This is a genomic window from Hyphomicrobiaceae bacterium, from assembly GCA_041397645.1.
Lineage (GTDB): Bacteria > Pseudomonadota > Alphaproteobacteria > Rhizobiales > Hyphomicrobiaceae > Hyphomicrobium_B.
The window spans coordinates 230,686-288,356 of record JAWKWE010000006.1; the positions used below are offsets into that span (position 1 = coordinate 230,686).

The window sequence follows — 57,671 nt, forward strand, 5'->3', positions numbered from 1 at the left end:
TGTTGCCGCTACGCTATCAATTGGCCGCAATGCACGCAGAAAGGCTATGCCATGGGGGTTGATTCAATGCAGGCCCTAATTCTTGCGTTGTCCCACATAGCCTCGGATGTCAGATCCCCAAGAGTCCAGCCAGAAGAAGAAATATACTGGTTGGAATTAGGAGACGAAGGAGGGTTCGCGAGATCCTGAACATCGCGTCGCCATTCCGTCATTGTTCGCACCTCCGATCAACGCGGCAATATTTTCTCCGACGCCCGCACGATCACGGGAGCGGGCAGCGCCAAGACGGTCTCCTACCTCTACTCCGCCGCCGATCTGGTGACACAGATCACCTACCGCTCCGGCCGCATCGTCCTTTACGATCGCGATAGCGTCGGGCGTATCAACAAGGTCTCGACCAAGCAGAACTCTGGCGCTTCGAGCGTGACCGTCATCGACAACGTCACCTATCAGCCGATCTCGAACCTCATCAAATCTCTGACCTACGGCAACGGCCTGGCAGAGACCGACGCGCACACCCAGGACTACGAGCAATCGCAGTGCACGGTGACGAACGGCGCCACGACCGTGATGGGCCTTACCTTCGGGCGGACCGACAACCTCAACATCACCTCGATCGGCGATACGGTCACCTCCGCCAACAACCAGTCGTTGGGCTACTCGGCGGCCAACCGCCTGAACAGTGCCAGCGGGATCTACGGCTCGCAATCGTGGACCTATGACGGCGTTGGCAACCGCACCAGCGAGACGTTCGGCGGGGTCACCGATACCTACAGTTATCCTTCCACCAGCAATCTGCTGCAGGGTGTGACACGCTCTCCTTTGTGGCGCTTCGGATGCCCACCCGCATCCGCGCAACCGTAACGCCCGATCCGCGCGCCTTCACCTATGATGGAGCCGGCAACACCCTCACCGACGTGCGCACTCTTTTCGCGCCTTCCGGCCGGCTCGCGGAACGCGAGTCGGAAGGCGCAACCAAATTGGCGTCACGTATGCCTACACCTATAACAACGCCAACCGCCTCAAGACGGTGTCGCAGTCGGGCAACCTCATCGGCACCTACACCTACAATGGCCGTGAACAGCTCGCGACCCGGGTGATCACGAACTCGGGCTCGGCCAACGGCACGACATACTTCGTTCATGACCAGTGGGGCAATATCATCGCGGAGCTCGATGCGACGGGCTCAACCGTGCGCGAGTACATCTGGATGCCGGAGGCCGAGATCGCGCCGACGCGCGGGTCACGCACGACCGTTGATCGTCCGGTCGCGGTGGTCTCCAACGTCGCCACCACGCCGGCGCTGCTCATGGTGCACGTCGATCAGCTCAACCGGCCCGTGAAGATGACGGATGCCACGGGCGCGGTCGTCTGGTCGGCTCTCTACAGCCCGTTCGGCGGCGCCTACACGCTCTCAGGTGCCGAAACCCTCAACGCCCGCTTCCCCGGACAGTGGTTCCAGTTAGAAGCAGGCTTGCACTACAACTGGCACAGGCATTACGATCCCAGCCTCGGCCGCTACACCCAGCCCGACCCGCTGGGGTTTATAGATGGCCCGAGTGTGTTTGCGTATGGGCGGAGTTCGCCGGAAATTGGGGTAGACCTCAACGGACTGGAAACGGCGGTGATAACCGGCGGCCCGGTACCTGGAAATCCGTTTGGCCATACAGCGCTAGCTTGCACCAAATGTGGTGTTCATAGCTTTGGAACTAGAACTCCCCCCGGGTCAAGCACTTCAAATTACGTAACTTCGCAGTCGAGAAAGAGAGATCAAACCATACAAATTCTCCCAACAACGCCCGACGAGGAAAAGTGCATTCGCGACTACCTCAACACGTTGTCACCCAATCTTCCTGATACATTGCTCACCACTGACACGTGCGCCTGCCGTACGCTCGAAGCGCTAAGACGATGCACTTCATTCGATCTTAGTGGTGTTGGGTGCATGTTCCCGGCATCCACTTTCCGGATTATCCAACGAAGCACGACTCGCACGTTGCGCATTCCCAAGGGCGGACCGCCGCCCAATCTATTCGATTTCAACAAGTGAGAAAAACCAACCAGGGTCGAATAGCGATGCAATGGCGGTTGTCTATGTTTTTGGTCATTCTTTTTGGAGCGACAACTTGGTTTTACTTCTTCACTCAAGACCAGAAATCCAAACGCGAATGGTCTGTGGTGCAAGGAGCGATATTCCGCGCGGGAAAAGTGCCAACCCAAAATCGGATCGAGTATCAATATGATAATGGGTGCAATCCGTGTATCGGCATACTCACACTCGACGGCAAAGACCGAATGTGGATCCTTGCGAGGTCCAACTACGGGGAACGGCTGAAAATAATGGGGGGAAAACTGCTCGGGGAAACGGACGAATATCGGGTGCGTATTTCCCGGGCTGAGTTTGAGTCGATAAAGGAGAAAGGAGATTTGAGCGATGAGGTCGAACAATTTTTTATAAACTCGATTGACCCAAGGATCAGGTAGCGTCTGAAGACGGGCTCGCAGTCGGGCAACCTCATCGGCACCTACACCTACAATGGCCGCGAGCAGCTCACCACCCGGGTGATCACGAACTCAGGTCCCGCCAACGGCACGACGTACTTCGTGCATGACCAGTGGGGCAACATCATCGCCGAGCTGGATGCGACGGGCTCAACCGTGCGCGAGTACATCTGGATGCCGGAGGCCGAGATCGCGCCGACGCGCGGGTCACGCACGACCGTGGATCGTCCGGTCGCGGTGGTATCCAACGTCGCCACCACACCGGCGCTGCTCATGGTCCGCTCTTTTGTTGGTCAACACGCGGCAAGCCGGTGTTGAGCGTGATCAGCTCAACCGTCCGGTGAGCGCTGGTGGGCATCCGAAGCGCAAAGAAAAACGGCGCGGATGCGAGTGGGCATCCGAAGCGCCATCAAGTAAGTCGTCTGGTCGGCTCTCTACAGCCCGTTCGGCGGCGCCTACACGCTCTCAGGCGCCGAAACCCTCAACGCCCGCTTCCCCGGACAGTGGTTCCAGTTAGAAGCAGGCTTGCATTACAACTGGCACAGGCATTACGATCCGACAATCGGACGATATACCCAGCCAGATCCATTGGGGTTCGTCGATGGACCGGGGGTGTATGGGTATGTGCGGAATAACCCGTATCGGTATGTTGATCCGGATGGTCGAATTGCTATCGGAGATGACATAGTAATAGGAGGAGCTGCCGCCGGCGCGATCATCATAGTAGGCGAATATTGCAGGCGAAAAATACTGGAATGGTGGAATCGTCGGACTGCCCCGCCGCCGCCTCCTCCGCCTCAGCCCTGCACCCCTCCAGAAGGCACGCAATGCTACGTTCTCGACCAACATGTACCCGGTAGCCGCAGTCGGCTTGGAACAATTTCGCATTACCACATTCTTGAGCATCGAAGAATTCGAGCAACAAATGCGTGTCAATGGCAGGAATTGCGAGATAAAATTGGAGTCGGGGTGTTCCCCGTATTTGATCTTGGTGGAATGCTACCGTGTAGCTCATATGGCGCAGGTAGGTCTTAGAGGGGTGACAATTGTCGTTGCTGCAGGATAGATCAACCATTCCAATCAGTGCATTGGTTGGTCATCAATTGATTGTGGGATTCAGCCTGAGGCAAAGTCCCCAGAAACCCACAGATTCGACTTCGTCGAGACGATGCGCCTTGCTTGAAGGACCAAGTCTGAAGTTTCAACATCCGATAAGCTTAGGATTCGATTTCTGGGATATCGTCGAGGAGGAAGATTTCGCCTCAGAGCGAAATGGGATGAATCTGCTATCGATTCCCGACACGTTTGGTCTGGAAGACGCCATTCCAGAAAAGTCGTGCTTGCTTGCAGTTGCAATGAGTACCCGAACAGCACTTTCGCTAGAGCAGCGGTTTGGACTGACCCTACTTCCAATCGGTCTAATTGCGGCATCTGCGAATTGGCGTTTCCTCGGCTATGACGTCACAGCGCCAGGCGGATTAACCAGCGCGCTTTACGGCTTCGATTGGTCAAAGCTGACGGACCCAGAAAAAAGTCGTTTTCCGCGCGGCCAGGGCAATGAGTTTGGCTTGTTGGAGGACGAAAGACAGGCCGGGGCTTTCGCACGCTTCTTTAACGATGATAAATTGGATCACTCGCCATATTATCCGATGGGCTTATGGGTTAAGGAAAGAACTTCTAAGCGAACATTTTTTACCGATACGGCTTGAGCGGGCAATCACACGTTTTGCTTTGCGCTTCGGATGCCCACCCGCATCCGCGCGTCTGTACGGTGCACGACGTCTTCGGAAACCCCGGCCTTCGCCGGGGCAGGCTAAATCGCCGAGCTTGACGGCACGGGCGCGCCCGACAAAATTCCTGACCTGGTAGACCCAATAAAGCGACCGCTGATTTGCCTGCAGTTGAGGGAAGCTGTTCAATTCTATTGCAAAAGCTTTCCATATTCCCTTTTTCAGAATAATGCTTGCTCGAAACAAGACTCTTGCAGTGTTCTCGAAGAGAAATGGAAGAAGCGCCGAAACTGCATTAAATATCAAGCCATACTCAGTTCGTACTGCTTCGGTGCAAACATTACCCATCTCAAACGTTACGAAGACGAGAGTGACGCAATCAATAAATGCCGTGAATATTTCAGCGACAATGGCTGCGGCTGCTTGCCAAACTGATCGGTCCTCGCATATGTCCCGAACTAACAAACAAACTATATTGGACCGGTTAGAGGATTGTTTCGACCTGAGATCGGATGTTTCGACCAATGGCTTAGTATACGGATCAGCCTGGGAAGATCAGGATATTCTGACCGCGCTCCAGGCTAAGAACGGGAAGGTCGATGATGAGTTTGTTGGCTACTTCTTTGACTCGCTGGCCAACTTCACTCCAAAAGGGTTTGCAACGATCCTACCATTTTACTTGCGATTTGCACTAATACATCCAACTAGCGATGTGGCGGAGCGAGTTATATTCAGGTGTGCTAATCTGAAGCCAGCCTCAAAGTATTTAGGGGCGTTCACGCAAGATCAACTCGAAGTTTTGCGTATTGCTTTTATAGAGCTAGAGCATGGTCTGGCACTAGCAGGAGAGTCCAGTAGGTTTATGGCAGAAAAGTTTGAAAAGGTTCGACAGAATTTGAACTCTTCGAGCAGCTGATCCGGCGCGTGATAACCAACTCAGGCAGCGCCAACGGCACTTTAATGATTGCGCTCCGGATGCCCACCCGCATCCGCGCAGACACTTCGTCCATGACCAGTGGGGCAACATCATCACGGAGCTGGATGCGACAGGCGCGCCACGTTGAGGTAGGCGCTTCCGACTCGCGTTCCGCGAGCTGGCCGGAAGCGCATTGGCGCGAGTACATCTGGATGCCGGAGGCCGAGATCGCGCCGACGCGGGGGTCAAGGACGGGCGCGGATGCGAGTGGGCATCCGGAGCGCCACCAAAGCGTCGATAGGCCCGTCGCGGTGGTATCCAACGTCGCCACGTCGCCGGCGCTGCTCATGGTGCACTCTTTTGTTGGTCAACACGCGGCAAGCCGGTGTTGAGCGTGATCAGCTCAACCGTCCGGTGAGCGCTGGTGGGCATCCGGCATTACGATCCATCGCTCGGCCGCTACACCCAGCCCGACCCGCTCGGGTTTATAGATGGGCCAAGTGTGTTTAGTTATGCTTTGTGCAGTCCCCATCGGTATGTCGACCGGGATGGGAGGTTTGCTGTAATCCTAATTCCGGCCATCCCCGAACTAATCACAATGATAACGACACTCGGTGTTTGGCTCACATTGCCAGACACGCCTCCATTGCCCGAACCTCCGAAACCACCGGACCCGAAGACGGACTATCAGTGTCATGAAGGTGATAACGACGATGATTGCAAGGATCGTCTATCCGATTGGCGAATTAAGAACCAATGTAAGATCGATGACGCAGAAGCCTTCAAAATGGACATTCTTGGTCGTCGTGCGCAGATCAGCCTTTATGAGCTGTGCAAGTGCAAAAACGGAGAAGTAGCAATAAGAGAAAAAGGCTGTAAGGCTTCAACTCAACGAACGGGACATATGTGTGAATGAGAATGCGTAACAGAACCACCGTGCGTTCATCGTTCGCAATTAGCGGCTTCGATTGCGATCCATCGGAGATTACGCATGCGCTTGGTATCGTGCCAACTCGTACGTCAACCGAGGCACCTGATAGGAGCGGATTTAAGTATTGGGAATTTGACCAAAAAGAGATTGACTCAGTTTTTGTTGAAGAGCATGTCGCCAAGATCATTGAAAGACTTGCGAATAGCTCGCATACAATTATGGAGAGTCCAATCTTTAAGACTAAAAATGTGGAGTTAAACATTTTTGTAATCGCCAAAGTGTCGGAGAACGATATCGGTGTCAGAATGTGTCTCAGTCCCGAAATTAGCAAATACCTTTCGGATCACTGTATCAACCTCGTGATTGACGGCTGACTGAGGCCACTACGGCTCGCAATCGTGGACCTATGACGGCGTTGGCAACCGCACCAGCGAGACGTTCGGCGGGGTCACCGATACCTACAGTTATCCTTCCACCAGCAATCTGCTGCAGGGTGTGACACGCTCGGGCGTAACGCCCGATCCGCGCGCCTTCACCTATGATGGGGGCGGCAACACCCTCACCGACGTGCGCACTCTTTTCGCGCCTTCCGGCCGGCTCGCGGAACGCGAGTCGGAAGGCGCAACCAAATTGGCGTCACGTATGCCTACACCTACAACAACGCCAACCGCCTCAAGACGGTGTCGCAGTCGGGCAACCTCATCGGCACCTACACGATCCGGATGGTCGAATTGCTATCGGAGATGACATAGTAATAGGAGGAGCTGCCGCTGGCGCGATCATCATAGTAGGCGAATATTGCAGGCGAAAAATACTGGAATGGTGGAAGAGAGACACCACACCGCCAGATGATCCTCCTGATGAGAACAGATGTAAGGCAATCATTAGGGGCTGCTTTGACGGTTGCAAGCAAGTTATGGATGAGGATCCTGATAGTCTTCCGGGCTCAGGCCGAAATCTTCAACCAAGGCTTGTTCGCTGCGTCAAAGATTGTGCGGCGGCACATGGATGTTCTTACTAAGCTCTAAGAGAGACAGATGGACCGTGAAGCAGCTGAAGACCTAATCACAGAATATCTCCGTTTTGGAGATATTTTGAATCACGTAGTTGAGATATCACATCGCATTCCCGACAATTCGCAGCGCTCCATCGTACGCGGATCCGTGGCGGAGGCTCAGTTCCATTTCTATGAAATTGTAAGAGCTGTTGGTAAGGAATACCCCGATCTAGTTCCCGACGTTTCATAACGAACGACGACCGTCCACCCGCATCCGCGCGCGGCACAGGCATTACGATCCGACAATCGGACGATACACACAGCCAGATCCGCTAGGGTTTGTGGATGGGCCTAGCGTGTATGCGTATGCGCGGAATAACCCGTATCGGTATGTTGATCCGGATGGTCGTCAATGGTGGCGCCCATTTACTAGGCTACCTAGTTGGCTCAGAATACCGTTTCCGCCGGAGTCTTGGCCGAAGCCGCCTGGTTGGATGCCCGAGTGGATTTGGAGATACCCGGAAGGGACGTCAAAAGCCTGCCCACGATGGTTCGATCCCAGGGGTGGAGAATGGCGCTACCACCAAGCTGACAAATGGCATCCCAAGGACCACTGGGACTACAACCCTTGGACCGAATGGAACAGTCCTTGGCAAAATATCCCATCTGCACCACCCACTATGCAGAATTTTGACCCCTCGATTACCTACTAAGGAGGAAAAGGTGATAGGCCAACTGACGATAGATGAACTATCCTGTGGGGCAGATGAGACAAATGTCGTACGTATATATGGGACTGACGTTGAGGCTTGGCTATCTCTGGAGTTGATTTTTAAGGAACTGGGGGACGCAAAGCGGCATGAAGCCCGAATACGAGCCGCTTCGCGGGATGGCATAGAGATCAACTTGAGGATCACCGACTTCAATCAGGGATTTAGACGTCTGTCTGACAGATTATTTGAACTAGCGCTGTCCGAGGAAACGTTCTTGATGATTGGTGGTTTGGTACATGCCTTGGCTCGCTCAGGCGACGATCGTTATCAGTGGCTTCGAGGCAGTGCTGACGGCCCCGATAACGGGGACGCCGTTCGCTTGCTAGCATCAAGAAGTTCTTCGGGTGCTTGGTAGAAGTACACGTCGTCGAACCTATACGGGACTCCAAGGCGTTCTTCTATGACGGCGTTGGCAACCGCACCAGCGAGACGTTCGGCGGGGTCACCGATACCTACAGTTATCCTTCCACCAGCAATCTGCTGCAGGGTGTGACACGCTCTCCTTTGTGGCGCTTCGGATGCCCACCCGCATCCGCGCAACCGTAACGCCCGATCCGCGCGCCTTCACCTATGATGGAGCCGGCAACACCCTCACCGACGTGCGCACTCTTTTCGCGCCTTCCGGCCGGCTCGCGGAACGCGAGTCGGAAGGCGCAACCAAATTGGCGTCACGTATGCCTACACCTATAACAACGCCAACCGCCTCAAGACGGTGTCGCAGTCGGGCAACCTCATCGGCACCTACACCTACAATGGCCGTGAACAGCTCGCGACCCGGGTGATCACGAACTCGGGCTCGGCCAACGGCACGACATACTTCGTTCATGACCAGTGGGGCAATATCATCGCGGAGCTCGATGCGACGGGCTCAACCGTGCGCGAGTACATCTGGATGCCGGAGGCCGAGATCGCGCCGACGCGCGGGTCACGCACGACCGTTGATCGTCCGGTCGCGGTGGTCTCCAACGTCGCCACGTCGCCGGCGCTGCTCATGGTCCATGTCGATCAGCTCAACCGGCCGGTGAAGATGACGGATGCCACGGGCGCCGATGTCTGGTCGGCCCTCTACAGTCCGTTCGGCGGCGCGTACACACTCTCAGGCGCCGAAACCCTCAACGCCCGCTTCCCCGGCCAATGGTTCCAGATGGAAGCCGGCTTGCATTACAACTGGCACAGGCATTACGATCCGAGCCTCGGCCGCTACACCCAGCCCGACCCGCTGGGGTTTATAGATGGCCCGAGTGTGTATGCGTATACGCGGAATTCGCCTCTTTCAAAGATTGATCCGAAGGGTTTGGATGCGGGCGGTGGTGGTGGCGGTGGTGGCGGCGGTGAAAATGCTGCTAGGTGTAAATTGATATTTCAGATGAAACTCTACCAGAGGCACTTTGAGTTTTTGCCTGGACCGGTTCAAGTAAATTGGTGCATCTATGATTGCAGCACTGTGTGCCCCGCCCCTAGAAACAGTATTATTTCTCGCATACAGTCGGTATACAATCCGCCTTACGATTGCCAGGAAGAAACACTACGCCAACCTAACGAATGACCCGCATGAAGAGAGCGAAGAATGCTGTCTTTTGACGAGAATACGGCGGATGAATTGAAGAGGATTCTGCGGCAAAGTGATTGCGCTGAGCCAGTCCTGATGCTGTACGAAACAGCAGAGCCAACTAGCGCTTTTGACGAGTTGGAACGGTTGTATTCTGCAGGCGTAGATCAAAAAACTATGGAGCAAATCGGGCAAAAAATTTACGAGGAGAATTCTGCACACTTAATCCCAAGGTTGGCGATTTCAGCCTGCGAACGTTCTCGTTGCCGACCAGAAGATATAGTGGTGATAAGTGGGCTTGCATTCGTTATGGCCAGTTATATCCAGGAAGCTCTCGATGACTGTTGGATTATTGCAGATCAAGGCGCTTTTTTCTTAAAAGATTCCGAATGTATTTTTCCAGACCTGATGTCTGCATTGACAAAATACTTCAAGAAGTGAACGCCCGCTTCCCCGGCCAGTGGTTCCAGTTGGAAGCCGGCTGGCACAGGCATTACGATCCCACAATCGGCCGCTACACCCAGCCCGACCCGCTCGGGTTTGTGGATGGGCCGAGTGTGTATGCGTATGTGAAAGCCCAACCTCTTCAGCTCAAGGACTTTGACGGCAGAAACCCTGGTGCAGGAGCTGGCTTCGCCGGCGGAACCGCGGTTTGTGGACCCGTTTGTGGGACAATCGTCGCGGCTGCGATTATTGCAGCGCCCTACTGCATCAAGAAGCTGAAAAAGTGGATCGACACGTGGCCCCCGCCACCGGACAATTTCAATTGTAAGCCTGGCTTATGTTGCCTAGAAGCCGAAAGCGAGCCGATGGATGGTTGGGGTGGTAAAATGTGCCATTATAGGTGTGGTGCTGATTATCGTCCGGTGACTGAGCGCCAGAGTGGCAAACATGCACCGTGTCGCGAGTGGATATTCGACGAATTTAATCAGGGTCTGCTTGGCGGCCAGTAGCTATAGGAGAGTTGCAACGTTGACCACAAAGGAAATCGTGACGCATGGCGGCCGAAGGCTGCATTTTGAAAGCGAACTATTACGGATAGCAAACCAGTTCTTGCATGAGTTTGAAGGACAGCATGATCTCGCGCCATGTATGTATTGGCGCGAATGGGCTGGCGATCCTAGGCATGATACAGGAAACTTTGCGGCTCAGAGGCTCACGGAATTGGTTGCGTGCGATTGGTTGAATATCGAAGGGTGCAAGGTTTACCTTGATGTCACTCAACTCCAGCTAGACACTTTAAACGGTAAGGTCCTATTTTGGGATAATGGAATCAAATCAAGGTCGGATTGAACCGTCGATCTCGCCCGGTGAAGATGACGGATGCCACGGGCGCCGATGTCTGGTCGGCTCTCTACAGCCCGTTCGGAGGTGCTTACACACTCTCAGGCGCCGAAACCCTCAACGCTCGCTTCCCCGGACAGTTTGGCTGGTCAACACGCGGCAAGCCGGTGTTGATGTGGTTCCAGATGTCGCGCGCCTTCCGGCCAGCTCGCGGAACGCGAGTCGGAAGGCGCATCAAGCAAGCCGGCTTGCATTACAACTGGCACCGGCATTACGATCCCAGCCTCGGCCGCTACACACAGCCCGATCCGCTCGGCTTCGTCGATGGGCCAAGCGTGTGGGCTTATGCGCGGAGCGCGCCGCACCAGTTCACCGACAAGCTGGGGCTACTAACGCCGCCGCAATCAAAGCCACCCAGACCAATTGTGCAACAATGTGATGCAGGAGGTGGTCCACATGCCTGCGAAAAAGCTTTTGCTACATGCCGTGCTGCTGCAGAAAGACTCCATGACCGAGGGGATGTGCAAGATTCGAATGACTTGTATCTAGGTTGCGTAAACGCTCGCACAACCTGCTACAGTAATGAGAATTGGACCAAACTCATGCCGATTATAGATCTAGAAACATTATTTCGTCCGAATAAGAATGAACGAGGAGGAGGTTCGGTATACCACAGTGGCGGAAGCTCAACTTTCATCCCGCCGACCAATCCGCCATTCTAGTACAGGGAGATGCCGGCATGAATGAAGAGGCGCAACCGCTTGATCATCCGCCAGAGAAAATGAGCGGTACTGAGACTTTGTTGAGCTCGGACGATGCGAGTGGCTTCTCTGTTGTCCGTTTAGCACGACTTATTGCTTCACAAACAACGGGGATTATCGAAGGGAGCGAGCAGATTTCCAAAGATCCAAAGTATGGAATAGTCGTGAGGTACGACATAGTGAATTTGGTAAAAAATGACGGGGCGTTCCATCCCGAGGACGGGAAAGCAGGTGAGATCTCAGAAGTAAAATGCAAACAGATTTTCTTTCAGAAGCTTGGCGAGAAGCCTAAAGGCGTCACGATCCCTTTAAATCTAGATTTTCATTATTGAGTTTCTTTCAGGGTCTTGCGAACGCACCCGTGAACGAACAACCAGAGCTTCTGGTACACGCCGGCGAACCGCTTGCAGAACGCGGATGGGCCGTGGGGCTCCAAGACGTTCTTCTACGATGGCGTAGGCAACCGCACCTTCGAGAACTCTACCGTCGCGGGCGTCACGACCTCGGATAATCTGACCTACCCGGCAACGAACAACCGCGTGCAGTCGATCGTGCGCAACACCACGACGACGGTGCGGTCGTTCACCTACGACAACGGCGGCAATATCCTGACCGACGTGCGCTCTGGCGTGAGCTATGCCTACACTTACGACAACGCCAACCGTCTCAGACGGTGTCGCAGTCGGGCAACCTCATCGGCACCTACACCTAGCTCTTGACGTTTGCGCGCCTGCGCGCGGGGGGGGCGCGCGCGAGCAGCTCGCTCGTTGCTTTGCGCTGCCGATTCACGTCGCGCATGGAAGGATGCGCGACGATCGGAGCGCGGGCGGGTGATCACGAACTCAGGTTCCGCCAACGGCACGACGTACTTCGTGCATGACCAGTGGGGCAACATCATCGCCGAGCTGGATGCGACGGGCTCAACCGTGCGCGAGTACATCTGGATGCCGGAGGCCGAGATCGCGCCGACGCGGGGGTCAAGGACAACCGTTGATCGTCCGGTCGCGGTGGTCTCCAACGTCGCCACGTCGCCGGCGCTGCTCATGGTCCGCTCTTTTGTTGGTCAACACGCGGCAAGCCGGTGTTGAGCGTGATCAGCTCAACCGTCCGGTGAGCGCTGGTGGGCATCCGAAGCGCAAAGAAAAACGGCGCGGATGCGAGTGGGCATCCGAAGCGCAATCAAGGAGAGTCTGGTCGGCCCTCTACAGCCCGTTCGGCGGCGCTTACACACTCTCAGGCGCCGAAACCCTCAACGCCCGCTTCCCCGGACGGTTTTGTTGCTCAACACTCGGCAAGCCGGTGTTGATGTGGTTCCAGATGTTGCGCGCCTTCCGGCCGGCTCGCGGAACGTGAGTCGGAAGGCGCATCAAGCAAGCAGGCTTGCACTACAACTGGCACAGGCATTACGATCCTACAATCGGACGATATACACAGCCAGATCCGCTGGGATTAGAGCCGGGACCAAATCTCTATGCGTATGCAAATGGTGATCCGCAATCAACGGCTGATCCCACCGGAGAAAATCCAATCGCAGTACTTTGCATACGGTTCCCGCGTGTGTGTGCCGAGATAATTCGCTGCGCAAAGAACCCGAACGACTGTAAAAAGAAATTCTGTAAAGCCGGCAATCTCACATACAAATTCGCCTGCAACGTTCCGGGTTGTATGCCAGGAGATCACAAGGCGACGCTCCAGTTTAAGTTAGCTGCAGCGGAAGCTTGCGTTTGGCTGCGAATTCAGGTGAGTTCAATGTGCTATGGAGGCCCCGATAGAACACACCTTGATGAGATTGTGAAGGCTCGTCTTTCAGCAGTGCAAAGCACAATGCGTGGCGGGAGGATGACTTGTTACCCCATCAGATGCAGCGCCTCGTTATGGCAGCGGAAGAACGACGGTGGAGGGATTTGGACGTAGGTGTAAGGGAATTTCAGTGCAAAGATATAGGTAGGTGGTCGGAGCTGCTTGTCGACTTAAGCTATTATGGGGGCGAACCGACCTGGCTAAAAACAGTGTTAAAAAATGGAGCGGATCCTAGTTTTCGGAATGAAATTGGCGACACAGCTCTTGGTCAAGCGTTGGACGGCAGTACCCGGCAGCGCCATACAATACGTATTTTTTGGAACCTCCTCTCCGCCGGCGCCGATCCGAATGGCTTATCCCGTGGTGGTTCGAGACCCCTTGAGCTAGCGGTGGATTGGAACCGACCGGAGTATGCATCAATGTTGCTTCTCAAAGGCGCAGACCCAGACATGTGCAGATTGAGTGGCCCGTCCTTTCAGGGATGGGCACGCGATTTGATCGAAAGGTTCTGCAGAGAACGCGCTGAGTAATCTGGAGCAAACGTCAAGGCGATCAGGAATGACGGATGCCTCGGGCGCCGATGTCTGGTCGGCTCTCTACAGCCCGTTCGGCGGTGCCTATACGCTCTCAGGTGCGGAAACCCTCAACGCCCGCTTCCCGGGACAGTTTTGTTGCTCAACACTCGGCAAGCCGGTGTTGATGTGGTTCCAGATGTTGCGCGCCTTCCGGCCGGCTCGCGGAACGTGAGTCGGAAGGCGCATCAAGCAAGCCGGCTTGCACGACAACTGGCACAGGCATTACGATCCATCGATTGGACGATATACCCAGCCCGACCCGCTCGGGTTTATAGATGGGCCAAGTGTGTTTAGTTATGCTTTGAGCAGTCCTCATCGGTATGTCGACCGGGATGGGAGGTTTGCTGTAATCCTAATTCCGGCCATCCCCGAACTAATCACAATGATAACGACACTCGGTGTTTGGCTCACATTGCCAGACACGCCTCCATTGCCCGAACCCAAGTCCAAGCCAATGCCCGAAATCTATCCACCCGATGAACCATCTGGCAAGAACTGCACATGCCGCTGTCGCGCGGGTAATCCAGATGATTATTTCTCGTTCCGCTTCGCAGAGCGCACTGCGAACAATTGTGCTCAGGCTGCGAAGGACGCATGCAAGACTGCCGCGAACTATTGTACTACCGCGGGGGGAAACGTTCACCATTCTCAGGCTAAGTGTTCCGATGGGACCAGGCGAAGTGGAAGTGGTACGGTGGTTGGGTCTTGGAGTAAATGATGATTGATCGCTTCTATTCTAATACTGTCCCGAAGGACCGATACGGCAGCGTGTTAAAGCCCATGGATCTTGTCATTCTTGGCGATATACCTGAACATTATTGGAAGGATCCAGAGTTCTCTGACTTGAAGGAGTTTTCTGGTTGCTATGGACTGATTACATATTTCCCGGCGAATGGGCCTGATCACGAGGCTTTTTACCACGGCGATCCGAACCATCCAGGATGGGTCAGCGGCGATGGTGACACTATTTATGTTCTCTCTCGACGGATCGCAGATGGATTTGTGGTCAGTTATGACTTTTGGATGCCAACCAATCACATTACCAGGATACCGTTCAATTCGCTCATAATGAATATTTTCTCTCAGTTGCCGTGGCAAATTGCAGAAGACGGAGCCACAAAACTATTTGTGTCAAAAGGATTGCGAGAGTTCGACTATATAGAGAAGCTAATGGGTTTGCCGTATGAGAGATTGGTACTTGCTCACGCTGCAGCTATGTCGCTAATCGAGGTGTACTCGGAATGATGTCGAAGCGGCGGAGATTAGCTTCAACTTTAACCGAAGTCGCGCAGTCGGACGAATTTATCTTGCATGCAGGTAGTTTGACGCATACCGGAAGACCACGGTGGTATTCCTGATAAAGCACCTCGTAACCGACGTGCGCTCTGGCGTGAGCTATGCCTACACTTACAACAACGCCAACCGTCTCAAGACGGTGTCGCAGTCGGGCAACCTCATTGGCACCTACACCTACTCTTTAGTTTGCGCGCCTGCGCGCGCGGCGGCCGCGAGCAGCTCACCACCCGGGTGATCCCGAACTCTGGTTTCGCCAACGGCACGACGTACTTCGTCCACGACATCTTCGCCGAGCTGGACGCCACGGGCGCAACCGTGCGGGAATACATCTGGCTGGTGGAGGCCGAGATCGCGCCGACGCGGGGGTCAAGGACAACCGTTGATCGTCCGGTCGCGGTGGTCTCCAACGTCGCCACGTCGCCGGCGCTGCTCATGGTGCACTCTTTTGTTGGTCAACACGCGGCAAGCCGGTGTTGAGCGTGATCAGCTCAACCGGCCAGTGAGCGCGCGGATGCTGGTGGGCATCCGAAGCGCAAAGAAAAACGGCGCGGATGCGAGTGGGCATCCGAAGCGCCATCAAGTAAGTCGTCTGGTCGGCTCTCTACAGCCCGTTCGGCGGCGCCTATACGCTCTCAGGTGCCGAAACCCTCAACGCCCGCTTCCCCGGCCAGTGGTTCCAGATGGAAGCAGGCTTGCACTACAACTGGCACAGGCATTACGATCCCACAATCGGACGATACACACAGCCAGATCCTTTGGGATTACGAGACGCAGCGAGCAAGCCACGACTCCCTGTTTTCAAAGATGGGCCCAGTATCTATGCCTATGCTCGTAGCGCACCCCTTCATCTCACAGATTTTACTGGAGAGATAACCTTGACGGAGATTCCACCGTGGCCGGTACCCTGCTTAACGGCGCGGTTTCTCGTCATTTACTATTGACACTTCAACTCGCCACGTTGCGAAGACAATGACGACTGTTCGACGCTCGCCACAAAGTTCGCGCAAAAAGTGGCTTGTGTCGCTGCGCAAAAGCGACTCAACGTTTGCTTTGGCTCCCCGGAGAACGAAGACCACGGCAACAGGTTTGATGAGTATCTAAAGGGGGCTAACCGCTGCGAAGAGCTTTTCAATTCAAATCCGGAATGCCAACAGTGTAAATAGTTGGAGGTAAAGTCTTAATGAGGGAAAGGCCCGATCGTTATAATCGAATTATGAGAGTTTTGCGTTCCGGTGATCTGGATGAGCTCGCCGCTCTGAAGGTGGCTGATCCGAACTTCGCCGACAGTAGAGACGATTTTCTGGGGCGTCATTGGATAATCAATGCGATAAGCGTAGGTCGCCCTAACGCGGTGCGTTGGTTTGTTCAAAACGCCAAGGAAAAGATATTCAGAGACGAAGAAGGTTACACGCTTTTGCACGCCGCCCTTGATCGCTGTGACAACGACAAATACACGGTTCTGCAATTGCTTATCGAACAGGGCGCTGCTTTGAATCTTAAGGGTATCAATGAATGGACACCTTTGCATTTAGCCGCAGCTCGTGATGACGAGCGAGCCGTAGAGATGCTACTTGCGGCCGGGGCCGATCCTGCAATTCGCACCGGCATCGACGGCAACTTGACACCGGAGGAAGAAGCAGAAATGCTTGGGTCAGCCGGAGCGCTCGCAGCGTTCAGGCGATTTCGTGGTGTTTAAGTCGGGCTCCACGCGCACCGGGGTCACGCCGACGCGGGGCTCAAGGACAGGCGCGGATGCGGGTGGGCATCCGAAGCGCAAAGAAAAACGGCGCGGATGCGAGTGGGCATCCGAAGCGCCATCGACATCTGATCGCTACACCCCGTTAAGCGGATTCAGTCAGAAGCGTAAAATGCGCCCGCCGATCGGGAGAGATTGGATTTCCGCTTCCGAGATCGAGCGCCGGCTATTTGATGCCAACCTACAATTTCGAGCTGGCGAGTTCGCTCGGCGCAGACGTCAAGGTGGTGCACCCATCTAATCGCCCACTTCAATTCTTCAAACTCGCTGGACTTCCTCGTCAAAGCAAGCCGTACTGAGTGCCTTCGGGCGCACGTAGCGTCTCCTTGCACAACCTCGGCACAAACCCGGGGCTTTGGGTGGTGCGAACGCCAGCAATCTGGCTGGCGGCACAAGGAGACCGCAACATGACGCGACGTAGTAAGCCTAAATCACAAACCACCCCTCCCTCAAAGACGGCGGCTTCCGCCCACTCAACATCGGTAGAACCGACATCCAAAACTCATAGAGTCATCGGGCTGCTGCAAAACAAGCGTGGCGCGACGATTTCCGAGTTGGCGGCTGCAACCGGTTGGCAGGCGCATAGCGTTCGCGGCTTCCTTTCGGCAACAGTGCGCAAGAAACTCGGACTTGAACTGCGTTCCGAAAAGCGGGCTGGTGAGGCTCGGCGCTACCATGTCGAAGGATGAGCCTGACCGAAAGGGCCGCAAACCATCTCTCGAGGACGTAGCGGCCCAACTCATTCGATTGAGCACAAGCGACGCAGGTGAACTGCGGGCGTTCTGGCGAGAGTACTTTGGCCGCCCCGCGCCATTCCGTTTTAGACGCGATATGATGGCCCACGTCCTCGCCTACGATATTCAGGTCAAGGTTCGTGGCGGATTGTCAAAGGCCGCCACAAACCAGCTCGATAAGATAGCAGCCGAAGAGTTTGGTGAAGCGGTCCGGAAAGGCAGGCATCGCCTCACGCCCGGCACACGCCTGGTTCGCGAGTGGCACGGCGTGACGCATGAAGTCTATGTGACCGACGGCGCATTTATCTGGCAAGGAACCCCGCACCGTTCCCTCTCAGCGATCGCGCGAGCGATCACTGGTACACGATGGAGCGGACCGGCCTTCTTCGGGATTCGCTCGCTGAGCGATGCGATGCATGGCTGATCGCGTCCCCTCAAATGAAGTCCAAAAGGTCTTCGCGATGCTTACGGCTGAGTTTGAAGATGCCTCAACGATCGCCGCCGGCGTGCAACGCGTTCAAACCCGTGCCAGAGCAAAAAGAGCCCTTCGCAGTATCCGCAAGGTGGCGCGTCGGACCGAGCAGCTTCTGGATCGCCTTGAGGTTCTTCTAGAATGAAGCGAAAGCGCTGTGCGATCTATACGCGCAAATCCTCTGAGGAGGGCCTCAGCCAAGAGTTCAACTCGCTTGATGCCCAACGGGAGTCTTGTGAGGCTTACATCACCAGTCAGCGTCACGAGGGCTGGCATCTGCTGCAAGACGCTTACAACGATGGCGGCTTCTCTGGCGGAACCATGGACCGTCCAGCGTTGGTACAGCTGCTGTCAGATATCCGCGCCCACAGAATAGATGTGGTGGTCGTCTATAAAGTGGATCGTTTGACTCGGTCTTTATCCGACTTTGCACGGATCGTGGACATCTTCGATGCCCATGACGTTTCGTTTGTGTCCGTAACACAGTCCTTCAACACGACAACCTCGATGGGCAGGCTGACACTCAATGTCTTGTTGTCGTTTGCGCAATATGAACGTGAGGTCACCGGAGAACGCATCCGCGACAAGATCTCAGCCTCCAAGAAGAAGGGGCTTTGGATGGGTGGGTTCTTACCCATCGGCTATTCTGCCAACGGCCGAACGCTTGTGGTCCTACCTGATCAGGCACAAACGATCCGTTTAATATTCGAGCGCTATCTGGAATTAGGAACCGTACGCAAACTCGAGGCTGAGTTGCTTGCCTCAGGAATCCATGCGCCGACGCGAACAGCAGGTACCCATCGGGTCTTTGGAGGGCGTCCGTTCACGCGGGCCCAGCTCTATAAGCTGCTCGGCAACCCGATCTACTGCGGAGAGATCCGCCACAAAGCCACGCGATACCCCGGTCAGCACGAAGCAATCATTCCATCTGACATGTTCCAACGCGTGCAGACGTTGCTCGCCTTGAACACGCAAGGCCATCGGACGGGCCGCGGTTCAAAGTCTCCTAGCCTGCTTGCCGGACTGTTGGTGGATAAGGATGGCGATACGCTGGTTGCCAGTCACGCAACCAAGGCCGGCAAACGCTATCGCTATTACGTTGCGCGCTCCTTGCACGAGGGAGGAGCGCGTCGCAAGCAACGCGACGCTTCACGTAGCGGCTGGAGATTGCCGGCCGATCAGATCGAGCCGCTTGTGATCGAGGCCGTTCGACATCGGTTGTTGGACACAAGCTGGCCCATCGATACGGCCAAGCTGCTGTTTGCCAGCGATCAGCTGTTGGGCGCCCAAATACAATTCGTGACACGTGCGTCATCTGAACTTCACGGCAAACTCGCTGATGGCGATCCAGTCGGTCAGCGAGAAGCGATGCTCAAGATCATCGAAAAGATAGACCTTGACAGCGATAGCCTTGATGAGCCGGGTCAGTTGCCGGAAGACCCCGACGCAACAATGATACGCGCCATCGCAAGGGCACGACGATGGTTGTCCGATTTTGTCGAGGGCCGCTATCGGACAATTCAGAATATCGCAGACGCCTACGCCACAGATCCACGCTACGTTGCACGCCACCTGCCCCTGGCATGCCTTTCACCACGCATCGTTGAAGCAATCATCGCAGGACGTCAGCCGCCTGAGTTGACGACCTGGTCCCTCCTCAACCGCATTGATCTTCCGCTGGACTGGGACCTTCAAGCGCGCCGTCTCAGCTTTAACAAATAGCCGGCCGCGCGAAGCGGACTGCGCCAAGCGCGCAAGGAGAAAACGCGCGGATGATTGCCACTTTGAGGGGCGATTTTAGGGGACTTTGAAAACGGAGAAAGCGCACGCGTGAAAAAGCGCCCGTTTGCGCGCCCAATCCACCGCGCAGACTGCACATTTATCACACAATATCATTGAGTTGAGTGCTGGCGGTGGAGGCAGTCGCGAGCGAGGCGGTCTCTGCCCTTCAGAAGCCCCGAAATCCGGAAAAACAGGGAATTTTCGCGCTTGCCGGGCTTGAAATTGCCGCCCGGATGCGGAAATTATACGCAGTGCCAGTGGCTTACGCCAGATTTGGTCCCAAAATTAACAGGGAATTTTAAGTGCGGATCAGGGACGCCTAATCTCGGAACAGGGACGACTTATCTCCAAAACAGGGATCGCTAATCGGGGCTCAGAGGAAGCTTGTTGCCGGCTGATCGATTGAGCTGCCGGGGCACCAGAGCGAGATCTCAGGGACAAAAGGCAACTCATTAATAAATCATCGCTTTTCGCCATCCGAACCTTGTCTGAATGAGGCTTCTGAACTATCTTGCGGGAGCCTGGAGTGAGGCGCAGGAGGGACCGGCTGGCGCCCATGTGGGAGAGCCGAAGGCCCGCGTGATGCGATATCCTGTGGGGTAGCTCCAAAGTGAGGGCGTGACGCCCGATGGGTTCGAGGTGGTGCATGTGCATTTCGCCTCGAGACAGCATCGAGGAGTCGCGCCCATTTTGACCGCAGGCTCCATTTTCAAGCAGGAGCCTGATATGGCCGAACTCACCATCATCTACCAGCCGCCGGCCGCGTTGAAGCCACGCAAAACCAACCCTCGGACACACTCCAAGGCCCAGCTGAAGCAGATTGTCGATTCGATCCACACCTTCGGCTTCACGAATCCGGTCCTCGTCGACGAAGAGAACGGCCTGGTCGCCGGACACGGACGCGTTGAGGCCGCCAAGCAGCTCGGCTTGGAGACGATCCCGACGGTCTGCCTCACTGGCATGACCGAGGCCCAGATCCGCGCCTACGTGATCGCCGACAACCGCCTCGCCGAGAACGCAGGCTGGGACCCTGAGCTGCTGGCCATCGAGCTGCAGTACCTCGCCGACCTCGACCTCGATTTCGACGTGACGATCACGGGCTTTTCGATGCCTGAAGTCGATGTCCTGATTGGCGGCCTTGATGCGCAGGCCCAGAAGCCCGACCCGGCCGATGCCGTGCCTCAGATCACCGGCCCGGCCGTGACGCGCCTGGGCGACATCTGGCAGATCGGCCCGCATCGTTTGATCTGCGGCGATGCGACCGCGCTGGAGACCTACGCACGGCTGCTTGAGGGCGAGACAGCGCAGATGGTCTTCACGGACCCGCCCTACAACGTGCCGATCGAAGGTCATGTGTCGGGGCTCGAAGAGGTCAGGCATCGCGAATTTGCAATGGCCTCAGGAGAGATGAGCGAGGCCGAGTTCACCGCCTTCCTGCGTTCGGTGTTCGTCAACCTTGCTGACGCGAGCGCCAATGGGGCCATCCACTTCATCGCGATGGACTGGCGCCACATGCGCGAGGTCCTGGATGCCGCCGATGGCGTCTACGCGGAGCTGAAGAACCTTTGCGTCTGGTCGAAGACGAACGGCGGCATGGGCTCTCTCTATCGGTCCCAGCACGAGCTGTTCTTCGTCTTCAAGTCGGGCTCGGCGCCGCACGTCAACAACGTCGAACTCGGCCGCCACGGTCGCTACCGCACCAACGTCTGGTCCTACGCCGGCGCCAATGCCTTCAGCGCGACGCGGGATGACGACCTCGCCATGCACCCGACGGTCAAGCCGGTGGCACTCGCTATGGACGCCATTCTCGACTGCTCGAAGCGCAAGGGCATCGTCCTGGATGCGTTCGGTGGCTCGGGCACGACGTTGGTCGCGGCGCATAAGACCGGCCGGCGTGGCTACGCGATCGAGCTCGACCCGCTCTACTGCGATGTCATCGTGCAGCGGCTCGCCGAGGTCGCAAAGCTGGAAGCCGTGCTCGTCGGAACCGGTCAGACATATGCCGCCGTTGCCGAAGACCGCGCCGCAGACGTTGAGGCTCAGGCCGAGGGTCGCCAGCCGAACGACCCAATGCCTCGGGAGGCTGCCGAATGACCAGAGATACCCCATCGGATGAGAAGCCTGTGCCTGTCGCCGCCGCACCAGCAAAGCGGCGTCGGAAGCGGAAGCCAAGCGCGAAGAAGCGTGCCGAGCGCCAAGGCCTCGTCGACATTGGCGCCATTCTGAACGAGCCCCTCGAGGTCCTCAAGAACGGCACGGCCGGCAAAATGTCGGCGCTCGAGGTCGCGATCCGCAAACAGGTGAAGAAGGCACTGACGGAGAAGAACCTGCCGGCAGTGATGGCCGTCATCAAAGTCGCGATCGACAACGACCTGGTTGCGAACCCGCCAACACCACCCGGCGGCGGTGTTTTCGTCATCCCCAAGTTCGTCTCCGAAGAGGACCAGCGCCGCATCTTTGCCTATCGCGAAGACAACAGCATGAAGTATATCTTCGACATCCTGAGGCCATACTATGAGCAGTAATAGCGCTGACAACCCTGCTCGCGCGAAAGGCGACGTCGGTTACGGCAAGCCGCCCGTCGAGCATCGCTTCCCGCCCGGTAGGTCGGGCAATCCGGGCGGGCGACCGAAGGGCGCCAAAGGTCGCCGGGCAACCGCCAAGCGCGTCCTTATGGAGAAGCATCGCGCCGACCCGGCCGGGACGGGCAAGCCGAAGAAATACACGGCGATCGAACTTGTCCTCATCCTCTTGAAGCAGCTCGCTGCCAGTGGCGACCAGCGCGCGTTCAAGGCCTTCACCGATCTCGAGAGGCGGTTCGGGCCCATTGAACCGGATGGCCGGAAGATCGGCTATCTGGTCGTGCCGGAGGAGCTGACGCAGGAAGAGTGGGTGGCGAAGTACTCGCCGAAGGACGGACCGTTTCACGACGATGATGACGTTGAATGAGCGCGCGCGATCCTCGACAAGATCCGAGGCGCGAAGGAACTAGCTAGATGACGTCGGCCGCCGCTCGAACATCTACGGTCACGTCACGCACCCCGGGGACGGTCCAGACGTCTTCGCGCAGATGAAAGACGTGGCTGTTTGTATGAGCCGAGCGGCGCGCACGAGCCCTGATGACCGAAATCGGGATCAAGGCCGCGCGGTGCACACCGAAATCCGGTTCGAACAGAACAGCGGCCAGCTGATCAAACGGATCGCGATCGATATTGCGGATAGCACTCAACTGGCGCTCACCCTGCGCGCCGGTGATCCGCCGCGCCTTGATCTGGAAACGCGTGCCTCCCGGGTTCGTGGCGTCGTAGCCCGCAGCTGAATTGCCCTCACGAACCCAGTTGAAGGCTCGGCAAAATAGGACCTCGGCGAGATCGCTGATGGGGTTGTTAGCGCTCCGCACGACATCGCGACGGCGCAACTCGTCGAGGATGTCGCCGTAGCCACGCAGGAGTTCGATTGTCGAGAGAGACGAAAAATTCATGGCCCAAGTTTACTCGATTCGCTGTTGGCAGGCCCCAAGTCACCCAACGCGTTCCATCAGCCAATCGAATAAACCAGATTTGACTGCGATTTCCGCGAGCTTTTCCCCGGTCCAAAGATGCACGTTATCTTCGCCATTCGTTGAAAGTGGTCCGTCCGGCGAGTGGCATATGAAGAATGTTCGCCGTTCTACCGATCGCCGGAAGTGTCTGATGTGGGCGTCCAGCACGCTTTGGCTGGCCCGTGATTTGACCTGAACCGATGCGCGTTCGCCCAGGGTCGGCTGTTCAATGACTAGGTCGACGTCCGCCATCGTTTCGCCGAGGACGGATACGCGCTGCCATCCACCACGGGCTAAGATTAGATCCGCCAGCACTTCGAAGTCCGCCCAATGCAACTCGGCGATCATCTTCTGGGCGGCTCTCAACATCGACTTCTTGGCGACCTCTGCATCAGCGACAAGCGGCTCTGGAAGATCATTGATCTTCCTCAGCAGATAAGCTTCGTGACCGACCTGACATATGGTCTGGCGATAGTTGGCAACCTGCGTGAGCCTGCTCGTCAGTGCCTGCATGCGCAGCTGACGGCCACCGAGAGAGGTGTTCCGCCATGGTCCAATCGTGCGGCGCCACCGCGGGCCGAGACTTGGATCGTCAGTGCCGCGCCAGTTGACCGCCGGATCCGCGAACGCCCACCACAAGCAGCCGTCGGCAAACGTGATCCAAAGGCAGTCTGGTCCGAGGCAATAGAAGTCGCGGATTTCTCGCGTCGCATCGCGCGCCTTGCCGAGCTTGCGGCCGTTCTGGACAAACCAGTCGACGACACGGTTCCAGTCTCCCGCGACGCACATTTCGTGCGAGACTTCCCTGTAGCTCAAGTGGATCTCGCCACGTTCGAGGCACGCGGGTGTGAAGACCCCGCCCGGGCCGAGCTTGATGTAGCGGACTGCGTTTGGTGCGATAAACTGCATTTCGATTGAGACTCATTGGCTTCAAGGGCTGGATGTCAGTTCGCTCCAACCTGCTGTGAAGTCCAGCAAAATGAGACTCATCGTCTGTAGATTGATCGTCTAGGGTGTCGAAACCCTAACCGGCATGGACGTGCGCCGCCGGTTAGGACTCAATCTTAAGAAACTGCGAGAGGAGCAGGGCTTCTCGCAGGAGAGCTTTGCCGACCATTGCGGACTGCATCGGACCTACATCAGCGGCATCGAGCGTGGCGTCCGAAATCCGACCGTGGTCATCCTCGACAGGATCGCCAAGGCCTTGAAGGTGCCGCCCGGGCAGTTGCTGGAAGAGGTCAAGGGCAGCGCGCGGAAGGCCTGAGTAAGTCAGCATCCGGGTGTCGAGTTTTGCTCCGCCGATTGGATTGGACGCCTCGGAACATCCCAGCCACTTCCGATCTGGGCGAGATTGCACCGAATTCCCTTCTCGTGATCCCGAGCCGTTCGACATCTCACGAAGTTCATGATATGTTCTCGCGTCGAATCGAGCCCGATTCGCGAGGGGTCGCAACGGATAGCGGGAGCGATGGATTACCGGCAGCTTCAGTCTTTGCGAGAGACGCATCCTGCCTGGCGGCTGATGACGGCCGGCAACGCGGCGATGATCGCGAGTTTCCTGCAGCGTGCGTTCGTCGCCCCGAACGTGCGCACCATGAACGAATCGGTGCTCGCGGCGAAACTCGAAGATTTCCTGTTCCATTTGCGCCGCTCTGAAGGTGAGGACGCCTTCCCGCGCGATGCGACAAGCTATCTGGAAGACTGGGCTTCCGATCGCTGCGGATGGCTACGCCGGTACTACGCGAGCGGGACAGATGAGCCGCTCTATGATCTCACGCCGGCGACGGAACTAGCGCTCGGGTGGCTGCAGAGCCTTGGGCCGCGCGCCTTCATCGGTACTGAGTCGCGGCTGATCACGATCTTGGAGCTCCTGCGCCAACTCGTCGAGGGCACCGAGACCGATGCCGGGTCGCGTATCGAGACGCTGCTACGCCAGCGGGCCGAGATCGATGCCGAGATGGCCCGGCTGCGCGAGGGACATGTCGACCTCCTGTCGCCGGCCAGTGTGCGCGACCGTTTCGCCGAAGTGGTCGCAACCGCCAGGAGCCTGCTTTCGGATTTCCGAGCCGTCGAGCACAATTTTCGCACCCTCGACCGGGAGGTTCGAGAGAAGATAGCTGTCGCCGAGGGCAGCAAAGGCGAGTTGCTCGGCGGTATCTTCGAGGCCCGCGACGCCATCGCCGAGAGCGATCAGGGCCGTAGCTTCACGGCGTTCTGGGATCTCCTCATGTCGGAGACGCGGCAGGAGGAGCTTGAGACCCTCTTGGCCAGAGTTCTCTCGTTGGAGGCCGTGCAGAAGCTCGAGCCCGACAAACGCATTCTCAAGATCCATTACGACTGGATCGCCGCCGGCGAGGTGACGCAGCGCACGGTGGCCGAGCTGTCAGGCGAACTGAGGCGCTATATCGACGACAAGGTCTGGCTGGAGAACAAGCGGATCATGGAGATCCTGCGCGGCATCGAGCAGTCGGCAATCGCCGTGCGGATGAACCTGCCGCAGGAGAGTCTCGCCGCAGTCGACGACCTCAAGCCCGGCATTGCGCTCACTCTCGACCGGCCCCTATTTTCGCCGCCGCTCAAGCCCGAGATCGATGGCGAGGTGTCAGTGGCCGACGGCGCAGATATTGACGCCGACAGCCTGTTCGACCGGGTCTATGTTGACAAAGCGAGGCTCAGGGGGGTGATCCGGCGCGCGCTGCAGCGCAGCGATGAGGTCGCACTGCACGAGATCGTGGCGGCCTATCCGCTGGAGCAGGGGTTGGCCGAACTCGTCGCCTACCTGTCCATCGCCACGGAGGAGGACGGCGCCCTTATCGACGATGCGGTCAAGGAGACAATCTGCTGGACGGACGCGGAAGGCCTTACCCGCGAGGCGACCATGCCGCGCGTGATCTTCGCACGCAGCCGACCTCGCGCAGATGTCGTGAGCACGGGGTAAACGAATGCAAGAGAGCAAGACGCAGACGACCGACGACCTCTCGATAGTTCTCGTACACCTGATGAAGGGTATCATCGAGCGCGACAGCGCTCCGCAGGTTTGGCAGGCGCTGAGTGAGCGGCGATCAAGCGTGCGCGACTACGTCGCCGTCATCGGCCTCGATCTCGAGGTCGACGAGGCAGAGGGCTACGCGTTCCTGCGCCAGAGGGCATCGCAGGAGGGTGAACCGGAGCTGCCGAGGCTCGTTGCCCGCCGCCAGCTCAGCTATCCGGTCAGCCTGATGCTGGCGCTCCTCAGGAAGCGGCTTGCCGAGCATGATGCGGCAAGCGGCGAAGCACGTCTGGTGCTGACCACTTCGGAGATCGTCGATTTCATCCGGCTGTTCCAGCCCGACACTGCGAACGAGGCGCGGCTCGAGGACCGGGTCGGGCGCGACATCGCGAAGGTCGTCGACCTCGGCTTCCTGAAGCCGCTCAAGGGGCGTGAGGAAACCTACGAGGTGCGGCGCATCCTGCGCTCGTTCGTCGATGCGCAATGGCTTAGCGCCTTCAGCGAGCGCCTGGCTGAGTATGCCGCCTACGGCCATCGCGACGACGACACGTCCAGCAACGTCAGCCACGAGGGGAGCCGATGAACGAATTGCCACGGCTCGTCGAACCGACCTCTCAGATGCCGCCAGCGCGGCTCCCCGGCATGCGGCTGATGGCGGTCGAGGTGCTCAACTGGGGGACGTTCGACTCCCTCGTCTGGCGACTCGATCTCGACGGCGCCAACGCATTGCTCACCGGCGAAATCGGCTCGGGCAAGTCGACGCTTGTTGATGCCATCACGACGCTGATCGTGCCGGCTCACAAGATTGCCTACAACAAGGCCGCCGGCGCCGAGATGCGCGAGCGCGATCTGAGATCCTACGTGCTTGGCTACTTCAAGGCTGAGCGAGGCGAGGCGGGGCTGTCGGCCAAGCCGAAGGGGTTGCGGGAGGCCGGCAAGGCCTTCTCCGTGATTCTCGGCCGGTTCCGCAACGCCGACTTTGGAGAGGACGTGACGCTGGCACAGGTCTTTTGGTTCCGGCAGTCGACAGGGCAACCGGAACGGTTCTTCGTCGTGGCACCCACCTCCCTCTCGATCAAGGTGCACTTTTCAGGTTTCGGCAGTGATCCGGCAGCATTGCGCAAGCGGCTGCGCAAGTTAAAGGGCGTCCAGATCTTCGACAGCTTTCCAGGCTACGGCGCGGCTTTCCGACGGTTGTTCGGGATTGCGGGCGAGCAGGCACTCGACCTCTTCCTGCAGACCGTCTCGATGAAGCAGGTCGGCGACCTCACCGAGTTCGTCCGCAGCCACATGCTGGAGCCGTTCCCCGTGGAGGAGCGGATCACGCAGATGCTCGCCCATTTCGCCGACCTGACTGCGGCGCACGAAGCGGTGCTCAAGGCGCGAGACCAGATCGGTCGGCTGACACCGATCGTCGCGGACTGTGACCGGCTGGCCGAGCTTGACGCCGCGGTCAAGCGGCTCCGGTCCTGCCGGGCGGCGCTCGGGTCCTATTTCGGCGGGTTGAAATGCGATCTCCTGACAAAGCGGCTTGCCGACATTGAGACCAACCTGGATCGGCTTGGCGAGCGCATCGCCAAGCTGAGGGTCGATGTGGGCGAGGAGGAGCAGGCTCGCGACGCCATCCGGCAGGCGATCTTTGAGAACGGAGGCAATCGCATTGCCAGCCTCGACCAGGAGATCGAGGGCAAGCGTTTGGCGAAGGGCGAGCGGCGGCGTCGCGCCGAGGCCTACGCCCAGCCGGCACGTGAACTCGGACTTGAGGCACCACAGGATGGCGACGCGTTCCTTGCCAACCTGTCGGCTGTTGATCGGCTGACCGAGGAGTTGACGGCCAGCGAGGCGGACATTCAGAACCGCGAGGTGGAGGTTCTCGTTCCCTTCAGGCAGCTGAAGGAGACTATGGCGCAACTCGAAGCTGAGATCGGGTCGCTAAAGAGCCGACGTTCCAGCATCCCCTCGTACATACTGGAGTTGCGCCACCGGCTATGCCAGTCCGTTGGCGTCGATGAAGCGACCCTCCCCTTCGCCGGCGAGTTGATCGAGGTGCGCCAGGAGGAGGCCGAGTGGGAGGGGGCCGCCGAGCGAGTGCTCAGGCCCTTCGCGCTATCGCTGCTGGTCCCCGAGGCGCATTATGGTGCTGTCGCTCAGTGGGTGGAGGACACGCATCTCGCCGGGCGGCTCGTCTACTTCAAGGTGCCCCAGTCGGTGCCGCTGAATCGCGACCGCGGCCGCCGCGACGCGCTCTCCGAGAAGCTGCGCATCCGCGACGACAGCCCGCTCTACGCCTGGCTCGCTCGTCAGGTCGACGAGCGGTTCGATCACGTCTGCTGCGACAGCCTCGAACGGTTCCGACGGGAACCGAAGGCCATCACGCGGGCCGGCCAGATCAGGAGCGGCAAGGGAGGCGAGCGGCATGAGAAGGATGACCGTTCGCGCATAGACGACCGCACGCGGTATGTGCTCGGCTGGTCCAATGAGGGCAAGATTGCCGCGCTCGAGGCCGAGGCAGGCCGCCTTGCCGCCGAGGGACAGTCACTGGCGGTAAAGATCGAGGCTCTGCGGCAGGAGCGACGCACGGCCGGTCACCGTCTCTGTCTCGCCCGCCAGGTCGCCGCCTTTCGCAGCTTCAGCGATCTCGACTGGTCCTCGATCGCGCGCGACATCGAGCGCCTTGAGGAGGAGCGGCGGCAGCTGGCTGAGGGCTCGGACGTGCTGAAGACGCTTCGCGGCCAACTCGCCGAAGCGGAGGAGCGACTCGCCCTGCGCCGAGGCAAACTAGAGGACGCACAACGCGAAGAGGCGAGGCAGCGCGAGCGCCACGATCGCGATACGGAAAGCCGGACTGCCGCAGCTGCCGCGCTCGACTCGCTGCCGCTGGCCGAGCGCGAAGCTGTGTTCCCTCAGGTCGAAACGCTGCGTAGTGAGCTCCTCGGCGAGACGCGTCTGACCATTGAGGGGGCGGAGGCGCGCGAGCGCGAAATGCGCGAGGCCCTGACCAATAGGATCGATGGCGAGGACAGACGCATCCGGAGTATGCGCGACAGAATCACGGGAGCGATGAGCGACTATGCCAACGCCTACCCGATCGAGACCCGTGAGGTCGATACCGCGCCGGAGGCCGCAGGCGAGTACCGGCAAATGCTCGACGCGCTCACCTCCGACGACCTGCCGCGTTTTGAGGCACGGTTCAAATCGCTTCTCAACGAGAACACCATCCGCGAGATCGCAGGCTTCACCGCCGGGCTGCGCCGCGAGGAACACGAGATCCGCGAGCGCATCGGTACGATCAACAGCTCGCTGTACGACATCGACTACAATCCGGGTCGCTATATCGAGCTTGAGGTCGAGCGGACGGCCGACCGGGAAATCCTCGATTTCCAGCAGGATTTGCGCAAATGCACCGAAGGCTCGCTGTCGGGTTCCGACGACACGGCCTACTCGGAGGCAAAGTTCATCGAGGTCAAGCGCATTATGGAGCGCTTTCGCGGCCGCAAGGACCTGACCGAAATCGATCGACGCTGGACGCGAAAAGTCACAGACGTGCGCAACTGGTTCCAATTCTCGGCGTCCGAGCGCTACCGGGCCGATAACGCCGAGCACGAGCACTATTCGGATTCGGGCGGCAAGTCGGGCGGCCAGAAGGAAAAGCTCGCCTACACAGTGCTTGCTGCCAGCCTCGCCTATCAGTTCGGCCTCGACCCCAAGGCCGAGCGTTCGCGCGCCTTTCATTTCGTGATGATCGACGAGGCGTTCGGCAAGGGCTCTGACCAGTCAGCCGACTATGCGTTGAAGCTCTTCCAGAGCATGGGTTTGCAGCTGCTGATCGCCACACCACTAGCGAAGATCCACGTGATCGAACCCTACGTTGCGGCCGTCGGCTTCGTCCACAACGAGGACGGCCGACGCTCGATGCTGCGCAACCTTACAATCGAGGAGTATCGGGCCGAGCAGCAGCGGCGCGCTGGAGCTGGCGGATGAACTGGACCACGCCGGCGGATCTCGAAGCCCAGGTTCAGAAGCTGTGGGACAATGGCCGCCTACTCCGTGACGTCGTGGAAGGTCCTCACGGCGTAGCAAGGCCTGAGGCAGAGGAGATTACCTTTCCGCTGAAGCTGCGATTGCGTGGTCCAACCCCGCGCGAGCTTGCCACGCGCCACGACGAGGCGCGGACCTGGATCCTGGCGCTCGATGATGGCTCACGCACATCGCTCGGCTACGGCTACGACATTGTTTGGAGCGAGACGACGAACCGCCTAATCGGCCGCAATCGGACCCCCAGATCCATTGAGGTTCCAACGCGAGCCGATGCCCTGGCTCTGATTGGAAAGGTCGAGGAAGCAGAGCGTTTTTTAAGCCTGGCACAGGGTATACTCGACAGTTACCCGGAGTTGGAGCCGTGGATCGCGCGCAAGCCAATGGCCGTGCTGGATGAAAGCGTCGCATGGCCGCAAATCCTCGCGGTTCTCGCGTGGCTACGTGCCAATCCGCGCTCGGGTCGCTACCTTCGTGAGATCGACGCACCCGGCGTCGACACGAAATTCATCGAGGCCCGCAAGACTCTGCTGGCCGAACTGCTTGATCTTGTATTGCCAGACGATGCCGTCGACCGGTCAAGAAGTGGAATCGCCGAGTTTGAGGCCCGCTACGACCTCGCATCTAAGCCTGCCCTGGTGCGCTTTCGCATCCTTGATCCGGACCTGGCAATTCAAGGGCTCACCGACCTGACGGTCCGGATCGACGAACTCGCGCGTTTGGATCTGGGGGCAGAGCGCGTACTCATTGTTGAGAACGAGATCACAGGCTTGGCGATGCCTGCGATATCACGCACTTCCGTCATCTTTGGCCTCGGGTACGCAGTTGATCTCCTTGCCAACGTTCCGTGGCTTCGAAGCCGGGACGTGGTCTACTGGGGCGACATCGACACGCACGGATTCCGGATTCTCGACAGGCTCCGTTCCATCCTGCCGCATGCCCGATCCGCTCTCATGGATCCTGAAACTCTTAATGCACATCAGGCGCATTGGACGACCGAGCCCGCGCCCACCATCGCCCCCCTGGACAACCTCACGCCGACAGAGGCGAGCGTGTATGACGACCTTCGCTATGACCGTCTCGGCCGTGCAGTCCGGCTGGAGCAGGAGCGCATTCCACTGCGTCAGGCTGCGGCCATACTTATGAGCCGCTCGTAGGCACCAAAGCCAATCATCGATTGCTGATTGGGGCTCGCCAGCCGCTAGTGGCATTGACAAAGTTGCCTCCTGTGATCTCGATTTGTCCACAAGCAATGCGCCGTTGACGATTGACGTTAGGCGTACACGACGGGCAAGCTCCCTTTCAACATCAGTGAATGGGGGCTGCCTGATGGTGCATCGATCTGCTCATCCAGGGGATGTCCTGGCCGAAGAGCTGAAAACGCTTGGCGTGACGCCGACGGAACTGGCGCGCCAGATCGCCGTACCTCCCAATCGCATTTCTCAGATCATCCATGGCAAGCGCGCCATCACCGGGGATACTGCCCTGCGGCTTGCCCATTGGTTTGGAACCGATCCCCGCTTCTGGATGGACCTGCAGGCACAGCATGAGGTTCGCGTCGCCCAAGAACAGGCTGGCGACGAGATCGAGTCGTTACCAACTCGAATCGGTCTTCGAGCTGATGAAAAAGTCAAATCTTCAACTAAGGGGGGCCGTTGAGGTCATCACTTCCCATGGACATCTTCGCCCTCGATGAAGAACTACTCGATCAATACAAAGCGTTTGCGCGCTCGTTTACGCGCATTCGTTCGAAAGAAATCCAACAAAAGGTCAACGATCTCTATGCCGGCCGGCAATTCTGGCCTGAGCCGCTCATCCAGCTGAACCCGCATTACGAGAGTGGCGGCACGCTCAAAGACCTTGTGGGCGAAGATGGTCTCGATCCGGATACGGCGCGCATCTTCCGCAATCCGCAAGCAAAGCCAGACGATCCCGACCAGAGTCTCAGACTTCGTCGCCACCAGGAGCAGGCCATCGGGGCGGCCCTAGATGGCAAGAGCTATGTCGTGACCACAGGCACTGGCTCGGGAAAATCCCTCTGCTTCTTCATCCCAATTATTGACGCCATCGTGAAGGCGAAGAAGGCCGGTGAACGTCAGCATACTCGCGCCATCGTCATCTATCCGATGAATGCTCTGGCAAATAGTCAGAGAGAGGAATTGAAGAAGTTTCTGGACGCTGACCACGGCGCAACGAAAGTGACTTTCGCGCGCTACACTGGACAGGAGAGCGAGGAAGAGCGGCAGCGCATCAAGAACAATCCTCCCGATATTCTCCTGACCAACTTCATGATGCTTGAACTGCTCATGACGCGCCAGTCCGAGCTGGACCAGAGTGTCATCGAGAACTGCCAGGGCTTGCGCTTCATTGTACTCGACGAGCTGCACACGTATCGAGGTCGTCAAGGTGCTGACGTCGCCATGCTCATGCGCCGCCTTCGCGCGCGCGTGGGAGATTTGGCTCGGCCGCCGGTCTGCATCGGAACGTCGGCAACGATGGCGAGCGAGGATGCAGGCGGTGATCGCAATCAGGTCGTGGCAGAAGTCGCATCGAAACTGTTCGGCACCTCCATTCAGCGCGACTCGGTGATCACCGAAACACTAAAGCGGGCGACAGATCCATCCCGCAGCGCGGACCAGGGCCTCCCGGGATTGGGCGCTGCTGTCGATCGAGCGTTTGATGCTGGCGCCTATGACGGAAAGTCCAACGATGCTCTTGCGAATGATGAGCTTGCCATCTGGATCGAGACACGCCTCGGCTTGCGTTACGACGACAGCAAACCGGTGCGCGCCAAGCCTCAGTCCATACAGGAAGCGTCCCATCGTCTGGCTGACGAGGCCGGACGCGACGAAGAAAAATGTGCCAATGCGCTGAAGGCTGCGCTACTCGCATTCAGTCTGTCGGAAAAGAACCGCAATATGTCGGGCGGCTCAGACGAGCCTCTCTTCGCCTTCAAGCTCCACCAGTTCATATCAGGCGCGGGACGGCTCTACACGACGCTCGATCCTGCAGGAGAGCGCACGGTCACCTTCGACGGCCAGATCTACGATCCGGAACATCCCGAAAAACGCCTGTACGCCGCCCATTTCTGCCGTAAGTGCGGCCAGGAGCATCACCCGGTCACGATGCGCGAGGCTGACGGTCAGCAGTACTTCGAAAAACGCGAGATTGACGACCTGCCGCTTGACTCCGACACCGAGTCGGACGAGGCGACCGGTAGATGGGGTTTCCTCATGCCGGAACCAGTTGACGGTTCCTTTGAGTTCAACGGGCGCGACGAGGACTATCCAGACCTGTGGCTGGAGTTGTCTGCGTCCGGCGACCTGCGCCTCAAGTCCACATATCGCAAGTCCAGAGCCGAACTTTACGCAGTCAAGCCCGATGGCCACTGTAATGTCGGCGGGCGGCGGGTCTGGTTCATGCCCGGCCGCTTCAAGTTCTGTCCGGCCTGCGGAGAAGCGCACAGCGACTCGACGCGTGACATCAACAGGCTGGCATCCCTCAGCGCCGAAGGGCGGAGCTCCGCGACAACGATCATTATCGCGACGATCTTGCGTTGGATGAATGCGCCGGACTCTGTCATGCGCAAAGCGACGCGAAAGTTGCTGGCCTTCACAGACAATCGACAAGACGCCGCCCTACAGGCCGGTCACTTTAATGATTTTATTTTCGTTACCCTTCTTCGCGGCGCCATCCTCGCAGCGCTCCCTGATGCCGAAGAGGGCATGTCGGATGATCAGATCGGCGCATCCATTCAGGCCGCACTTGGCTTTCTGGGGCGCCAACAAGCGCGGCGCAGCGAATGGCTGATCGAGCCGGAACTGAAAGGCGCAAACCTGTTGAACGCCGAGCGCTCTATTCGGGACGTCCTTGCACACCGATTCTGGGTCGATCAGCGACGAGGCTGGCGCTACACGAACCCGAACCTCGAGCAACTTGGGCTGATCGAAGCATGCTACCTCTCGCTCGACGAAATGGTTGCTGATGATCCTCTCTTTGCTTCCTCGAAAGTTCTCTCGAAGGCGTCTCCTGATGAACGCAAAGAGGCAGCTCTCATCGTGTTCGACGCCATGCGGAAGGGGCTTGCGATTGAGTGCGACGCCCTTGATCGCGTGAAGCTTGAAAGCCTGGCTGGGCGCATGCGCAGCCTGATCAAGTCACCCTGGAGTCTGGAAGAGGAGAAGTTCCACGCGTCGACGGCTTTCATGCCTCGCTCTCCGAAGCGCAAGGAGATGAAGCAGCGCGATGAAGAGCTAATCCTTCGGGGTAGCCCGCAAAGCGCTGTCGGACGGGAGCTTCGGTTGCTCCGGTTCGATGGAGAGAGGCCGAACTCCAAGGAAGTGACCGATATCATTGATTGCATTCTGAGTGCCGCATCGACCTACGGCATAGCCACCCAGGTCGCCGCGCCTATAGAGGGCGATGCTTGGCGCCTTGTCGCATCATCAATTGCATTCCGACGCGCGCAGGGGTCTGGTCGCGCACCCGAGAGAGACAACAAGTTCTTCAAGGGCCTGTACCAGGAAATCGCGTCGCTTCTTGCCGAAGGAGGCGAAGCACTCTTCGCCCTGGAAGGCCGCGAGCACACTGCCCAGGTTGAGAGCGATCTGCGGGAGCTTCGCGAAGCCCGGTTCCGGTATGGCGACGAAGATCTCGTCCAGCTGAACACAAAGTCCGAGCGACTGAGGGAACTCCGCGAAGATAGCCGATTCCTTCCGACCCTTTTCTGCTCGCCAACCATGGAGCTTGGCGTCGACATTTCAGAGATGAACATGGTCTACTTGCGCAACGTTCCGCCGACACCGGCGAACTATGCGCAACGCAGCGGCCGAGCCGGTCGCAGCGGACAGGCAGCCCTTGTGGTTGCCTACTGCGCTGCGCAGAGCCCCCACGACCAGTACTTCTTCCGCGATCCCAAGGCCATGGTGGACGGCGTCGTCAAGCCACCGTCAATCGATCTCACCAACCCCGACTTGGTTGAGAGCCACCTGCATGCGGAGTGGCTGGCCGCCACGGGGCTCGCGCTCAAGGCCTCGATCGCAGACAATCTCGATATGGCCGGCACGCAAAAGCCACTTCTGCCGGAATATCGGACAAAGATCACTTCTGACGAAGCCAATAACGCCTCTACGGAACGTGTCACTGCCGTGCTTCAAGCTCTTAGCGCTGACTACGGAAGCGTGCCGCCTGATTGGTTCTCGACGGCGGACGACCACGCGTCACGGGTCGTATCGTCTGCGCCACAGAATTTTGAAGCGGCCTTCAATCGTTGGCGCGACCTTCTGGCGGCTGCGGAACGACAAGTCGAGGACGCCGCGACCACCTTGAAGGACTATTCCATATCGCCGACCGAGAGGCGTGCTGCCGAGGCCCGACAAGCTGCCGGCAACACCCAGATCAAGCTGCTTCTCGGGCGACACGAGACCCAAGGCTCCGATTTCTATGTCTACAGATACCTAGCCACAGAAGGGTTCCTTCCCGGGTATAACTTCCCGAGGCTCCCGCTCATGGCATTTGTGCCCGGCGGCCAGGGTGGCAAAGGCCAGCGTTACATTCAGCGGGCAAGGTTCCTTGCCATTTCTGAGTTCGGTCCCCAGAGCCTCGTTTATCACGAAGGCAGGGCGTACCGCGTTGACAGGGCTTTGCTCAAGGAGGCCGGAGGAGGTCCGGAAGGGCAGCTCCCGACGTTCTCGGTTGCCATCTGCCCGGCTTGTGGCGCGGGCCACGACGGTGAGCCCCCCGAGGAGTGTCACGTTTGTCGCCAACCCTTGAGCGGAGCGGATCTGATCCAGAAGCTTCACAGGATCGACAATGTCGGAACCCGACAGGCCGAGCGCATAACGGCAAATGACGAGGATCGCAGGCGCCAAGGGTTCGAACTCCAAACCACCTTCTCATTCCGCCATGCCACGGGCGTCAGCGCGCGGGTGCTCTCCGATGATCTCGGGGACATCGCAATCGCCACGTTCGCACCTGCTGCATCCGTACGCCGGATCAACAAGGGTCTACGCCGCCGTAAGGATCTGAGTGACATCGGATTCTGGATTGATCCCAAGAGCGGCTACTGGGCCGGCGCCCCCGGAACCCAGGACGAAGAAGAGGCTGCGAACCCCACAAAGGCCCGACAAAAAATCACGCCAGTCGTCGAGGACCGCAAGAATGCGCTCTTGGTGCGGTTTCCGGCACCATGGTTGATCGCTCTCGGAGACCGATCCGACGTTGTCATGACCACGCTACAACATGCGTTAGCACGTGGCATCGAGACGGTCTTCCAGCTCGAAGAGGGCGAGATCCTGGTAGAGCCGACGCCAAGCAAGGACAGTCGCAACGCCCTATTCTTCTACGAAGCGGCAGAAGGTGGAGCAGGGGCGCTCTCGCGTCTCATCAATGAACAAGGCGCATTCAATGCCGTCGCCCGTGAAGCGCTATCCGTGATGCATTACACGGATGCGAGTATCGGTGATGCTCGTGGGAAGGGGCCAAAAGCTTTGGTCGCTGCGGATGACGCCCGCTGCGTTGCCGGCTGCTATCGTTGCCTGCTTTCATACTTCAACCAGCCGGATCACGAACAGATTGATCGGCAGGACGAGCAAGCCCTCGACCTCTTGATCCGTCTGATGAACGCGCGATCTGCAAGCACGGTATCATCTGTCCAATGTGGAGATGAACTTCTGAACTGCCCTGCGCCGGACACCGAGCCGCTCGTTGTCGGCAATGTCACCTTACCGCTGATCTGGCGCAAATATCGCGTCGCCGCTGTCGAGGCCAGTTTGGCATCGAGCGAATTGACCGGCGCTCTCAAAGCCAAAGGCGTGAGGCTCATCTTGCTCCCGAACGATGCTGATGCCCGCAAGACCGCTATCGCAGAACTTGAAGCTACCCTTAAAGGAGTGTCGGCATGACCTCGGTGCAGACATTCTCCCCCGGCGAACTTGTTCGCGCTCGGGGGCGCGAGTGGATCGTTCTGACCGCCGGAGATTCGCTGAGATTACGCCCCCTCACAGGATCGGAAGAAGATGTCGAAACGGTTCTGCCCGAACTCGAGGCCGAGCCTGTCACCTACGCGTCCTTCGAGCCGCCGGAAACGGACCGTGCTGGCGCAAGAGAAGCTGCTCTTCTGCTCCGTGACGCGTTACGGCTCTCGTTGAGGCGCGGCGCCGGTCCGTTCCGTAGCGCCGGTAGGTTGAATTTCGAGCCGAGGGCTTACCAGCTTGCGCCCTTGATGATGGCTCTCCGCCAGGATGTCGCACGGCTGCTGATCGCCGACGACGTCGGTATCGGCAAGACAATCGAAGCGGGCATGATCGTCCGTGAATTCATCGATCGCGGCGAGATCGAGCGTTTCGCGGTACTGTGCCCCCCGCATCTTGTCGACCAGTGGACCGCCGAGCTTGAGTCCAAGTTCTCTCTGTCGGCTACTCCCGTCACGGCATCGGAAGCGGCCAGGCTTGAGCGGGACTTGCCGAGCACGACGAGCGTGTTCGACGCCTATCCCTATACTGTGGTCAGCCTGGATTTCATCAAGAGCGACCGGCGTCTCGACGACTTCTTGCGCGCCTGTCCCGAGATGGTGATCGTTGACGAAGCACACGCCGCCGTTTCCGGCGGGCGCTCGCGGCACCGTCGTTTCGAGCTGCTGCGCAAGCTTGCCCAAAACGGTGAGCGTCACCTTCTGATGCTCACAGCGACACCGCATTCCGGCGACGAGGAAGCGTTCCACAATCTGCTCGGTTTGCTACACCCCGATTTCGCCCAACTGACGACGACGGCCGGAGACGCACACAGAAACTTGCGCGAGCGTCTCGCGGGCTATTTCGTCCAACGTCGCCGTGAGGACATCAAGGATTGGAAGGAGCCCGGCCTCTTTCCCGAGAAGAAGACCGCCGAGATCAAATACCGTCTGACCGGAACCTATGAGTCGTTCTTCCGCGACGTCCTCAAATACTGCTCGGACATCGTCGAGGCCGAGGAGGGCGATCAAAAGCGGCGCCTTGCCTTCTGGGGAACACTTGCCCTGATGCGCTGCGTGGGCTCCAGTCCGGCTGCAGCCCTTCGCGCCTTGCGCACCCGCGCCGCGGCAGAAGTTGTCGAAGAAGACGTCGACGAGCTTGCCGCGCTCGCGCTCGACGACGAAGAGGTGGCCGAGGATGATCGCGAGCCGGCCATGGCCATCGATGATCCAAGGCTCGCCAAACTCGTCGCAACGGCCCAAGGCCTGGCCGCAGACACCAAAGCCGATCCAAAGTTCGCCAAACTCGTCACGACCCTGAAGAGCCTCACCAAAGAAGGCGCTTCGCCCATTGTCTTCTGTCGATATATCGCTACAGCCGAAGCCATCGGCGCCGCGTTGCCGGCCGAATTCAAGCAACACACGATTGAGGTCATCACCGGTGCCCTGCCGTCCGACGAGCGCGAAGCCCGCGTCGAGGCACACGGAGGGCACGACAAGCGGATCCTCGTCGCAACCGACTGTCTCTCGGAAGGCGTCAACCTGCAGACCTACTTCGACGCCGTCATTCACTACGATCTCTCATGGAACCCGACCCGCCATCAGCAGAGGGAAGGGCGCGTCGATCGCTTCGGCCAAAAGAGCCCGGAAGTGAGCAGCGTACTCATCTACGGCGAGAACAATCCGGTCGACGGCGCCGTCCTCGACGTCATCCTGCGGAAAGCCAAAGCGATCGAGAAGCAGACCGGTGTCCGCGTTCCCATGCCCGATCAGGGCGGCAGCCTGACCAAGGCTTTGATGTCCGCGCTTCTGCTCAAGGCGCACAACGAGGCGCAGCTCACGCTCGATCTGTCGGTGGAGGATACCCAAGCCGCCAAAGATCTTGATCTGGCCTGGACGAATGCATCCGAAGCCGAGAAGCGCTCGCGAACCATCTTCGCGCAGCGCACCCTGAAACCCGACGAAGTCCTTCCCGAGTGGGATGCAACGCGCAAAGCACTGGGTGGCTTTGAGGACGCCGAGCGCTTCGTCTCGCGCTCGCTCATGCGCCTAGCCGCCGCGCTCGTCCCCGATAAGCCACGCACCTATCGGGCGCCTTTGCACCTCTCCCCTGATCTGATCAAAGAGCGGTTCCAGGCCGACGGGCTACTCGATGAGAGCGCTAATCCCAAGCCACTCAAGATCGCCTTCGAGGCTCGACCGCCGGCCGGCTACCTCTCGGTGCATCGGGCTCATCCGCTCCCTGGTATTCTTGCCGAGACGTTTCTTGAAACCGCGCTCGACAAGTTTGCGCCGCGCAACGAGCCCTCGACACTGCCGCGCTGCGGTGTCTGGGAAGCCGATGGTATCGATGCGGTCACGACACTGCTCCTGCTACGTATCCGCCATCGCATCGACTCCAAGGGCAAGCTCGGACCCAAATTCGCCATGGCAGAGGAAGCGGCCGCCATCGCATTTGCCAGCAACAAGCGCATTGCGGACGGCGACGGGGCCTTCGCACTCTTCGAGGCGAACAGCGGTTCGATCGCCGAAGCAATCCGGGACGCACAGCTGAAGGAAGCGCATGCTTCGCTCGGAGGCCTCACACCGCAGCTCGAAGCATATGCGGCCGAACGCGCGACAGCCTTAGCCTCTGACCACACGCGGGTCCGACAGGCACTCGGGTCGCGCGCATCTGTCGAGGTCACTGCGGTCACGCCGGTCGATGTCATCGGCCTCTATGTTCTCATGCCGAGGCTGTGAGAAACCATGGCACGCAACACCACCCGCCGCCGCTCTTCCCGTCGCACGCCGCGTCTCGATTTCGCGGCGATCGAAATTACCGGTGCGCTGATTACGCCCGACATCGTCGCACGCATCGCATCCTTCGATGCTGCCGATCAGACGGAAGAAGCCTACGGCGTCCCGCCGGGCCTGAAGATCCGTGACGAGATCGCGCGCTATTTCCGCATCGCCGAGGCACTCTGGCATCAGTTCGAGGCCGCCAAAGTCAAGTGTCCCGCCGCATCCGACCGATTCATGATCGATCTCCTGAAACAGTGCTTTGGCTTCGACACCATCAAGACCCAGAAGACGATCAGCAAGGGCGAGCGCCAGTTCCCGGTTCGTCATGCCGCGCTCGGTGGTCGAGTGCCGATCGTGATCGCACCAGTCCCGGCTGAAGATGTTCGACGTACAGGCATCGATGAGAGCCTGACCCAATTCGGTGACGGCAGCCGGCGGCGCTCGGCCACGCTCCTTCTGCAGGAATATCTCAATGCCGAGGACGATGCCCTCTGGGGCATCTGCGCTGACGGTCTCACTCTTCGTCTCTTGCGCGACAACGTCAGCCTCACGCGCCCGGCCTGGATCGAGGCTGATCTCGCCAAGATTTTCTCCGAGAGCTTGTTCCCGGATTTCTCGGCGCTGTGGCTGCTTATCCATCAGAGCCGTTTCGGCGCTGCCTGTTCGCCCCCGACCGATTGCGCTTTGGAGCACTGGCGCGATGCCGGTCGTATCGAAGGAACGGCCGCACGCGAGAAGCTCAGGAACGGCTTCGAAGCTGCCTTGATCGAGCTGGGTCAGGGCTTCATCGAGCATCCCGCCAACGCAGAGCTGCGGACGGCCCTCAGCCAAGGCAAGCTCACCCGTCAGGCCTACTTCGAGGAGCTTCTGCGCCTCGTCTATCGCCTGATCTTCCTCTTTGCGGCGGAGGATCGCGATCTTCTCCACACGCCAGGCGTACCGCAGACGGCAGTCCGTGCCTACGCGCAGGGCTATTCCGTTGGCCGCCTACGGGAGCGTTGCACGCGCCGCACCTCTTGGGACAAGAATGTTGACGTCTGGGAAGGTCTGAAGGCTACGTTCCGCGCTCTGTCTGAGGGTGAGGCTCTGCTGGGCCTGCCAGCTCTCGGAGGGCTCTTCGCTCAAGGCCAGCTTCCTCATCTGAGAGATTCGAGGATTGAAAACAGGCGCTTACTCGCGGCCATCTGGCGGCTGGCGTGGATGCGGCCTGAAGGCCAGCCGCTCACCCGCGTCAACTGGCGCGACATGGAGACCGAGGAGCTGGGCTCCGTCTACGAGGGCCTTCTGGAACTCACGCCGTTTGTGAGTGCTACCGACAAATCTTTCACTTTTGCCGAAGGCGCCGAGGGCAGGGGCAACGCCCGCAAGACCTCAGGCAGCTACTACACGCCCGATGCGCTTGTGCAGGCGCTGCTTGACGAGACGCTCAATCCCCTGATCGAGGAGACGACCGCCGGCAAGGACGATCAGGCCGCGATCGAGGCGCTCCTCAACCTGCGCATCATCGATCCGGCCTGTGGCTCGGGGCACTTCCTGTTGGCGGCGGCACGACGCTTGGCTTCGCGGATTGCGCGGCTTTCGAGCCCAGGTACACCGAGCCAGGCCGACTACCGCCATTGGCTGCGCGAGGTGGCTCGCCGCACCTTGTTCGGCGTCGACAAGAACCCGATGGCCATCGAGCTGGCGAAGGTGGCGCTTTGGGTCGAGACGGTGGAGCCCGGCAAGCCGCTCTCCTTCCTCGATGCTCACCTGCGCTGCGGCGACAGTCTGCTCGGCGTCTACGACCTCAAGGCGCTTGAGATCGGCATTCCAGATGATGCCTACAAGCCGTTGACGGGAGACGACAAGGCGGCCGCTGCCGCTTGGAAGAAGCTGAGCAAGCAAGCGCGCGAACGGGACGACAAGACCATCGAAATGGCGTTCGCCAAGGTCTCCGGCGAGCTTGCAGGAACCGCACAGAAGATCGAGGCGCAGGGGGAGGACGATCTCGCTGGTGTGGAAGCCAAGCGCAAAGCGTTCGAGGCCTTGGTGACGGGTGCGTCCTACTGGCGCGTCAAGACAGCGTGTGATCTCTACGTTGCGGCATTCCTGTTGCCCAAGGTGAAGCCGCCGGAGCTGACGGCGGGCGCCAAGGGCATCACCATTCCGACGACAAGCGCAGTGCGCGACAAGCTCGCGGGACTGCTGGCGGTCAGCAATCTGGAAGCCACAGCTATCGAGGTGGCGACCGCCGCGCGCGCATTCCACTGGCCACTCGAATTCCCGCAGGTGTTCTTTGCGAGCGCCGGACGCAAAGCCGGCTTTGATCTGGCACTCGGCAATCCGCCGTGGGAACGCATCAAGCTGCAAGAGCAGGAATTCTTCTCCGCTCGCGATCCAGAAATCGCCAAGGCGGCGAACAAGGCAGCGCGGCAGAAACTAATCGATAAGCTGGAGCAGGCCTCTCCAGGATCGATGCAGCGCATGCTCTTTGACGAGTTCGTCCAAACCAAGCGAATTGCTGAAGCCGCGAGTGTGTTTGCACGAGTAGGCGCTGTCAATGGCGGGCGCTTCCCGCTAACCGGAACAGGTGATGTCAACACTTATTCATTGTTCGCGGAGCTGTTCTCATTAGCTGCCAGCCGCGCTGGCGTCATCGTGCCGACAGGCATCGCGACCGATGCGACAACCGCGCCGTTCTTCGCGCATCTGGTCGAGAAGCAGAGACTGGCAAGCTTGTTCGATTTCAGGAACACCGGATTCTTTCCGGGAGCAGCAAGCGCACAAGGAGTTCGGTTCTGCCTGCTTGCTCTGGGCGAAGTGCAAAGGCGTCCCATCGATTTCTGTTTTCGCCTGACAGCAATCGAACAACTAAGTGACGCCGACCGGCACTACACGCTCTCGCCCGCCGAGATCGCGGCAATCAACCCCAACACAAAGACCGCGCCTGTCTTCCGCTCCAAGGCCGATGCCGAGTTGACGAAGCAGATCTATGCCCGCGTGCCCGTGCTGATCGACGAGGCCAAGGCCAAGGACGGCAATCCGTGGGGTATTACGTTCGCCACGATGTTCCATATGTCGAACGACTCCGGGCTGTTCCGCACTGCCCGGCAACTTGCGGCCGAGGGCTACGCGCGTGAGGAGCGCGACTGGGTGCAGGCGGCGGGCAAAACCCGATACGTGCCGCTCTACGAAGCCAAGATGGTGCACCATTACGACTACAGATACGGTGACTATTCCCTTGCTGCAATAAAGGAGGGCGTCGATTTTCGACAAATTCCTCAGGCAGGCGAAGAAAGACTTAACGATCCTGGCTACGAAGTAACGCCAAGATATTGGCTTCCCAATACGGCTGCCGATGAAAGATTAGCCGTTAAAGGCTGGGGGCGAGATTGGCTGATGGGATTTCGTGACATCACGAGCGGGCTGGACGAACGCACTGTTATCGCCTCAGCTATTCCCAGGTCCGGTGTTGGACACACCATGCCGGTCTTCTTCTTGGCTGTCGAGCCTAGGCTCTGGGCAGTATTCTTAGCAATCATGTCGTCGATAACTCTGGATTACGTGGCGCGGCAGAAAGTTGGCGGCACCCACCTCACTTACGGGTATCTAACTCAGTTTCCATTTCCTGCGCCATCCAGCATCAAATCTTCCGACGTTGGTTTCATCGTCGACCGAGTGTTACGATTGGTTTTTACTTCAAACACGATGCGGCCATTTGCTTCTGACCTGGACTGGGCGGATAACGCGCCATTTAGTTTTAAGGAAGAGATACGCTCCCGGCTTCGAGCGGAGCTAGATGCGAAGGTCGCGAAGCTTTACGGGCTGACCCGAGACCAGCTCCGGTACATCCTAGACCCCGCCGACGTCTACGGCGCGGACTATCCGTCCGAGACCTTCCGCGTCTTGAAGAACAATGACATCGCCAAGTATGGCGAATACCGCACCGCCAAGCTCGTCCTCGATGCCTGGGATCGCCTAGAGCGAGGAGAGCTGACATGACCCTCACGCCGATCGACCGCGTGCGTCTCCGCAAAGCCGCCGTCGATGAGGGCTTCGGTATAGATCGGGGCGAGGCCGACGACTGGCTTGCGTTCGACAGCATCGATGCTCCCGCTGCTGTTCGACTGACACGCGATCCAACAGGCTACATCGCCGCCACCAATCACAACGGCGTCGCCACTGATCTCGCCACACACTGGCAGCCCTGGCCGGGCGCCGCGCCGGTCGGCTTCACCGCCTTTGTTGCGACCAACACGACCGAGCTTCACATGCTCGTCCGCGAGATGTGGCGCCTAGCGCGCTCCCTGCCGATCGAACCGCTGCGCGCCTTCGAGGCCGAAACCCGAAACCTCCCGCGCACCACTGAGGCCGAGCGCCTCGTCGTCCAACGCGTCGGCCAGAACATCTTCCGCGATGCATTGATGGAATACTGGGGAAGCTCTTGCGCGGTCCTCGGTGTCACCGAGCCACGTCTCTTACGCGCCAGCCACATCAGGCCCTGGGCCGAATGTGACACGGATGCGGAACGTCTCGACGTCTACAACGGCCTCCTGCTCGCCGCCCACCTCGACGCCGCGTTCGATGCCTTTCTGATCTCCTTCGACGACTCCGGCCAGATCATCATCTCCGACGCTCTAACCGCGCCAGACCGCACCGCGCTCGGCCTGTCGTCCGACCTCCGCCTCTCCAAGGTCGTTCCGTCCCACTTGCCAAAGCTCGCGTGGCATCGAGGAAGGCTGGCTACAAGTGGAAACCATCCGTCCGATGCACAATGGGGGGCCAGCAAATGAAGATTGCATGCCTTGGTTGGGGATCCCTGATCTGGGATCCAGGAGCGCTACCTGTTTCTTCGGAATGGTACGGCGACGGCCCAGATCTGTCCGTCGAGTTCGCGAGGCAATCGAGCAATGGCCGAATTACTCTGGTAGTCACTGAGGGCGTCCAGTCTATTCCAGTTCTCTGGACGGATCTCCGCGCCGACGCCCCCGACCATGCGAGGATGCTTCTGGCCGAGCGTGAAGGGGTCTCCAAAAAGAACGCCAGCCGTCTGATCGGGCTCTGGTCCAGCACTGATCGGTCGAGTTGGTCCAACGCGCCCGCCATTGGCGACTGGGCAACTACGCGTCGTCTGGATGCAGTGGTTTGGACCGCACTCGGTCCGAAGTTCTCAGGTGAGAATCGTATTCCGTCGCGCACTGAGGTCGTCGACTACCTCCGGTCGCTCGAAGGTAAAAAACGCTCGCTTGCAGAGAACTACATCCGCAAGACGCCAAGCCAGATCCGGACGCAATACAGGCAGGCGATCGAAGAAGCTCTTGGCTGGCATCCGATCGCAATCTGACTTGCCGCGAAACTTGCCACTTCTCCGGCAATTTTGCCGATCGCTGAAGTGCAAGACGGCAAAGATCAAGACTTCAAAGGCCACTCGCGACAAGCCACTGGACTTCGTCGGCACGGCAAGCGTTGCTGTTGTTGTGTCAGGGCCAGCGTCGTGAAGGACGCCGGTCAGAAACCTCGCCGAGTTTGCGGGGCTTCAGGTCGTGCCGGCATCGCGATAGGCGCGGTGCCCGAGACCTGGAGCCCAACCATGACCGCAAAATCACGCAAACCAGCCAATCCTGCCAAGCCGCCTGCGAGGCGTAGTGCGGCGCCTGAAAGGCCGGCAGCAACCAAGAGCACCCGCCGGGCTAAAGCACCCGAACCGGCTTCTGTAGCCGTCGCAACGAGCAAACAGCAGCGGTGCTTGGATCTCCTCGCCCGCCGCGATGGCGCGACCCTGGCGGAGTTGATGTCCGCAACCGAGTGGCAGCCGCACAGCGTACGTGGCTTCCTGTCCGGCACCGTGAAGAAGAAGCTCGGCCTGACGGCACCACATCCCAAGCCGCTGCGCTGCGCCGTCTATACTCGGGTCTCGACGGACGCAGGACTCGAACAGGACTTCAATTCTCTCGACGCGCAGCGTGAGGCCTGCGAAGCCTACATCAAGAGCCAGACGCACGAAGGGTGGCGGCTGATCAAGATGCGGTTCGATGACGGCGGGTTCTCCGGCGGCAACATGGAGCGGCCAGCGCTACAAGCTCTGCTGGACGAGATCCGAGAGCGTCGGCTCGATATCGTCGTGGTCTACAAGGTCGATCGCCTGACGCGATCCTTGGCGGACTTTGCCAAGCTGGTCGAACTGTTTGATGCGCACGGCGTCTCGTTCGTCTCCGTCACGCAATCGTTCAATACGACCACCTCGATGGGGCGTTTGACGCTCAACGTGCTCCTGTCGTTCGCCCAGTTCGAGCGCGAGGTGACGGGCGAGCGCATCCGCGACAAGATCGCGGCTTCCAAGAAGAAAGGCATGTGGATGGGCGGCGTGGTTCCGCTTGGGTACATGGTGAAGGACCGCAAGCTCATCGTCGTGCCCGAAGAGGCCGAAACGGTGCGACTCATTTTCGATCGCTATAAGGAGCTACGCTCACTCCCTGCTCTCCAGCGCGATCTGCGCGCACGAGGGCTTGTCACGCGGGAGCGGACACTCGCCACTGGCCGCACAATTGGCGGGGTCTCGTTCATGGTCGGCGCCCTGGCGTCGCTCCTGCGCAATCGAACGTATCTTGGCGAGATCAACCATCGCGGCAGGAGTTATTCCGGTGAACACGACGCGATAGTGGATCCCGAAGTGTTCCATACGGTACAGGCGATCATGGACGCCAATCGGCAGGGAAGCCGGGAGTATTGGCGGAAATCAGACGCGCTGCTGCTCGGCAAGTTGTTCGACGACCGCGGGAACCGCATGACGCCGAGCTACGCCATGAAGCGCGGCGTCCGATATCGCTATTACGTTTCGGCAGCGGTGGTGCAGGGGAACTCGGCGGAGGTCGGATCGGTCAAGCGAGTTACAGCCCAGGACCTCGAGGACCGCGTCCTCGCCGCGCTGCGGGAAGCCGGAATTCTGGACGATGTTGGGGCAGATTCGCGAGAGACCATCCAGAGCTCCGTCGACCGGATCACTGTCTCAGCCTCGGCGATCTCGGTTGCATTACTGGCCCAAGAGGACGCGAAGGACGGTCCTCAGCCGATCCAGCTTGCCTGGACGCCGCCCATCACCGGCGGCGTCGCTCGATGACGGTTCCGCACGGCGGACGGCAACAAACCGCTCCGCCAAGCCGATCCCGCATCCGCGCCGAGGCTCGCGCCCGACTGCTAACCGCAACTGCGATCGGAAGAGTTTGGCTCGATCAACTGGTTCAGGGAGACGTCCCCCACCTTGCTGCGATCGCCGCGCGCGAAAATCGAAGCGAACGATCCGTTCGGATGATCCTGTCGCTCGCATTTCTCGCGCCGGATATCGTTAAGGCGGCAATCGAGGGCACTCTGCCCCGCCGCAAGGGCCTTTCGACCCTGACTGACCTGCCAATGGACTGGACCGAGCAGCGGATGTTCGCCGGCTTAGTCCGTAGTGCCAGCAGATTCGAAGATTGATCCCATTAGATCCCGTGCTTGTGTGAAAACGACAAATCAGATTCCGCTTGGGAAGGCAGAGCGGGAGACGAACTGTGGGCCGATTCATCGAAGGCGGAGCGCGCGATCAACTCTCTTTGTTGCCGGCGAGCCTTGAAGACTACATTGAGCAAGACAATCCTGTTCGCGTCGTCGACGCCTTCATCGACGAACTCGATCTCGGCGCGATCGGTTTTTCGGGTGTTACGCCAGCCGCGACGGGGCGGCCCTCGTACCATCCGTCGACAATGCTCAAGCTGTACCTCTACGGCTACCTGAACCGCGTGCAATCGAGCAGGCGTCTGGAGCGGGAGGCGAGGCGCAATGTCGAGATGATGTGGCTGACGGGCCAACTCGCGCCTGATTTCAAAACGATCGCTGACTTTCGAAAAATCAACAGCTCGGCAATTCAATCTGTCTGCGCCAAGTTCGTCGAACTCTGCGTCGATATCGGCATTTTCAAGAGCGCCGTAACAGCGATCGATGGAGCCAAGTTCAAGGCAGTGAATTCGCGGGATCGCAATTTCACGCGCGGCAAACTCAAGCGCCGCATGGAGCAGATTACAGCGAGCATCGACCGATACCTCGAAGCTCTCGATGCAGCCGACCTTCAGGAAGGGCCGGGTGCAGAGGAGAGGGTCGCGCGGCTGGCGGACAAGATCGCTGCCATGAGGGCGCGCCTCGCCGAGCTGAAGGAGATCGAGCAGCAGGTGCAGGAAGCGCCGGATCGGCAGATCTCGCTGACCGATCCTGATTCACGCGCCATGGCTACGAACATGCGGGGCGCGAGCGTCGTTGGCTACAACGTGCAAGCCGCCGTCGACACCGAACATCACTTAATCGTCGCGCACGAGGTGACCAACGTCGTCGTGGACCGAACGCTGCTCGCTCCGATGGCAGCGAAGGCCATGGATGCCCTACGTTGCGAGACGCTCGATGCCCTTGCCGATCGCGGCTACTACAGCGGCGAGCAACTGCTTGCGTGCGTGACGATCGGCGTGAAGCCCTTCGTTCCGAAACCGCGGACTTCGAACGCCCGGGCTGCCGGACGGTTTGACAAGGAGGATTTCGACTATATCGCTGAGAAGGACGCGTATCGCTGTCCCTCCGGTGAATTGCTTCCATTCCGAATGATAACCACGCAAGACAATCAGGACTTCCGATTGTACTGGTCGAGCAATTGTGCCGATTGCCAATTGAAGTCGCGCTGCACTACCAGTAAAGAACGTCGCGTTCGTCGGTGGGAACACGAACATGTCGTCGACGCGACGCGTGCCCGCCTGGATGCGATGCCAGAGGCCATGAACATCCGCAGAAGAACGGTCGAGCATCCATTCGGCACGCTGAAGTCATGGATGGGGCACACTCACTTCCTCACCAAAGAGCTCGAAAAGGTGAGCGCAGAAATGAGCCTCTGCGTCCTCGCTTACAATCTGAAGCGGATGATCTCGATGCTCGGTGTGCAGCCGCTTATCGCGGCGATCCGGACGTGACGCAGTAAAGCGGGCACCGCCATCTGTTCGCCAATCGACTATCTGAATCGCGTTTTCACACGGCCACTCCCATTAACAGACATCCGCCTGATAGCAACCGGGGGGCATCTGCTACGATGCCGACACGACCGGTCTTGGGGACATCGCGTCTCTCCGCGTTTCATCCGCAAATAAGTGGAGCAAGCATTAGGCGCCGATACAGCCCGAGCAGAGGTCAAGTCGGTCCGCCGGGCCGCAAGTGCACGCTAACCGCCGCCGCAATCGTGCTTAGTTTCTAAGCGAGAACCGCTTTTGTGGCGGCTAGGTCCGCTTTTGCAAGACTGAATATATCCCGAACGCCATTGTAAGCGTCCGTAATCACCTCCAGCTGCGCAGCCTCCGTCCAGACTCGGCGTTGGCACTCCCATCGGAAGCGCGGCTTTCGTGCGATTGGTTGATCAAAGGAGCCATTGCCCGGCCATCGACAGCCAGACAGACCGGAGATGCCGAACTCGACGCGGCGAGTGGGCAGCGCGCCAAACTTGTCGAAGATGCTTGTCGCGGCGCGAAGTGCACTCTGCCAACCGATCATTAGCGAGTTGATCGCCAAGAACCTGCCGTTCGATGTGGTGTGAATAGCAGTTCCGTGCAGCAGCCAAAACTCTCCGGTTTCGTCGAAGTAGCAGGCAACATTGCCCGTTGTGAACTCAGCACCATCTTTTCCCGTAAACCAGAGGTTCAGGAAGCCTTCTTCGCACGTGCCTAAGTCACCAGACGAGCCACCGGTAGAAGGAGGCCAGATTTTTTCGTGATCTGGGAGTTCCTTTATGTCCACGACGGATGGCGGGCCGTTCTTCCACGCAGCTGGTATGATCCTCAAATATCCGCGCGGTCCCTCTTCGAGTAGGACACTGTGCTGTCCTCTGTCATCGAAATACGTCAGGGTCGGTTTTGCCGTCGCCCAGATCGAGGCGTCATCCGGGTTGGCCTCAACCCCTTTGATCGGATTATCGGCCGCTCGTGCCTCAAGCTGAGCCGACAGGTTCGTTTTCAGTGCCCCAGCAAAGTCCTTGATGAGTTGTTTCCGGACCTTTGCGGCCTCCTCAGGCTTTGCGTCTTCTGGTAAAGTAAAAACAATGGTGCGACGCTGCTTGATGTCAAAGGGACGGTCGTCGATCGTCCAGCCACCGGCTAGATTCATGACGGCGATAATATTTGCCAGACCCGGCTTTTGCATTGCCCAGCCAAGCTCGATGCAAACGTTGGGATTGGCGACTGCCTTGCCGCCGGCCGTCCGAGCAATTGGCGTCATGTCCGCAACAAAGCACGCTGCCTCCGAGATCTTCTGTAAGATGGTCGCAGGGATATCGACCATACCGGGCACATCCTTTGTGTCATGATCGATCTCGGGGCGATCGGCGTCTTCAACGTCCAACTCAAGACTGACCTGCTTGATGGCGTCAGTGAGAGCGCTCTTGATGAGGCTCCGACATGATTTCGGCGAGACGTCGCTTTGCCAGGACCAAAAGATCTTCATGCAACCCTCTCGATCATTGATCGCACTTGAGTGATGTCCGCGATTTTGGGGCCCACATCATCGCGGTTCCGGCCTATGCGGATAGCGGCAACGAGGCTTCAAGGCATCACTACTCCCCCCACGATGCTTTAAGCTCGTCATCCTCGTCACGGGCCGCTTCAAACTCGCGTTGCATCGCTACGAGCATTTTCTTTGCCCACCTCCGAACCGCGCCGATCGGATGCTTGTCAAGGCGCTGCAGCGGCTTCTCATACAGCCGGTAATATCCAGTGCGCGAGCCGGACCAACCGAACGAGTGGATGTTGCTGACTAAGGCGCTCAGCACATCGTCGCGATCGCCGAACTCATCAAGCAGACGCCGAGTCAGCGGATCAAGCTCAGGCGGTGCAGCATCCCTGTCACGATGCGTCAGCACGCTTGCGATCCCAGCAACAAACGCCGGAGCCACATCAGGGTGAGCGTGACACCAGGCGAACAGCATATCCTGCGGCAGGTGCGCTATCATCGGCCGCTTTACGTTGTCGAACGCAAAGGAATCGCCGAGTGTCAGCTGCAGCCGCCACTGCTTCTGCTTATCTGACACGATCGCGTTGCCGACGATGGGCCACACAATGTGTGCAAACTTCGTGAGCATCACCGGAAGAAGCGGTCGGATATATTCTTGTCCGACCTCGTTCGGATCCTCGACTAAATGTTGCGCAAGTTGCAGGGCGACTACGGAGGCGTCACGGTCATCTCCGCCCTTCTCAAGGATCCACTTCATCGCTTCCTCGAAGTGATGCTGATCCATGTGAGAGCCGCCGCGATGCTTCTCGGCATGCCCCAGCTTCGCCGCGGCTAGTCTGATTTGGAGACGCAGTTGCTCAAGCCTGTCCTTGTGCTGGAATACGTACATGCCGAACATCTCGAGCCCTAGTGCGTAGAATGCAGTCGCTCCCGCAAACAGGATGTCGAAGAGCGGTGCGACCACCGCTGGAGCAAGCTTCGCCAGCTTCCCGCCTCCTACCCAAGAGCGCACAGCGAATGCCGGCATGATGCCCTTGGTTAGCGCCTGGCACATGAGCTCGATGTCGCGCGGTGTGAGGTCTGCGCTCCAGCTCGCAAAGGCAAACGCTGGTGCCAGATCTTCAGATTGAACCGCCCGTTGCTTGAGCTCCTCGAAGGCTGACGGATCTACCGTCGCCAATCCCCACATATAACCAGCCAATAGGCCGTAGTTCCGGCTCCCAGAAGGGATAGCCAGCAACGCATCAATGATCGGCTCCTTTAGCCCAAGCGGGTTGGAGGCATTGCGCGCGAGCGCTCGACCAAAGTCGACAGCCATCCTCTGGCTGCCAGAACTCAAAGCGGGAAAAAACTCCGTCAGGCGCTTCTGATCTGTCAGAAGCTCGATTGCTAATGCCTCAATAGCCGCCGACTGCCGTCGTCCACGCTCTTCAAAATCTAGCTTCTCATCGACCGGATAGTCCCACGGCATCTCTGTGACGAGGAATTTCACCCTTGACCCGACGTCATCCGGGCTAAGCTCATCCACGAGCTTCTGCACCCGATCCGCCACAGCAGTATCGAGGTCGTCACGGTCGAATTGCAGAATATCGCCCAATGACGTCAGCGCTTGCGGCCAGTAGGGATGCGCTGTAACGACTTCTTTCACCCATCTCTCGACGTCGTCGAGCAAGCCTCGCATTACGTAAATCCGAAGCTGCCCAGCTAGCGCACTGCGTGCAATCTCTCCGACTTCATCTTCTCGCGTTCCAATGCGAGCCAAGCGATCCGCGCAAGCACGCACATAGGACCAGGCGTCCGACCAGAGTTGCGGCCTCCAAGGCTCCATCGCGGGCCGACCACCATGAATCTCAATTCCGACTGTGCGAGTGAACGAGTCGGCCTTGGCGCCGGACTGGAGGGCCGCGACTGCAAGCTTCAACCTCGCCGGATCATTCGACCTGAGTACTTCGTCGAGCAATAGCAAGCGGTCCTCAGCGCCCGCTTGCGTGTTGCCAAGGAGAACGGGAAAGAGCGCCTTGAACTGGCCAGAAGCGTTGTTCCCCCAGCTCTCATTCTCGGCGAGAGCCAGTTCAAACAGCAGGAGCGCGCCACGCTCGAACGTCTTTGCGACAAAGGCGACCTTCTCAACGGCCCAAACAAGGTGGCGGCGCGCGTCGCCTTCGATCCCCTGCAGCTCCTCTCGGCTCACTCCACGCAACAGTCGCTCCAGCAGATCGATCACAATCTCCGTGTCAATCTCAGACAGCGATGACAGCACCTCCGTATTGCCTTCCACGCTTAACGCTTCAATCGTGCTCAACGGGCCACCTGGGCGACACACGTGCCGCACGACCTCGACGCTGATCGAATGCTTGTTGTTCAGCATCGCGAGCTGCTGTGCGGCGTGCTTGCGCAGCCGTGCGGGCAGCGGGCCAAAGAGCACGCGGTCCCAACTGGCTTGGTCCCAATGCCGCCATTGCCTCTCTGCGAGATGCAGAGCGACAGGCCTTGGTTGTAGTGAAACCAATCTGCCTCGCATCTGCGCCACGCTTCGGCTAACGAGGTCATCAATGGCCTTGCGCAGTTCGGCGCTCGACGTTCCAGATCCAAGCGCCGCAATGGCTTCCAAATCTTTCTCGAGCGGTGGTCTCACTCCGACGAGGCCAAAGACACTCAATAACATCGCGGACTTTTCAATGACGGCGGCATCGCTGCGATTCCGCCCGAGGAGAATGCGGTCGAAGAGCACCGGATCGGGTGCCGACACGATGCTGATGTCCTGCAACCACGCATCACCGATTAATCGGGCCAGCTGTGGGAAGCCGCTCGAAAGCCGCACGAGCCTCGGGCGATCCGCATCCGACGCTCGGGGAGCGCTTTGCTTCAGCATGCCCTCGATGACCGACGCGGGCGCCGCCTCAACCACCAGCGTGTCATTCGGCAGGATTTCGCCGCGCAGCATTTCGTGATCGATCGTCACGAGCGATATGCGGCTGCCCGATCGCTTGACCATCGAAGAAAGATCGCGGAGGCTCTCCGGCGGACAACGATCGACAACCACGATTGCGCGCAGGCCCGCATCGACCAGATTCTGGACGACCCCCTTGACCGTCTCGGTGCCTACCTCTTGCTCAACAGCGTAGAGCACGAGGTCGCAAAGCCTGACTTTGGTTTGCTCTTCGGTCGTTGTCGGTCCTAAGGCTTCCAGCGTCAGCCGGGACTTGCCACGGCCAGAAAGCCCAACCACCCTTGCTACGCCCCGCTCGGGCGTTATCAGCCCGCGCAGTTTCTCGCGGAAACCTTCCAGCCGTTCGTCGAATAACCAGGGTGAGCTGTCATATTCATGACGACCCGCCCAATGCAGCCAATCCCGGAACGGGCCAACGAGCCCCGGCTGCGTGTCCTGCAGAAGCCACACCGCCACAGAGGGATGGACGTTCACCCAGTCAGCGATCTGATCCGCATCGCGGAACTGGACCTGATGGGGCGCGACCGCCAGACCCGCGCCCGCTAGCCGATCACGTATCGCCTTTTCGCGGCCCTCGATTTTCTTGCTGGTGTACGAGCGACCGCACAACATGATGTAGATGCCATCCTTGGACAGCACCGTCGCAACCATCGCTTTCACCGCTCCATCGGAGGCGATCACATCCTCGCCCGCCTCAGCCGGTGTGAGTTCCGTGGCCTTCATCTGGAACTGGCAAAGGCGGGACGGCAAAAAGCGCGTTCGCTCCGGGCCGCCGGACCATTCGATCCTTCCATCCTCGCCGCCATCCGGTTCGGTGATGTTGGATGCGACATGAATGCGATCCATGCCGATGCCGTGCGACAACGCCTCGGCGTTGATCAGCTTGCGCACCAGCAACACGAGCTTCCTATCTGTGAGCACGGCGACGTGCTCGCCCGACACTTTGAACGGTCCGAGCCCTTCGGCCGCGATGGGTTTAACACGCCGGCCAATCAGCGCCGTTGCAGCTGCCGGGTTCTCATCAACCAAGCGGAGAAGATTAGAGACCGCTGCCGCCGGTTTGATCGTCCCGTTCTCGTACTTGGTGAAAGCGCGCGGCCCCCCGCCAAGTAGCTCGCCGGCCTCCGCCTGAGACAGCCCTAGCGTCTCCCTTATGCGCCGGATGTCGTCCGGCGTGAGGTCTGACCTCGGCGTGGCCGGATTGAACGTCTTTCGCACCATTATGGTCTCTTTTCCAAATAATACACCATATTGGTGTCTATTAGTATGATGTCAAGGGGGTAGATCCCATTCGACGCGCGTGCAGGGGGCGTGTGATTGCTGCAACCTGACGCAAGAGCTGACTCACAAGCCCTCGCTCAACAGCTACCCAAGGAGCGGGACGAAGATAGCCGTCATGTCCGCCGTCGGAGGTCGAGCGACAGCCCGCGACGAAGTTTCGGCGTGCGGAGTACAGACAAACAACATGTCCGGAATCTCTGCTCAGAAGAGTAGGCAGAGCACGTCATGTTCGTTCAGAATGGTGGCGGATAGCCGCCTCCGATACCACGCGAACTGACCGCACAAGCAGTCTAGTGGTTGGTGGGCAACCGCAGAGGAGTGAGTCGAACCGGTCTCAGTGAAGCTGCGAACGCGGTCTCTGCGGCGGGGCCGCGGACAGCGCGCGGAAAAGGAATTTCGAGGCTAGAGACTTCGGGTGTCTGAGCGCGCTATTCGACGCGAATCTGGGTCCAGAGATGGCGATGCTTTGGGGTTCGAGACTGGCAACCTCGTGACAACACGAGGTTTTCCGCAGGAGAGCCGGAAAGCGGCGTTTCGACAAGGACTGGTTGGTGGAGCAGCAAGGAATCGAACTGCTGACCTTCCAGCCTTGCTGGTGCAGACGAGGATTTTTATAACCTATTGTTATTAAATATTTTTTTGGACCGAGGCGGCACCTTTGGACTGGACTTTGCGGCCCTTCGGAGCGGTACTGTCGGTGACAGGCGCGGCAAAGGCCGCATAGTCAGCCCCGGATGCACGAATCCGGGGCTTCGGGTGGTGCAAGGCGGCGCAACCCGCGCAGCCCGACACTGGAGAACCACCCAATGAAGACGACGAGCACACGCCGAACCCAGACGGCAAAGCAAGCCCGAAGCGCCTCCAACGCCAGCCCGGCTCCAGGTCCGGCCGACATGCCGCGACCCGGCGGCAAGCTTGGCGATATCCTCGGCCGCGTCGCCTCGAAAAAAGGCGCCACCGCTGACGAGTTGGTCGATGCGACCGGATGGCAGAAGCACTCGGTCCTCGGCGCCTTGAGCAAGCTGAAGGCACGCGGCTTCGTGATCCGGCTCGATGTGAAATCCAACCGCAAGGCCTACCGACTTGCATCGACGGTGGGTTGAGCGATGCGGAAAGAGGATCGGACGAATTCGACGTCCACAGTCGGCGCGCCCGGGCGCGCCGGCACCGAAGCCCTTGAGGCGGCATTGTCCGCGCTCGCAGGTATAAGCCCGGCGGACCTCCGGAACGAATGGTTGCGGCACTATCGTTCTCGTCCGCCCAATAGGCTGAGCCGCGATCTGCTCGAGCTTGGCGTCGCGTGGAAGCTGCAGGAGCGTGCGTTCGGTGGCCTGTCCGCGGCGACCAAGCGTCAGCTCGCCGCGCTAAGGCAGACAATGGCCTCGAAAGCGGACTTGACCAAGGCACGTGCCGTCACTCTGAGGCCGGGCGCCCGTCTCATACGCGAATGGAATGGCGAAACGCACGAGGTCCAGGTCGTCGAGGATGGGTTCCTGTGGCAAGGGAAGACGTGGCGCTCGCTGTCCGTGATCGCGCGCGAGATGACCGGCACCCGATGGTCGGGACCACGGTTCTTTGGGGTCGGCAAGACGAAAGCCGTGCCGGGCGTCGACGCGCCAACTGAAGAGGGTGGCTGATGGCTGGGAGACCCGCGCCTGCCCATCCCAAAGGCGCAGCGAGCGTCCGCTGCGCCATCTACACGCGCAAGTCATCCGAGGAAGGGTTGGAGCAAGAATTCAACTCGCTCGATGCGCAACGCGAAGCATGCGAGGCGTACATCCAGAGCCAAAAGAGCGCCGGCTGGGTCGCACTTTCCGACATGTATGATGACGGTGGCATCTCCGGCGGGACCATGGAGCGGCCGGCGCTGCAGCGCCTTCTCGCGGACATCGCCGCCGGCCGTGTCGACACGGTTGTCGTCTACAAAGTCGACCGGCTCACCCGATCGCTCCGCGACTTCGCCAAGATCGTCGATGCATTCGACGCCAAGGGCGTCTCGTTCGTATCCGTCACCCAGCAGTTCAACACAACGACGTCGATGGGCAGGTTGACGCTCAACATGCTCTTGTCGTTCGCCCAGTTTGAGCGTGAAGTGACCGGCGAGCGAATTCGCGACAAGATTGCCGCTTCGAAGCAGAAAGGCATGTGGATGGGTGGCCTATCGCCGCTCGGCTACGACGTTGCCGATCGCAAGCTGGTCGTGAAGGTGACCGAAGCCGAAACCGTCCGACATATCTATCACCGCTACACGGCGTTGAAATCGGTGCATGCGCTGAAGCTTGAGCTGGACGGATCGGGTGTTGTCAGCAAGGCGCGCCGGGACCGAAACGGCAATGCGACCGGAGCCAAGCCGATCGCGGTCGGCGCGCTGTACCACATTCTACAGAACCGGCTGTATCGCGGCGAGATCGTGCACAAAGGCAAGCCCTATCCCGGTCAGCACGACGCCATCATCGACGAAGAGCTGTGGTCCGAGGTCCAGGCGATCTTGTCAGACAATCGCGTTGAGCGAACGACGCGATCCAAGGCTCTTGCTCCGAGTCTGCTGGCCGGCCTTGTCTACGATGCCGGCGGCGAGCGCATGTCACCGACGCACGCCATAAAGAGCGGCACGCGCTACCGCTATTATGTCAGCCAATCGTTGATTAAGCGCGGCCGGGTCAAACCTTCCGAGTCTGCCTGTCGTGTTCCGGCCTCCGATCTCGAGGTTCTCGTCGAGGACAAGATCCACACGTTGCTGCAGGAACCAGCTTCCATTCTGGCGTTCGCGGGAACGATCACGGTCGCGGCGCACAAGGC

General features: G+C 59.0%; 49 protein-coding genes (2 of these 49 only partly in view). 45 read left to right on the forward strand and 4 right to left on the reverse strand.

All coding sequences use genetic code 11. The features are described from left to right. The 28 genes from R3D51_17025 to R3D51_17160 all read left to right on the forward strand — a co-directional run. Positions 1-189: the end of a hypothetical protein gene (locus R3D51_17025; protein MEZ5901185.1), read on the forward strand. It extends 336 nt beyond the left edge of the window; the window shows 189 of its 525 coding nt (coding positions 337-525); its start codon lies beyond the left edge, outside the window; the stop codon is at positions 187-189. 129 nt (positions 190-318) lie between these two features. Then, positions 319-864: a hypothetical protein gene (locus tag R3D51_17030; protein MEZ5901186.1), complete on the forward strand. Its 546-nt coding sequence runs from the start codon at positions 319-321 to the stop codon at positions 862-864. 166 nt (positions 865-1,030) lie between these two features. Beyond that, entirely contained in the window at positions 1,031-2,050 is a 1,020-nt protein-coding gene (locus tag R3D51_17035; GenBank protein MEZ5901187.1) for an RHS repeat-associated core domain-containing protein, read from the forward strand. After that, positions 2,047-2,484 (forward strand): hypothetical protein, encoded by a 438-nt coding sequence (locus R3D51_17040; protein ID MEZ5901188.1) that lies wholly within the window; start codon positions 2,047-2,049, stop codon positions 2,482-2,484. The genes R3D51_17035 and R3D51_17040 overlap by 4 nt, the downstream gene beginning before the upstream one ends. Positions 2,485-2,562: 78 nt before the next feature. Further along, the gene (locus R3D51_17045) at positions 2,563-2,820 is read left to right on the forward strand and encodes a hypothetical protein (protein ID MEZ5901189.1); all 258 of its coding nucleotides are present in this window, start codon (positions 2,563-2,565) and stop codon (positions 2,818-2,820) included. Between the two features lie 857 nt (positions 2,821-3,677). Continuing rightward, positions 3,678-4,211 (forward strand): hypothetical protein, encoded by a 534-nt coding sequence (locus tag R3D51_17050; GenBank protein MEZ5901190.1) that lies wholly within the window; start codon positions 3,678-3,680, stop codon positions 4,209-4,211. A gap of 391 nt (positions 4,212-4,602) precedes the next feature. Beyond that, positions 4,603-5,148: a hypothetical protein gene (locus R3D51_17055; GenBank protein ID MEZ5901191.1), complete on the forward strand. Its 546-nt coding sequence runs from the start codon at positions 4,603-4,605 to the stop codon at positions 5,146-5,148. A 912-nt stretch (positions 5,149-6,060) separates the two neighbouring features. After that, positions 6,061-6,453: a DUF4279 domain-containing protein gene (locus tag R3D51_17060; GenBank protein MEZ5901192.1), complete on the forward strand. Its 393-nt coding sequence runs from the start codon at positions 6,061-6,063 to the stop codon at positions 6,451-6,453. Positions 6,454-7,173: 720 nt separating this feature from the next. Then, complete coding sequence (locus R3D51_17065; protein ID MEZ5901193.1) at positions 7,174-7,326, forward strand: hypothetical protein; 153 nt, start codon at positions 7,174-7,176, stop codon at positions 7,324-7,326. An 871-nt stretch (positions 7,327-8,197) separates the two neighbouring features. Beyond that, positions 8,198-8,395: a hypothetical protein gene (locus R3D51_17070; protein MEZ5901194.1), complete on the forward strand. Its 198-nt coding sequence runs from the start codon at positions 8,198-8,200 to the stop codon at positions 8,393-8,395. 166 nt (positions 8,396-8,561) lie between these two features. Next, positions 8,562-9,395, forward strand: a complete 834-nt coding sequence (locus R3D51_17075) for an RHS repeat-associated core domain-containing protein (protein ID MEZ5901195.1) — start codon at positions 8,562-8,564, stop codon at positions 9,393-9,395. A gap of 21 nt (positions 9,396-9,416) precedes the next feature. Further along, a complete protein-coding gene (locus tag R3D51_17080; protein ID MEZ5901196.1) occupies positions 9,417-9,839 on the forward strand; it encodes a hypothetical protein in 423 nt (140 codons plus the stop codon). After that, positions 9,788-10,351 (forward strand): RHS repeat-associated core domain-containing protein, encoded by a 564-nt coding sequence (locus R3D51_17085; GenBank protein MEZ5901197.1) that lies wholly within the window; start codon positions 9,788-9,790, stop codon positions 10,349-10,351. The genes R3D51_17080 and R3D51_17085 overlap by 52 nt, the downstream gene beginning before the upstream one ends. A gap of 1,070 nt (positions 10,352-11,421) precedes the next feature. Next, positions 11,422-11,775, forward strand: a complete 354-nt coding sequence (locus R3D51_17090; GenBank protein MEZ5901198.1) for a hypothetical protein — start codon at positions 11,422-11,424, stop codon at positions 11,773-11,775. A 72-nt stretch (positions 11,776-11,847) separates the two neighbouring features. After that, the gene (locus tag R3D51_17095; GenBank protein MEZ5901199.1) at positions 11,848-12,162 is read left to right on the forward strand and encodes a hypothetical protein; all 315 of its coding nucleotides are present in this window, start codon (positions 11,848-11,850) and stop codon (positions 12,160-12,162) included. A 111-nt stretch (positions 12,163-12,273) separates the two neighbouring features. Next, on the forward strand, positions 12,274-12,531 hold the full coding sequence (locus R3D51_17100; GenBank protein MEZ5901200.1) for a hypothetical protein: 258 nt from the start codon (positions 12,274-12,276) through the stop codon (positions 12,529-12,531). Between the two features lie 1,270 nt (positions 12,532-13,801). After that, complete coding sequence (locus R3D51_17105) at positions 13,802-13,990, forward strand: hypothetical protein (GenBank protein ID MEZ5901201.1); 189 nt, start codon at positions 13,802-13,804, stop codon at positions 13,988-13,990. A 542-nt stretch (positions 13,991-14,532) separates the two neighbouring features. Then, a complete protein-coding gene (locus R3D51_17110) occupies positions 14,533-15,063 on the forward strand; it encodes a hypothetical protein (protein ID MEZ5901202.1) in 531 nt (176 codons plus the stop codon). A gap of 100 nt (positions 15,064-15,163) precedes the next feature. Continuing rightward, positions 15,164-15,349 (forward strand): hypothetical protein, encoded by a 186-nt coding sequence (locus R3D51_17115; protein ID MEZ5901203.1) that lies wholly within the window; start codon positions 15,164-15,166, stop codon positions 15,347-15,349. After that, positions 15,346-15,591, forward strand: a complete 246-nt coding sequence (locus R3D51_17120) for a hypothetical protein (protein MEZ5901204.1) — start codon at positions 15,346-15,348, stop codon at positions 15,589-15,591. Before R3D51_17115 ends, R3D51_17120 begins: the two co-directional genes overlap by 4 nt. A gap of 703 nt (positions 15,592-16,294) precedes the next feature. After that, the gene (locus tag R3D51_17125) at positions 16,295-16,810 is read left to right on the forward strand and encodes an ankyrin repeat domain-containing protein (protein ID MEZ5901205.1); all 516 of its coding nucleotides are present in this window, start codon (positions 16,295-16,297) and stop codon (positions 16,808-16,810) included. Positions 16,811-17,277: 467 nt separating this feature from the next. Continuing rightward, positions 17,278-17,559, forward strand: coding sequence for a DUF3489 domain-containing protein (locus tag R3D51_17130; protein ID MEZ5901206.1), 282 nt, complete (start codon positions 17,278-17,280; stop codon positions 17,557-17,559). Then, on the forward strand, positions 17,546-18,028 hold the full coding sequence (locus R3D51_17135; GenBank protein ID MEZ5901207.1) for a DUF2924 domain-containing protein: 483 nt from the start codon (positions 17,546-17,548) through the stop codon (positions 18,026-18,028). The genes R3D51_17130 and R3D51_17135 overlap by 14 nt, the downstream gene beginning before the upstream one ends. Further along, positions 18,021-18,221 (forward strand): hypothetical protein, encoded by a 201-nt coding sequence (locus R3D51_17140; GenBank protein ID MEZ5901208.1) that lies wholly within the window; start codon positions 18,021-18,023, stop codon positions 18,219-18,221. Before R3D51_17135 ends, R3D51_17140 begins: the two co-directional genes overlap by 8 nt. Further along, complete coding sequence (locus R3D51_17145; GenBank protein ID MEZ5901209.1) at positions 18,218-19,798, forward strand: recombinase family protein; 1,581 nt, start codon at positions 18,218-18,220, stop codon at positions 19,796-19,798. Before R3D51_17140 ends, R3D51_17145 begins: the two co-directional genes overlap by 4 nt. A gap of 786 nt (positions 19,799-20,584) precedes the next feature. Then, the gene (locus R3D51_17150; protein MEZ5901210.1) at positions 20,585-21,952 is read left to right on the forward strand and encodes a DNA methyltransferase; all 1,368 of its coding nucleotides are present in this window, start codon (positions 20,585-20,587) and stop codon (positions 21,950-21,952) included. Then, entirely contained in the window at positions 21,949-22,383 is a 435-nt protein-coding gene (locus R3D51_17155; protein MEZ5901211.1) for a hypothetical protein, read from the forward strand. The genes R3D51_17150 and R3D51_17155 overlap by 4 nt, the downstream gene beginning before the upstream one ends. After that, positions 22,373-22,807 (forward strand): DUF5681 domain-containing protein, encoded by a 435-nt coding sequence (locus R3D51_17160; protein MEZ5901212.1) that lies wholly within the window; start codon positions 22,373-22,375, stop codon positions 22,805-22,807. The genes R3D51_17155 and R3D51_17160 overlap by 11 nt, the downstream gene beginning before the upstream one ends. Positions 22,808-22,850: 43 nt before the next feature. Here R3D51_17160 and R3D51_17165 read toward each other — a convergent pair whose 3' ends face one another. Next, positions 22,851-23,339 (reverse strand): hypothetical protein, encoded by a 489-nt coding sequence (locus R3D51_17165; GenBank protein MEZ5901213.1) that lies wholly within the window; start codon positions 23,337-23,339, stop codon positions 22,851-22,853. Positions 23,340-23,378: 39 nt separating this feature from the next. Then, positions 23,379-24,308: a restriction endonuclease gene (locus R3D51_17170; protein ID MEZ5901214.1), complete on the reverse strand. Its 930-nt coding sequence runs from the start codon at positions 24,306-24,308 to the stop codon at positions 23,379-23,381. 124 nt (positions 24,309-24,432) lie between these two features. On the opposite strand from R3D51_17170, the gene R3D51_17175 reads away from it, so the two are divergent. The 14 genes from R3D51_17175 (at position 24,433) to R3D51_17240 (ending at position 49,119) form a co-directional block, all read left to right on the forward strand. After that, positions 24,433-24,663 carry a helix-turn-helix transcriptional regulator gene (locus R3D51_17175; protein MEZ5901215.1) on the forward strand — a complete coding sequence of 77 codons (231 nt, stop codon included), beginning with the start codon at positions 24,433-24,435 and terminating at the stop codon, positions 24,661-24,663. Positions 24,664-24,867: 204 nt separating this feature from the next. Beyond that, the gene (locus R3D51_17180; protein MEZ5901216.1) at positions 24,868-26,337 is read left to right on the forward strand and encodes a DUF3375 domain-containing protein; all 1,470 of its coding nucleotides are present in this window, start codon (positions 24,868-24,870) and stop codon (positions 26,335-26,337) included. Positions 26,338-26,341: 4 nt separating this feature from the next. After that, on the forward strand, positions 26,342-26,971 hold the full coding sequence (locus R3D51_17185) for a DUF4194 domain-containing protein (GenBank protein MEZ5901217.1): 630 nt from the start codon (positions 26,342-26,344) through the stop codon (positions 26,969-26,971). Further along, the gene (locus R3D51_17190) at positions 26,968-30,369 is read left to right on the forward strand and encodes an ATP-binding protein (GenBank protein MEZ5901218.1); all 3,402 of its coding nucleotides are present in this window, start codon (positions 26,968-26,970) and stop codon (positions 30,367-30,369) included. The genes R3D51_17185 and R3D51_17190 overlap by 4 nt, the downstream gene beginning before the upstream one ends. Then, positions 30,366-31,580, forward strand: a complete 1,215-nt coding sequence (locus R3D51_17195) for a DUF2220 family protein (GenBank protein ID MEZ5901219.1) — start codon at positions 30,366-30,368, stop codon at positions 31,578-31,580. Before R3D51_17190 ends, R3D51_17195 begins: the two co-directional genes overlap by 4 nt. A 172-nt stretch (positions 31,581-31,752) precedes the next feature. Continuing rightward, the gene (locus R3D51_17200; GenBank protein ID MEZ5901220.1) at positions 31,753-32,082 is read left to right on the forward strand and encodes a HigA family addiction module antitoxin; all 330 of its coding nucleotides are present in this window, start codon (positions 31,753-31,755) and stop codon (positions 32,080-32,082) included. A gap of 14 nt (positions 32,083-32,096) precedes the next feature. Beyond that, positions 32,097-37,325 carry a DEAD/DEAH box helicase gene (locus R3D51_17205; GenBank protein MEZ5901221.1) on the forward strand — a complete coding sequence of 1,743 codons (5,229 nt, stop codon included), beginning with the start codon at positions 32,097-32,099 and terminating at the stop codon, positions 37,323-37,325. Continuing rightward, positions 37,322-40,114: a DEAD/DEAH box helicase gene (locus R3D51_17210; protein MEZ5901222.1), complete on the forward strand. Its 2,793-nt coding sequence runs from the start codon at positions 37,322-37,324 to the stop codon at positions 40,112-40,114. The genes R3D51_17205 and R3D51_17210 overlap by 4 nt, the downstream gene beginning before the upstream one ends. A 6-nt stretch (positions 40,115-40,120) precedes the next feature. Continuing rightward, positions 40,121-44,137 (forward strand): DNA methyltransferase, encoded by a 4,017-nt coding sequence (locus R3D51_17215; protein MEZ5901223.1) that lies wholly within the window; start codon positions 40,121-40,123, stop codon positions 44,135-44,137. Continuing rightward, positions 44,134-44,928: an HNH endonuclease gene (locus tag R3D51_17220; GenBank protein MEZ5901224.1), complete on the forward strand. Its 795-nt coding sequence runs from the start codon at positions 44,134-44,136 to the stop codon at positions 44,926-44,928. Before R3D51_17215 ends, R3D51_17220 begins: the two co-directional genes overlap by 4 nt. Next, positions 44,925-45,479, forward strand: a complete 555-nt coding sequence (locus tag R3D51_17225) for a hypothetical protein (protein ID MEZ5901225.1) — start codon at positions 44,925-44,927, stop codon at positions 45,477-45,479. Before R3D51_17220 ends, R3D51_17225 begins: the two co-directional genes overlap by 4 nt. A 246-nt stretch (positions 45,480-45,725) precedes the next feature. Then, positions 45,726-47,252, forward strand: coding sequence for a recombinase family protein (locus tag R3D51_17230; GenBank protein ID MEZ5901226.1), 1,527 nt, complete (start codon positions 45,726-45,728; stop codon positions 47,250-47,252). Then, positions 47,249-47,608 (forward strand): hypothetical protein, encoded by a 360-nt coding sequence (locus R3D51_17235; protein ID MEZ5901227.1) that lies wholly within the window; start codon positions 47,249-47,251, stop codon positions 47,606-47,608. The genes R3D51_17230 and R3D51_17235 overlap by 4 nt, the downstream gene beginning before the upstream one ends. 74 nt (positions 47,609-47,682) lie before the next feature. Beyond that, positions 47,683-49,119 carry an IS1182 family transposase gene (locus R3D51_17240; protein ID MEZ5901228.1) on the forward strand — a complete coding sequence of 479 codons (1,437 nt, stop codon included), beginning with the start codon at positions 47,683-47,685 and terminating at the stop codon, positions 49,117-49,119. Between the two features lie 274 nt (positions 49,120-49,393). On the opposite strand, the gene R3D51_17245 is transcribed toward R3D51_17240, so the two are convergent. Then, positions 49,394-50,635, reverse strand: a complete 1,242-nt coding sequence (locus tag R3D51_17245) for a hypothetical protein (protein ID MEZ5901229.1) — start codon at positions 50,633-50,635, stop codon at positions 49,394-49,396. A gap of 109 nt (positions 50,636-50,744) precedes the next feature. After that, entirely contained in the window at positions 50,745-54,812 is a 4,068-nt protein-coding gene (locus tag R3D51_17250; protein MEZ5901230.1) for a type II toxin-antitoxin system MqsA family antitoxin, read from the reverse strand. Positions 54,813-55,678: 866 nt separating this feature from the next. On the opposite strand from R3D51_17250, the gene R3D51_17255 reads away from it, so the two are divergent. The 3 genes in view from R3D51_17255 to R3D51_17265 are tightly spaced (at most 3 nt apart) and all read left to right on the forward strand, a layout consistent with a single transcriptional unit that may run on beyond the window. Then, positions 55,679-55,975, forward strand: a complete 297-nt coding sequence (locus R3D51_17255) for a DUF3489 domain-containing protein (protein MEZ5901231.1) — start codon at positions 55,679-55,681, stop codon at positions 55,973-55,975. Between the two features lie 3 nt (positions 55,976-55,978). Continuing rightward, positions 55,979-56,509 carry a DUF2924 domain-containing protein gene (locus R3D51_17260; protein ID MEZ5901232.1) on the forward strand — a complete coding sequence of 177 codons (531 nt, stop codon included), beginning with the start codon at positions 55,979-55,981 and terminating at the stop codon, positions 56,507-56,509. Further along, positions 56,509-57,671: the 5' portion of a recombinase family protein gene (locus R3D51_17265; GenBank protein ID MEZ5901233.1), read on the forward strand. 571 nt of this gene lie beyond the right edge of the window; the window shows 1,163 of its 1,734 coding nt (coding positions 1-1,163); it begins with the start codon at positions 56,509-56,511; its stop codon lies beyond the right edge, outside the window. Before R3D51_17260 ends, R3D51_17265 begins: the two co-directional genes overlap by 1 nt.

Bases quoted from the DNA above. Each gene is read 5' to 3' on its own strand.
- R3D51_17060 (MEZ5901192.1), top strand. From the start codon at position 6,061: ATGAGAATGCGTAACAGAACCACCGTGCGTTCATCGTTCGCAATTAGC.
- R3D51_17080 (MEZ5901196.1), top strand. From the start codon at position 9,417: ATGCTGTCTTTTGACGAGAATACGGCGGATGAATTGAAGAGGATTCTG.
- R3D51_17085 (MEZ5901197.1), top strand. From the start codon at position 9,788: ATGTATTTTTCCAGACCTGATGTCTGCATTGACAAAATACTTCAAGAA.
- R3D51_17090 (MEZ5901198.1), top strand. From the start codon at position 11,422: ATGAATGAAGAGGCGCAACCGCTTGATCATCCGCCAGAGAAAATGAGC.
- R3D51_17105 (MEZ5901201.1), top strand. From the start codon at position 13,802: ATGACGGATGCCTCGGGCGCCGATGTCTGGTCGGCTCTCTACAGCCCG.
- R3D51_17110 (MEZ5901202.1), top strand. From the start codon at position 14,533: ATGATGATTGATCGCTTCTATTCTAATACTGTCCCGAAGGACCGATAC.
- R3D51_17125 (MEZ5901205.1), top strand. From the start codon at position 16,295: ATGAGGGAAAGGCCCGATCGTTATAATCGAATTATGAGAGTTTTGCGT.
- R3D51_17130 (MEZ5901206.1), top strand. From the start codon at position 17,278: ATGACGCGACGTAGTAAGCCTAAATCACAAACCACCCCTCCCTCAAAG.
- R3D51_17135 (MEZ5901207.1), top strand. From the start codon at position 17,546: ATGTCGAAGGATGAGCCTGACCGAAAGGGCCGCAAACCATCTCTCGAG.
- R3D51_17140 (MEZ5901208.1), top strand. From the start codon at position 18,021: ATGGCTGATCGCGTCCCCTCAAATGAAGTCCAAAAGGTCTTCGCGATG.
- R3D51_17145 (MEZ5901209.1), top strand. From the start codon at position 18,218: ATGAAGCGAAAGCGCTGTGCGATCTATACGCGCAAATCCTCTGAGGAG.
- R3D51_17150 (MEZ5901210.1), top strand. From the start codon at position 20,585: ATGGCCGAACTCACCATCATCTACCAGCCGCCGGCCGCGTTGAAGCCA.
- R3D51_17155 (MEZ5901211.1), top strand. From the start codon at position 21,949: ATGACCAGAGATACCCCATCGGATGAGAAGCCTGTGCCTGTCGCCGCC.
- R3D51_17160 (MEZ5901212.1), top strand. From the start codon at position 22,373: ATGAGCAGTAATAGCGCTGACAACCCTGCTCGCGCGAAAGGCGACGTC.
- R3D51_17165 (MEZ5901213.1), bottom strand. From the start codon at position 23,339: ATGAATTTTTCGTCTCTCTCGACAATCGAACTCCTGCGTGGCTACGGC.
- R3D51_17170 (MEZ5901214.1), bottom strand. From the start codon at position 24,308: ATGCAGTTTATCGCACCAAACGCAGTCCGCTACATCAAGCTCGGCCCG.
- R3D51_17175 (MEZ5901215.1), top strand. From the start codon at position 24,433: ATGGACGTGCGCCGCCGGTTAGGACTCAATCTTAAGAAACTGCGAGAG.
- R3D51_17180 (MEZ5901216.1), top strand. From the start codon at position 24,868: ATGGATTACCGGCAGCTTCAGTCTTTGCGAGAGACGCATCCTGCCTGG.
- R3D51_17185 (MEZ5901217.1), top strand. From the start codon at position 26,342: ATGCAAGAGAGCAAGACGCAGACGACCGACGACCTCTCGATAGTTCTC.
- R3D51_17190 (MEZ5901218.1), top strand. From the start codon at position 26,968: ATGAACGAATTGCCACGGCTCGTCGAACCGACCTCTCAGATGCCGCCA.
- R3D51_17195 (MEZ5901219.1), top strand. From the start codon at position 30,366: ATGAACTGGACCACGCCGGCGGATCTCGAAGCCCAGGTTCAGAAGCTG.
- R3D51_17200 (MEZ5901220.1), top strand. From the start codon at position 31,753: ATGGTGCATCGATCTGCTCATCCAGGGGATGTCCTGGCCGAAGAGCTG.
- R3D51_17205 (MEZ5901221.1), top strand. From the start codon at position 32,097: ATGGACATCTTCGCCCTCGATGAAGAACTACTCGATCAATACAAAGCG.
- R3D51_17210 (MEZ5901222.1), top strand. From the start codon at position 37,322: ATGACCTCGGTGCAGACATTCTCCCCCGGCGAACTTGTTCGCGCTCGG.
- R3D51_17215 (MEZ5901223.1), top strand. From the start codon at position 40,121: ATGGCACGCAACACCACCCGCCGCCGCTCTTCCCGTCGCACGCCGCGT.
- R3D51_17220 (MEZ5901224.1), top strand. From the start codon at position 44,134: ATGACCCTCACGCCGATCGACCGCGTGCGTCTCCGCAAAGCCGCCGTC.
- R3D51_17225 (MEZ5901225.1), top strand. From the start codon at position 44,925: ATGAAGATTGCATGCCTTGGTTGGGGATCCCTGATCTGGGATCCAGGA.
- R3D51_17230 (MEZ5901226.1), top strand. From the start codon at position 45,726: ATGACCGCAAAATCACGCAAACCAGCCAATCCTGCCAAGCCGCCTGCG.
- R3D51_17235 (MEZ5901227.1), top strand. From the start codon at position 47,249: ATGACGGTTCCGCACGGCGGACGGCAACAAACCGCTCCGCCAAGCCGA.
- R3D51_17245 (MEZ5901229.1), bottom strand. From the start codon at position 50,635: ATGAAGATCTTTTGGTCCTGGCAAAGCGACGTCTCGCCGAAATCATGT.
- R3D51_17250 (MEZ5901230.1), bottom strand. From the start codon at position 54,812: ATGGTGCGAAAGACGTTCAATCCGGCCACGCCGAGGTCAGACCTCACG.
- R3D51_17255 (MEZ5901231.1), top strand. From the start codon at position 55,679: ATGAAGACGACGAGCACACGCCGAACCCAGACGGCAAAGCAAGCCCGA.
- R3D51_17260 (MEZ5901232.1), top strand. From the start codon at position 55,979: ATGCGGAAAGAGGATCGGACGAATTCGACGTCCACAGTCGGCGCGCCC.